Origin of the sequence: Hyphomicrobium sp. (assembly GCF_041659645.1) — a bacterium.
Classification (GTDB): Bacteria; Pseudomonadota; Alphaproteobacteria; order Rhizobiales; family Hyphomicrobiaceae; genus Hyphomicrobium_B.
The window spans coordinates 114615-171294 of the sequence record NZ_JBAZXX010000001.1 but is presented as its reverse complement, the minus strand read 5'-3'; the positions used below and the strand labels follow the sequence as shown (position 1 = coordinate 171294).

Annotated in this window: 59 protein-coding genes, 1 tRNA gene and 2 pseudogenes (2 of these 62 only partly in view); 28 read left to right on the top strand and 34 right to left on the bottom strand. The window is 57.6% G+C overall.

Annotated features, from left to right (window positions below):
* Positions 1-265: the end of a sulfatase-like hydrolase/transferase gene (locus WC811_RS00795; protein ID WP_372639888.1), read on the top strand. The gene continues 1139 nt to the left of window position 1, outside the view; 265 of the gene's 1404 nt are visible here — the last part of the coding sequence; the start codon falls outside the window, past its left edge; its stop codon occupies positions 263-265.
* Positions 265-918: a 2-C-methyl-D-erythritol 4-phosphate cytidylyltransferase gene (locus WC811_RS00790; RefSeq protein WP_372639886.1), complete on the top strand. Its 654-nt coding sequence runs from the start codon at positions 265-267 to the stop codon at positions 916-918. Before WC811_RS00795 ends, WC811_RS00790 begins: the two co-directional genes overlap by 1 nt.
* A 230-nt stretch (positions 919-1148) precedes the next feature.
* Here WC811_RS00790 and WC811_RS00785 read toward each other — a convergent pair.
* The 5 genes and pseudogenes from WC811_RS00785 to WC811_RS00765 form a co-directional block, all read right to left on the bottom strand.
* A pseudogene (locus WC811_RS00785) lies at positions 1149-1304 on the bottom strand (integrase core domain-containing protein); the annotation flags it as partial.
* 77 nt (positions 1305-1381) lie between these two features.
* Complete coding sequence (locus tag WC811_RS00780) at positions 1382-2155, bottom strand: ATP-grasp fold amidoligase family protein (RefSeq protein ID WP_372639884.1); 774 nt, start codon at positions 2153-2155, stop codon at positions 1382-1384.
* Between the two features lie 121 nt (positions 2156-2276).
* The gene (locus WC811_RS00775) at positions 2277-2858 is read right to left on the bottom strand and encodes an N-acetyltransferase family protein (protein ID WP_372639881.1); all 582 of its coding nucleotides are present in this window, start codon (positions 2856-2858) and stop codon (positions 2277-2279) included.
* 173 nt (positions 2859-3031) lie between these two features.
* Entirely contained in the window at positions 3032-4330 is a 1299-nt protein-coding gene (locus WC811_RS00770) for a Mur ligase family protein (protein WP_372639879.1), read from the bottom strand.
* 110 nt (positions 4331-4440) lie between these two features.
* On the bottom strand, positions 4441-4863 hold the full coding sequence (locus WC811_RS00765; RefSeq protein WP_372639877.1) for a hypothetical protein: 423 nt from the start codon (positions 4861-4863) through the stop codon (positions 4441-4443).
* 416 nt (positions 4864-5279) lie between these two features.
* Here WC811_RS00765 and WC811_RS00760 point away from each other — a divergent pair, with 416 nt between their 5' ends.
* Entirely contained in the window at positions 5280-5870 is a 591-nt protein-coding gene (locus WC811_RS00760) for an NYN domain-containing protein (protein WP_372639874.1), read from the top strand.
* Between the two features lie 248 nt (positions 5871-6118).
* Here the strand turns inward: WC811_RS00760 and WC811_RS00755 are convergent, their stop codons facing one another.
* Positions 6119-6343, bottom strand: a complete 225-nt coding sequence (locus WC811_RS00755) for a hypothetical protein (protein ID WP_372639872.1) — start codon at positions 6341-6343, stop codon at positions 6119-6121.
* A 626-nt stretch (positions 6344-6969) separates the two neighbouring features.
* Between WC811_RS00755 and WC811_RS00750 the strand changes: the two genes are divergently transcribed.
* Complete coding sequence (locus WC811_RS00750; protein ID WP_372639869.1) at positions 6970-7287, top strand: H-NS family nucleoid-associated regulatory protein; 318 nt, start codon at positions 6970-6972, stop codon at positions 7285-7287.
* A 79-nt stretch (positions 7288-7366) separates the two neighbouring features.
* Here WC811_RS00750 and WC811_RS00745 read toward each other — a convergent pair whose 3' ends face one another.
* The 6 genes from WC811_RS00745 to WC811_RS00720 form a co-directional block, all read right to left on the bottom strand.
* A complete protein-coding gene (locus WC811_RS00745; protein WP_372641720.1) occupies positions 7367-7612 on the bottom strand; it encodes an SOS response-associated peptidase family protein in 246 nt (81 codons plus the stop codon).
* A 38-nt stretch (positions 7613-7650) separates the two neighbouring features.
* Positions 7651-7812, bottom strand: coding sequence for a hypothetical protein (locus tag WC811_RS00740; RefSeq protein WP_372639867.1), 162 nt, complete (start codon positions 7810-7812; stop codon positions 7651-7653).
* A gap of 353 nt (positions 7813-8165) precedes the next feature.
* Entirely contained in the window at positions 8166-8345 is a 180-nt protein-coding gene (locus tag WC811_RS00735) for a hypothetical protein (protein WP_372639865.1), read from the bottom strand.
* Between the two features lie 703 nt (positions 8346-9048).
* On the bottom strand, positions 9049-9279 hold the full coding sequence (locus WC811_RS00730; protein ID WP_372639863.1) for a hypothetical protein: 231 nt from the start codon (positions 9277-9279) through the stop codon (positions 9049-9051).
* 842 nt (positions 9280-10121) lie between these two features.
* Positions 10122-11180 carry a glycosyltransferase family 4 protein gene (locus tag WC811_RS00725; RefSeq protein WP_372641718.1) on the bottom strand — a complete coding sequence of 353 codons (1059 nt, stop codon included), beginning with the start codon at positions 11178-11180 and terminating at the stop codon, positions 10122-10124.
* Positions 11181-11704: 524 nt separating this feature from the next.
* On the bottom strand, positions 11705-11833 hold the full coding sequence (locus WC811_RS00720) for a hypothetical protein (protein ID WP_372639861.1): 129 nt from the start codon (positions 11831-11833) through the stop codon (positions 11705-11707).
* Positions 11834-12054: 221 nt separating this feature from the next.
* Here WC811_RS00720 and WC811_RS00715 point away from each other — a divergent pair, with 221 nt between their 5' ends.
* Positions 12055-12333, top strand: a complete 279-nt coding sequence (locus WC811_RS00715) for a transglycosylase (protein ID WP_372639859.1) — start codon at positions 12055-12057, stop codon at positions 12331-12333.
* 390 nt (positions 12334-12723) lie between these two features.
* On the opposite strand, the gene WC811_RS00710 is transcribed toward WC811_RS00715, so the two are convergent.
* Both WC811_RS00710 and WC811_RS00705 read right to left on the bottom strand, forming a co-directional pair.
* Positions 12724-13569 carry a transglutaminase family protein gene (locus WC811_RS00710; RefSeq protein ID WP_372639856.1) on the bottom strand — a complete coding sequence of 282 codons (846 nt, stop codon included), beginning with the start codon at positions 13567-13569 and terminating at the stop codon, positions 12724-12726.
* Positions 13570-13955: 386 nt separating this feature from the next.
* A complete protein-coding gene (locus WC811_RS00705; RefSeq protein WP_372639854.1) occupies positions 13956-14567 on the bottom strand; it encodes a tyrosine phosphatase family protein in 612 nt (203 codons plus the stop codon).
* A gap of 159 nt (positions 14568-14726) precedes the next feature.
* Between WC811_RS00705 and WC811_RS00700 the strand changes: the two genes are divergently transcribed.
* Positions 14727-15536 (top strand): diguanylate cyclase domain-containing protein, encoded by an 810-nt coding sequence (locus WC811_RS00700; protein ID WP_372639852.1) that lies wholly within the window; start codon positions 14727-14729, stop codon positions 15534-15536.
* Between the two features lie 1114 nt (positions 15537-16650).
* On the opposite strand, the gene WC811_RS00695 is transcribed toward WC811_RS00700, so the two are convergent.
* Entirely contained in the window at positions 16651-19104 is a 2454-nt protein-coding gene (locus tag WC811_RS00695; RefSeq protein WP_372639851.1) for a YadA family autotransporter adhesin, read from the bottom strand.
* A gap of 136 nt (positions 19105-19240) precedes the next feature.
* The gene (locus tag WC811_RS00690) at positions 19241-19609 is read right to left on the bottom strand and encodes a hypothetical protein (RefSeq protein WP_372639849.1); all 369 of its coding nucleotides are present in this window, start codon (positions 19607-19609) and stop codon (positions 19241-19243) included.
* A 746-nt stretch (positions 19610-20355) separates the two neighbouring features.
* On the opposite strand from WC811_RS00690, the gene WC811_RS00685 reads away from it, so the two are divergent.
* A complete protein-coding gene (locus WC811_RS00685) occupies positions 20356-20526 on the top strand; it encodes a hypothetical protein (protein ID WP_372639847.1) in 171 nt (56 codons plus the stop codon).
* Positions 20527-20564: 38 nt separating this feature from the next.
* On the opposite strand, the gene WC811_RS00680 is transcribed toward WC811_RS00685, so the two are convergent.
* Positions 20565-20942, bottom strand: a complete 378-nt coding sequence (locus WC811_RS00680) for a hypothetical protein (protein ID WP_372639845.1) — start codon at positions 20940-20942, stop codon at positions 20565-20567.
* A gap of 106 nt (positions 20943-21048) precedes the next feature.
* Positions 21049-21279: a hypothetical protein gene (locus WC811_RS00675; protein ID WP_372639843.1), complete on the bottom strand. Its 231-nt coding sequence runs from the start codon at positions 21277-21279 to the stop codon at positions 21049-21051.
* Between the two features lie 156 nt (positions 21280-21435).
* On the opposite strand from WC811_RS00675, the gene WC811_RS00670 reads away from it, so the two are divergent.
* Positions 21436-21960, top strand: coding sequence for a cytochrome c (locus WC811_RS00670; RefSeq protein WP_372639841.1), 525 nt, complete (start codon positions 21436-21438; stop codon positions 21958-21960).
* 227 nt (positions 21961-22187) lie between these two features.
* On the opposite strand, the gene WC811_RS00665 is transcribed toward WC811_RS00670, so the two are convergent.
* The 3 genes and pseudogenes from WC811_RS00665 to WC811_RS00655 all read right to left on the bottom strand — a co-directional run bounded on the left by WC811_RS00665 (position 22188) and on the right by WC811_RS00655 (position 23305).
* Positions 22188-22496, bottom strand: coding sequence for a hypothetical protein (locus tag WC811_RS00665; protein WP_372639839.1), 309 nt, complete (start codon positions 22494-22496; stop codon positions 22188-22190).
* A 305-nt stretch (positions 22497-22801) separates the two neighbouring features.
* A pseudogene (locus WC811_RS00660) lies at positions 22802-23062 on the bottom strand (ATP-dependent helicase); the annotation flags it as partial.
* Positions 23063-23095: 33 nt separating this feature from the next.
* Positions 23096-23305, bottom strand: a complete 210-nt coding sequence (locus tag WC811_RS00655; RefSeq protein WP_372639837.1) for a hypothetical protein — start codon at positions 23303-23305, stop codon at positions 23096-23098.
* 495 nt (positions 23306-23800) lie between these two features.
* Here WC811_RS00655 and WC811_RS00650 point away from each other — a divergent pair, with 495 nt between their 5' ends.
* A complete protein-coding gene (locus tag WC811_RS00650) occupies positions 23801-24475 on the top strand; it encodes an outer membrane protein (RefSeq protein ID WP_372639835.1) in 675 nt (224 codons plus the stop codon).
* Positions 24476-25186: 711 nt separating this feature from the next.
* On the top strand, positions 25187-26416 hold the full coding sequence (locus tag WC811_RS00645; RefSeq protein WP_372639833.1) for a hypothetical protein: 1230 nt from the start codon (positions 25187-25189) through the stop codon (positions 26414-26416).
* Between the two features lie 85 nt (positions 26417-26501).
* On the opposite strand, the gene WC811_RS00640 is transcribed toward WC811_RS00645, so the two are convergent.
* On the bottom strand, positions 26502-27161 hold the full coding sequence (locus tag WC811_RS00640; protein ID WP_372639831.1) for an SOS response-associated peptidase: 660 nt from the start codon (positions 27159-27161) through the stop codon (positions 26502-26504).
* A gap of 973 nt (positions 27162-28134) precedes the next feature.
* On the bottom strand, positions 28135-28320 hold the full coding sequence (locus WC811_RS00635; protein ID WP_372639829.1) for a hypothetical protein: 186 nt from the start codon (positions 28318-28320) through the stop codon (positions 28135-28137).
* 139 nt (positions 28321-28459) lie between these two features.
* On the opposite strand from WC811_RS00635, the gene WC811_RS00630 reads away from it, so the two are divergent.
* Positions 28460-28717, top strand: coding sequence for a hypothetical protein (locus WC811_RS00630; protein WP_372639827.1), 258 nt, complete (start codon positions 28460-28462; stop codon positions 28715-28717).
* A 57-nt stretch (positions 28718-28774) separates the two neighbouring features.
* Here the strand turns inward: WC811_RS00630 and WC811_RS00625 are convergent, their stop codons facing one another.
* The 4 genes from WC811_RS00625 to WC811_RS00610 all read right to left on the bottom strand — a co-directional run bounded on the left by WC811_RS00625 (position 28775) and on the right by WC811_RS00610 (position 34885).
* Entirely contained in the window at positions 28775-29455 is a 681-nt protein-coding gene (locus WC811_RS00625; protein ID WP_372641716.1) for an SOS response-associated peptidase family protein, read from the bottom strand.
* 53 nt (positions 29456-29508) lie between these two features.
* On the bottom strand, positions 29509-30018 hold the full coding sequence (locus tag WC811_RS00620) for a PH domain-containing protein (RefSeq protein WP_372639825.1): 510 nt from the start codon (positions 30016-30018) through the stop codon (positions 29509-29511).
* 987 nt (positions 30019-31005) lie between these two features.
* Positions 31006-33504 (bottom strand): arylsulfatase, encoded by a 2499-nt coding sequence (locus WC811_RS00615; protein ID WP_372639823.1) that lies wholly within the window; start codon positions 33502-33504, stop codon positions 31006-31008.
* Positions 33505-34015: 511 nt separating this feature from the next.
* Positions 34016-34885 (bottom strand): hypothetical protein, encoded by an 870-nt coding sequence (locus WC811_RS00610; RefSeq protein WP_372639821.1) that lies wholly within the window; start codon positions 34883-34885, stop codon positions 34016-34018.
* A gap of 459 nt (positions 34886-35344) precedes the next feature.
* On the opposite strand from WC811_RS00610, the gene WC811_RS00605 reads away from it, so the two are divergent.
* Positions 35345-37477 carry a tetratricopeptide repeat protein gene (locus WC811_RS00605; RefSeq protein WP_372639819.1) on the top strand — a complete coding sequence of 711 codons (2133 nt, stop codon included), beginning with the start codon at positions 35345-35347 and terminating at the stop codon, positions 37475-37477.
* Between the two features lie 163 nt (positions 37478-37640).
* Here the strand turns inward: WC811_RS00605 and WC811_RS00600 are convergent.
* Positions 37641-37730, bottom strand: a tRNA-Ser gene (locus WC811_RS00600).
* A gap of 298 nt (positions 37731-38028) precedes the next feature.
* Complete coding sequence (locus WC811_RS00595; protein WP_372639817.1) at positions 38029-39039, bottom strand: hypothetical protein; 1011 nt, start codon at positions 39037-39039, stop codon at positions 38029-38031.
* A gap of 320 nt (positions 39040-39359) precedes the next feature.
* Here WC811_RS00595 and rplU point away from each other — a divergent pair, with 320 nt between their 5' ends.
* The 5 genes from rplU (at position 39360) to WC811_RS00570 (ending at position 42852) form a co-directional block, all read left to right on the top strand.
* Positions 39360-39674: a 50S ribosomal protein L21 gene (rplU, locus tag WC811_RS00590; RefSeq protein ID WP_372639814.1), complete on the top strand. Its 315-nt coding sequence runs from the start codon at positions 39360-39362 to the stop codon at positions 39672-39674.
* A 30-nt stretch (positions 39675-39704) separates the two neighbouring features.
* The gene (gene rpmA / locus WC811_RS00585; protein WP_372639812.1) at positions 39705-39977 is read left to right on the top strand and encodes a 50S ribosomal protein L27; all 273 of its coding nucleotides are present in this window, start codon (positions 39705-39707) and stop codon (positions 39975-39977) included.
* A 116-nt stretch (positions 39978-40093) separates the two neighbouring features.
* Positions 40094-40615 (top strand): GNAT family N-acetyltransferase, encoded by a 522-nt coding sequence (locus WC811_RS00580; protein WP_372639810.1) that lies wholly within the window; start codon positions 40094-40096, stop codon positions 40613-40615.
* On the top strand, positions 40612-41652 hold the full coding sequence (gene obgE, locus WC811_RS00575; RefSeq protein WP_372639808.1) for a GTPase ObgE: 1041 nt from the start codon (positions 40612-40614) through the stop codon (positions 41650-41652). Before WC811_RS00580 ends, obgE begins: the two co-directional genes overlap by 4 nt.
* A 102-nt stretch (positions 41653-41754) precedes the next feature.
* Positions 41755-42852, top strand: a complete 1098-nt coding sequence (locus tag WC811_RS00570) for a calcium:proton antiporter (protein WP_372639805.1) — start codon at positions 41755-41757, stop codon at positions 42850-42852.
* Positions 42853-42860: 8 nt separating this feature from the next.
* Here the strand turns inward: WC811_RS00570 and WC811_RS00565 are convergent, their stop codons facing one another.
* Positions 42861-43010 (bottom strand): hypothetical protein, encoded by a 150-nt coding sequence (locus tag WC811_RS00565; protein ID WP_372639803.1) that lies wholly within the window; start codon positions 43008-43010, stop codon positions 42861-42863.
* On the opposite strand from WC811_RS00565, the gene proB reads away from it, so the two are divergent.
* The 6 genes from proB (at position 43000) to WC811_RS00535 (ending at position 47810) form a co-directional block, all read left to right on the top strand.
* A complete protein-coding gene (proB, locus tag WC811_RS00560) occupies positions 43000-44160 on the top strand; it encodes a glutamate 5-kinase (RefSeq protein ID WP_372639801.1) in 1161 nt (386 codons plus the stop codon). The genes WC811_RS00565 and proB overlap by 11 nt on opposite strands.
* 3 nt (positions 44161-44163) lie before the next feature.
* The gene (locus WC811_RS00555; protein ID WP_372639799.1) at positions 44164-45450 is read left to right on the top strand and encodes a glutamate-5-semialdehyde dehydrogenase; all 1287 of its coding nucleotides are present in this window, start codon (positions 44164-44166) and stop codon (positions 45448-45450) included.
* A gap of 74 nt (positions 45451-45524) precedes the next feature.
* On the top strand, positions 45525-46130 hold the full coding sequence (locus WC811_RS00550) for a nicotinate-nucleotide adenylyltransferase (RefSeq protein WP_372639797.1): 606 nt from the start codon (positions 45525-45527) through the stop codon (positions 46128-46130).
* A 111-nt stretch (positions 46131-46241) separates the two neighbouring features.
* Entirely contained in the window at positions 46242-46703 is a 462-nt protein-coding gene (gene rsfS, locus WC811_RS00545; protein ID WP_372639795.1) for a ribosome silencing factor, read from the top strand.
* A 64-nt stretch (positions 46704-46767) separates the two neighbouring features.
* Positions 46768-47250 (top strand): 23S rRNA (pseudouridine(1915)-N(3))-methyltransferase RlmH, encoded by a 483-nt coding sequence (gene rlmH, locus WC811_RS00540; RefSeq protein WP_372639793.1) that lies wholly within the window; start codon positions 46768-46770, stop codon positions 47248-47250.
* A 5-nt stretch (positions 47251-47255) separates the two neighbouring features.
* Complete coding sequence (locus tag WC811_RS00535; protein ID WP_372639791.1) at positions 47256-47810, top strand: DNA-deoxyinosine glycosylase; 555 nt, start codon at positions 47256-47258, stop codon at positions 47808-47810.
* Here the strand turns inward: WC811_RS00535 and WC811_RS00530 are convergent.
* From WC811_RS00530 to WC811_RS00520, 3 genes are all read right to left on the bottom strand, one after another.
* Positions 47789-48613: an SDR family NAD(P)-dependent oxidoreductase gene (locus WC811_RS00530; RefSeq protein WP_372639789.1), complete on the bottom strand. Its 825-nt coding sequence runs from the start codon at positions 48611-48613 to the stop codon at positions 47789-47791. The genes WC811_RS00535 and WC811_RS00530 overlap by 22 nt on opposite strands.
* A 133-nt stretch (positions 48614-48746) precedes the next feature.
* Positions 48747-49145: an META domain-containing protein gene (locus tag WC811_RS00525; RefSeq protein WP_372639787.1), complete on the bottom strand. Its 399-nt coding sequence runs from the start codon at positions 49143-49145 to the stop codon at positions 48747-48749.
* A gap of 35 nt (positions 49146-49180) precedes the next feature.
* Positions 49181-50860 (bottom strand): acyl-CoA dehydrogenase family protein, encoded by a 1680-nt coding sequence (locus WC811_RS00520; protein WP_372639785.1) that lies wholly within the window; start codon positions 50858-50860, stop codon positions 49181-49183.
* 340 nt (positions 50861-51200) lie between these two features.
* On the opposite strand from WC811_RS00520, the gene WC811_RS00515 reads away from it, so the two are divergent.
* Entirely contained in the window at positions 51201-52106 is a 906-nt protein-coding gene (locus WC811_RS00515) for a YihY/virulence factor BrkB family protein (RefSeq protein WP_372639783.1), read from the top strand.
* Positions 52107-52173: 67 nt separating this feature from the next.
* Here WC811_RS00515 and ccrA read toward each other — a convergent pair whose 3' ends face one another.
* Positions 52174-53490: a crotonyl-CoA carboxylase/reductase gene (gene ccrA / locus WC811_RS00510; protein ID WP_372639781.1), complete on the bottom strand. Its 1317-nt coding sequence runs from the start codon at positions 53488-53490 to the stop codon at positions 52174-52176.
* A 225-nt stretch (positions 53491-53715) separates the two neighbouring features.
* Between ccrA and WC811_RS00505 the strand changes: the two genes are divergently transcribed.
* The 4 genes from WC811_RS00505 to WC811_RS00490 form a co-directional block, all read left to right on the top strand.
* Positions 53716-54078: a hypothetical protein gene (locus WC811_RS00505; protein WP_372639779.1), complete on the top strand. Its 363-nt coding sequence runs from the start codon at positions 53716-53718 to the stop codon at positions 54076-54078.
* Between the two features lie 134 nt (positions 54079-54212).
* Complete coding sequence (locus tag WC811_RS00500) at positions 54213-56189, top strand: methylmalonyl-CoA mutase family protein (RefSeq protein WP_372639777.1); 1977 nt, start codon at positions 54213-54215, stop codon at positions 56187-56189.
* Between the two features lie 57 nt (positions 56190-56246).
* Positions 56247-56549, top strand: coding sequence for a hypothetical protein (locus tag WC811_RS00495; RefSeq protein WP_372639775.1), 303 nt, complete (start codon positions 56247-56249; stop codon positions 56547-56549).
* Between the two features lie 10 nt (positions 56550-56559).
* On the top strand, positions 56560-56680 hold the start of the coding sequence (locus WC811_RS00490) for a hypothetical protein (protein ID WP_372639773.1). It continues 224 nt past the right edge of the window; 121 of the gene's 345 nt are visible here — the first part of the coding sequence; it begins with the start codon at positions 56560-56562; the stop codon falls past the right edge of the window.

The following is a 56680-nucleotide window of genomic DNA, read 5'->3' as shown; positions in this document are numbered from 1 at the left end:
TACATTCACTAACCTGCGTGGGGCGCTGAAGGATCATGTCGCGGCTAAGAATGCTTATGTAATTGCGCGCAGAAATCCCGATGAAGCGTTGGCAGTTCTCGATCTCAAAACGTGCGACCGAATTAACCGGCACGGATACGATAGCTTCTTCGGATCGGCTGAGATGAAACCGCATTTGCCGACGAGAGAAACTTCCCGTTCGCGCCGCGACGACATAACTCGTCGGATTTGGGGAACGACGGCAGCCGCGGCCGCTTACAGATAATGGACGTTCAGGTCCTCGTTCAAGCCGCAGGAAGCGGTGTGCGTCTGGGGCGAGGTCCGAAGGCCTTTGTGCGTCTGGGTGACCGCACACTTTTGGAACATGCGGTACGTCTAGCGAAGAAGATCTCGAAGTCCACGATCGTCGCTGTGCCGACATCCGACATCAAAAGGGCGACGGATCTTGTCGGTGGCGAAGGCGTCACGATTATCTGCGGTGCCTCCAGCAGGAGTGAAACTACCCGTCGGCTAATCGCCGAGGCCACAGCACCGTGGTTGCTGCTTCATGATGTGGTACACCCATTTGCGAGCCTCGATCTTGTCGAACGGTTGATTGGTGAGGCACGGAGGAGCGGCGCCGCTGCTCCCGGCTTAGCCAATTCCGAATTTCTGTATGATCAGGCCGGCGTTTTACTTCATGCTCCGGGGGACGTCCTGATTGGGCAAAAGCCCGTTATTTTTTCCCGTGATGCTGTTCTTGCTGGATATGCCTGCACTCCCCCATCCAAGGGAAGCTCCGATCCCAGCCTTCTCGATATTCTGAAGCGCGGCGGAGTACACACAAAGTTCGTCAACGGAAGTCCGACCAACATTAAAATCACCACCGAAGGCGATTTACACTTGGCAGAGGCCCTGATGGCGGCGAAAAAAGTGTGATAAATTAATCCAGTCGATCGCGGCCGCGCTATTAATATCACCTTTCGAAAACTACAATCTCCGTTCGCCCGCCAAGAGCAAGCGAATTGCAGCTTTGAGCCTAACGGCGATTTAAAAAGGAAGTGTGGGCCGTCGCTGATAGGCTCCCACCGAGTGGCCCAAGTCCAATGTTAATTTATGGCGCGTCCCTTCCCTAGAGACGGCATGGACGATGGAGCGGGCGCGGCCCGCTATTGAGCCCAAGCAGCCCAGTACGGGAACAAGACTTCCGGGGCCGGCGACTTATTGGCCGAGCGAGGTGTGTGGTCGCACGGCATTGTAATGTCGGCGCCAGCTCTCGATGATCTGAGCCGTGAGTTGAAGCTCTCGACAAAGCCGTTTTCCCAAGACTGCCAAGCCGCCGCCAGGGTCACAATAGCTCGAAGCCGACACCAGGCAGCGGATCAGTCTCTTCGAACATAACTCAGCAACCCCAAGTCGAAAAAGCAATCGCTCGCCACGCTCGTGCCGCTGGCGATTTGACTGTCCAGTAGGAGCCCAGTTCAACGTCGGCCGTCTCGGGTTTCAAATTATTCCAACCGCCCCAAGAATAGATCGTTATCTCTCCAACAAATATCTCTCCACGACAGGCATACAGATCAACCCGCACATGATCTAAATCGCGGCCAAGTCCCTCCGCGAGGTCAATCATAGCTTGCAGATCTCGAGGCGGCGGAGGATCATCCTGAAGCGGAGTTCGACGACCCAACCATGGCAACCGCTCCCAATTCTTGCGATGGAAGGAGGAGCGAGACTTTCGGTCCTTCTCTGTGACGATACTATTAATCACCCGCACAACACCGTCGAAGACGAAAAGCTTATACTCAATCGGCGGCCGGCCATCTTCGACGGTCAAAAGTCTTTCAACAATGATCCGACGAGGAACCTTGAGATAGCCGGGCTCGATGCTGAGAGAGCCGTGACAGTGTCGCAACCAGCCGCTTATCTCGGTCTTGATCGCGTCGGCATCATAGCCCGGTTGGTCGACGATAATGGTCTGCTTCCAGCCGTGGGTGCTTTTAATTACAAAAGGCAGACCCATCGTCGTTAAATCCAGTTTTTCAAGATCGTCGCCGAGCCACAATACGGGAACTAAGTGGGCACCAAACCCGCGCTCCTCGATGAAGGACCGGACTTGAAACTTGTCTGAGAATAGGGTGAAGAGCTCGTTGGTATCGAATAGTTTGCGCCACTGCATTTTCTCGCCGAACGATGCCGGCCGAAAGAGTCTCGGATAGCGTCCAAACTTCCTGCGATACCGCTCTCGGACCAAGTAGATTCGATTGAGCCAATCGCCAAGCCGCCGAAACATTGGCTACCTATGTGAATACAAGGCGTAGATGGGTCAGCGTGTCTTGGTCCTCAAAGCCGCGATGAACGGCCCAGACGTCGCCCTGGCCGTCAAAATGAAACCGGTGCAGAGAGTGCCGAATGGGCTCTTGTCCGACGATTTCATAGCCAAATGTCCTTTGATACCATTTAACCGCGCGAGGGTCGTCGCTCCATGTGTGAACGTCTCTCGCGCCATGCTCTCGCATTTGATCCTGCCGCCGCTGTTGCAATAGTTTACCCACTCCTCGCGTTCGACCGGTGTCGGTTACTGATATCAGAATAGTTTTCGCCGACAGCTTTGATCTGTCGCGCCAGTCCCAACAGCAGAAACCCAAAATCTCGTTCCCATCGTCAGCGACCCAGCATTTATCGGTCAGGTCGATGTGGGAAATCGTATTGCGGACCGTCAGAATATGTTCGCCGTCGAAGTCGACATCCACGCGTTGCTTGTCGCCCCACAAAACGTGCACATTGTAAAATCGCAAACAACGGAAAATTGCGCTAAGATCTGAATATTCAGGGGTTCTTATCGCAATGCTTTGCGCGTAACGAGGTTCCGCTATCGTCATTTGCAACCCCCGATTGGATGCGGTCACACTATTGGTTTTCCCGATTGGAACCGCCCGTCTCGGCATTGATGGGCAAACAATCTAAAGCCGTTACTCCGTGCAATGACGTACTTGCGTTCGCCGACGTGGGTTGTCTAAATGCGATGCGGATCGCGACTCCATTTAATGGGCCTTCAATCAATAACTTCGGATCGTGGTTGAGCGACACGCCCGCGATGTTCGTTTCGACCGTTGTGTTCGTAGAATGCAGTCCCGTAGAGGCCGCAAGTCGAGCATGAAAGCTTGCTTCCGCATTCATTCGCCCAACAGCGAACGCCTTCGGTCCTGTCGAGCAGTAAGCGTTCAAGGTGCAGATTCCGAGACGACTTCACGACAACGACCTCGCCGTCCACTGCCGTTTCCCTTAGGTAAGAGGACAAAGCTTGCACAGTCGAGAAGGCTCGAAATTTTCCGCTTTCGACGTCCTCGGCTGGCGCACGCGCCTTGTGACTCCATGGGCCCACGAAGCAAACCTCGTCAGCTACCTGGGCAGCCGCAGCGTAAGTGTCCTTGTACTTCCTCGTTGCGTTGCCCGAGTAGTCGCTGATTTGTCCCATAACAAATCGCTTCCTGGATGCCCTAATCGTACTCAAAGTTTCCAAGGGAAGATAAATGCTATGGAAGGGCGCCTTTGCCGTATCGAGGATCATCCTGATCCCGCCATCGAGCCTATGCATGCTCATACGTCCGCGGATCGGGGCAAACGATGCGATTCGAGCGGCAATGTTTTGCGGAGAGACGCCAAGTTCCAGTGCACAGGTGGCGGCCGCGGCGACAGATAGCCAATTGTATTTTCCAAGAAGCTTCGTTCGCACCGGCAAGCTGAGATCGGCGCTCGTCAGCGTGAACGATAAATAGGCGTCTGAGCATTCGGATATGTTGGTGACCTTGTACTCGCCGCCAGTGGTCCCAAAGGACACTGAGCGCGCGCGAGTTAATCCTGACATCGCTCGCGTCCTCGGATCGTCGAAATTCAGAATCGCCAGTCCGTCGTTAGGCAACTTCTCAACGAAGGCCGCTTTTTCTTTCGCTACGGCATCGATCGAGCGAAACGACGCGTAATGCTCCATGGCGACAAGGGTGACGATGGCCACGTCGGGCCTCAGAAGATTAGCCGCGCGCGCCAGTTGACCCGGTGCTTCGGTGCCCTGCTCAATCACAGCGTACCGATCGCTTGGCTCCAGCGCCGACAGCGCTCTGACGGCCTGCGTGTAGCCATTGCTCAATGCCTGCGACAGGACTTGCGCTTCGCCGGAAAGAATATGCTTCAACAAAGCAACAGTCGTGGTTTTCCCGCTGCTTCCTGTGACCACTACGACGGTCGCGGCGGTCCAGTAACGTTTGGATTTTGCGTAAAGCTCGCGCGCTTTCGTTCGAACGCGCTTGCGGAATTTTTTTAGAATCTTCGGAATTTCACTGATCGCATCGATCACTTGGGGTACCCCGAATATTCAATTGCAAACGCCTACAGGAGCACAGACGGAGGACATAGTTGCGGGAATGCAATATTCCCAAAATTTGCGATGAACGTGAGTCAGAAATGCTAGCGCAGAGACTTTGTCAGTCGCTGCCACTTGATCCCCTCAATCGAGCCTGTCTCGTCGACCTCTTTCATAAAAGCGAGGTCGTCTTTGGAAACCGCGACGATCTTCGGCGGCAGCAAGGCTGCGATGGAATCGTCAATTAGTTCAGCCGGGAGCCATTCAATCTTTCCGAAGCGAACAGGTTTGCGCCGGATACCCCGGATTGCGCCAAGCGTCCGGGCGCGCGTGACGGCGACGACGAATATGCTGGCTGGCGACCCAAGCTCGGTGACCATGACGAAGCCGGCCGCAGCCTTGTAGATCATGAATTTTCGCAAAACATCGAGTTGCCGAAGCCGATCCTCGATGCCCGGTTTCAATTGCACGAACGCTGCGTGATCGCCGTCGGGAGTGAACACGCGAAAACGGGGTACAAAGGACACGCCGATTTTGATGATGTGTTGTGAATAGCTAAACTCCGCTTCAATCTCGGCCTATAGGTATCAATCCTCAAATCCTCTACGTCACACGGTCCATGGGCTGCGCTTGCGACCATGGATGCAATGACGTGCCGGTTGCCTTCAGCGTAACGCGCAGCCCGGAGCAAATGATCCACATCGCGGCGGCGGAGCCGAAGTCTCGCGCGAGCCTGCGAGGCCCCCGGCCCGCGGAAGCCCGACAGAATGCGCAATATTCCGAGAGACGACGCCCGGGTCGCCCTCTGATACTCACCAACGACCGGTCATTGGTTCGGTATCGGCCAATCGACCGCGGCGGATTTCTTTTATCCGTTCTGAACGAATTGCTTCGCGGCCGGCGCTTGCAACGACGACTTTTTTCGAGCTTTTTAAGGCGAGACATGACCAAAACGGCTGTATTGTGGGACTTTCATCCGAACGAACGCCTGGCGCTTTTCATTGACGGCGCCAACCTTTATGCAACCTCTAAATCTCTCGGGATCGATATCGACTACAAGCGATTGCTGCATTTCTTCCGTGAAAAAACGCGGTTGATTCGAGCGAGCTACTACACGGCCTTGGCTGACGATCAGGAATTTTCATCGGTCCGCCCGCTCGTCGACTGGCTGGATTACAACGGCTTCACGATGGTCACAAAACCCGTGAAGGAATTCCTAGATGCCTCTGGTCGTCGCAAGTTCAAGGGCAACATGGATATGGAGCTGGCGGTCGACGCCATGCGGCTTGCCAACAATGTGGATCATTTGGTTATATTTTCAGGAGATGGCGACTTTCGCAGTCTTGTCTCGGCGCTTCAAACGATGGGCAAGCGCGTGAGCGTGGTCTCGACCCTTCAAACCCAGCCCCCAATGGTCGCCGATGAACTCCGCCGGCAGGCTGACCAATTCATTGATTTGGCGGATCTCAAGCAGGAGATCGGCCGCCGCGAGACACAGGGGCAGCAACGCCACCCGATCAAAAAACCGGTGTAGTTCGGCACGAATTGGAAGACGACGGCGGTCTTAGATTACTCGCTAATCCAGGGTACCGGTCGGGAGGTTCCGGCCGCCACCATCTGCCAAAAAGCGTTAAGCATCGCAGCATCGTGAAATTCTTGCAGCCGACAAATCTTGAAACCTTCGAAGTGCATGATTTGCCTGTAACTGCCGATAAGCTGGAGCCCCGTCGCTTTATGCACAGCGCACGTCGCCACACGAGCTCGTGCAACATCATATTCGAATTAGAAATGCTCAACAGACGTGGCGCTCTCCAATACGGGCAAAACCGGCGCCAGCATTGCGCGTAATCCGGCCTTGCCGACAGCCGTCAGCGGCTCGCCATTAGGGCCTCCAGCATTACTTGTGTAGACAAGCTCTTCGGGATAGTAATCGAACATGCCATCTAGGTTTCGATTGTTCCACGCTGCGTGACCAGCCTCGACGATGGCTTTTTTGCGGGTGTCCAAATTGAGTTTTCGCTGTCCTAAGGGGTAGTGTCCAGCGTTGCTCATCTCGAAGGTCAAGCTCGGCTAATTCAATTGCTGCTCGTCCACGAACGCCCGTCGCAAAAGCATATTTCGACTTCCCGCTGGTGCTCTCGAAGCGTCTGTCTAATCGACAGCAAAAGCTCGCGGTCCATTTTCTGCAACGCTTCCGGCGAAGTCTGTTCAAGTTCGCGGATAATGGAAATAATGCGTGTTGGGTCTAACGGCATGAGTGATGCTCTTCGAACAATCTCTCGACGCTAGTTAGCCAGGCGATCATCCGAACCGATTTGCAGAAGAGCAGTTTCAACGGCGCCTTTTAGTCCCGTTAATGCTCTGTGTAGGGAGAGCAGACATTCCCTGTCGGAAGTCGCCAAGACGTCGCCATGCGCGTCATCCAACGCTCGACAGAAGTCTTTGAATAGGGAGGCTTTAGCGGTCATTCGTACTCTCAATATCGATCGCCTACATAACTACATCGACATATCGGGCAAAATATCGCCGCACTGCAACAAATATAAAATTGCCAAGTGCGGTTGTTGACATCGTAATTAATTTCAGTGTTTGTGTGCCTCCCCTTGCAATTCGAATATCAATTGGAGCTATGAATGGCCGCCATCAACGTCAAAAGTTTGAGCCTCAAGGAACTTGTTAGCCTGGAGGGCAAACTTCAATTCGCTATTATCGAAGCGCGGTCCCGTGAACGTTCTGAAATTAAAAAGAAGCTCGCCGCTTTGGCGGCAACATCCGGCTTTTCATTGGCGGAATTGTTTGGCTCTTCGAAAGGTGCCAAGAAGCCTGTCGGAATTGCGAAATACGCAAACCCTGAAGACAAGTCGTCGACATGGACTGGTCGCGGTCGTAAGCCGACGTGGCTCGTTATTCGGTTGAAGAAGGGTGCGAAATTGGAAGATTTCGCAATCTGAGTTCGTCAACATTTCAAATGTAGTGGGCATCGCTCTCCTTTGCCAGTGCGGTGCCCTTGGGTTTCCGATTGATCGTGTGTTAGAAAAGTCCCGGTTGCCCTTCATACTTCTTCGCGTTGGCATTTCGCGTGCGCGGCTGCTCCTCCATCGTCCAGTTACCGCCATCCTCGAATGTCTGAAACACCGCCTTTACGTCAGCCAGTGAACCTTGCTCCTCGCCAAGCCAGGTCGCCCAATCGTCCGACTGAAGTGTGGCCGGCATTCTGTCGGTAATTTTCGAAATCAGGGCGTTGGCTGGCGTCGTCACCTGAATGAACGTGTCCAGTGTATCAGGGCCGTTCGGCTACTCCTCGCAAATCACGTCTATCGCAATCGGCTGTCCGTCGTGATGACCCATTGCTTCGTCTTGCCGTTCGGCAACTCTTCGCCTTCGTTGAACGTGTGGACGACGAGAATGACGCGACCGTGAGCGAAGGCATTGTCGAACGTCGGTCGTCGGTCGATTGTTTCAGACCGAACGTGCATGTGGTTTGGCTGAACGGGATTACCACCACCCTGCCTGCCAAAGACGCGAGCGCGAAATGAGACCAGTGGCCAGCAGTCGCGACGTTACGCGATGTCTCAGTCGACCATCATTCCTCGGTGCGAATTTGTAGGAGTGCGGTTTCAACTGCACTTTTGAGATCTACCTATCTCCTGCGCGGCAAGACCAGTCAATTCCCTCATTGCCAAGACATTACTCCACGTGCCCTCGCGGGGGTGCCCTAAATCCTTCACGCAGGGCAAGACCATCCCTCCAAACCGCAGCTAAAAAATACCGTGCAAGATATGGCGATAAACCGTAATGAGCAGGCGCGGGACGCAAGTCGATGACTCGGTCATTGCTCGTCCAAAATTGCCAATCGCAACAATGCTCGATCCACTTCTTGCCTGAGGGCTCGCAAGGCTTTTCGTGTCGCGACCAGGGCGTCACGCTCGATCGCCATAAGCCCTTCATCTGGTGTTTGTTCAATTGCCCGGCAGATATTGAGCAGAGTGATGCTATTCGTCGTTGGCATTATGCACCCGATTACGAAACCCATTCACGTCGGCAAGCTCTAACTTCCGTGCTAAGCTCAAATCGCTTTTGGAATATCAATCTCTGTCACATGTCGTTCGTCGCATTAGCATAGCAATCTTCAGTAAATATGACGCATACGGCATATCTTCTTCAACTGTCTTTTTTTGAGCATTTGAGAAATTTTTATGCGAATCGATGGCTACAGCTTTGACGATAGAATTTTGCGCTCGCGTGCATTGAACAACGCACTGGCCGAAGCCGCGGAGCAGTCACTTGATATTTCTGCGGCCGAAAGCACTCGACGTCCTGGATCACCAAAAGATCGACGTCGCTCTAATGGATTACGTTCTTGAGGATAGCGACGCTCAAACGATTGCACGCACACTCAAAAAAAAAGGGTATCCCGTTCGCATTCTGCAACGGCGCTGGTGCGGACCAAATAAGCGCGCTTTATCCGCATACGCCGATCCTAGCCAAGCCGTTCAATCCTGATGATGTGTCGATCGTCGTGAACAGCGTCATAGCTACTCGTCTGGCTAGAGATTAAGTCTCGCTGTGTGCCGATAACTAAGTCTGAACGTAATTCGACCCGGCGATGCCCTCGAGCGCCGCTCAATATGCAACCACGTCGCTGTGCGATCGTACAGTTCGCTCGAGTTCTTTGAGTGCGAGCGTTACCCCTGGACGATTGCCCCCCAACATCACCGTTCGCCTTCCTCAGCCGTTACCAAATTCCAGAACGCGCGAAGCTTTTCGGCGTCGTGAAGCTCTTCAAGCAACGCGATCTTCAGCCCCCGGAACATCACGATTTGCCGATAGGTGCCGACGTAAGTCAGGCCGGTCCGATGATGGCCCTGGATGAACGCTATCTTGGTGCGCGCTATCCCCGACGCGTAAGCGAACTGCTCGACCGTCGTTGTCGACGTCAGCATTTCAGATTTGTACCGGAAAAGGCGTTCGAGTTCCCGCCGACCGCGGTAGATTCTGGTGTGCCCAAACGCATCCCGTAAATTGGGCCTATAAACAATGTCGTCTGCAAAATTCTCTAGAAGACTTGAGAGATCACTGTCGCTCCACGCTAAGTGCATTGAACTTATGATCGCTTCGGCAGCGTGATAGTTCAACATTCCCCCAACCATAGAAGCTCATGCCTTATTGACCGATCCGCGCTCGTGAATTTACGTTGTATAATCTATGAGAGTGCCGTGCGAGAGCCCCTCGAACCACGGGCGATGAAAATTTTTTTTAGACCAACTGTTCCCACCCGACACGCAATTAATTATCCGATAATACCTGGTCCGTGACCTCGCTTCGCGCGCGCAGATTTTGAATTCCTCACTTTATTCCACGGCCAACCTTTCGCGATCCTCGAATGTTTCGGTTCCCATGACGTTACGAGCAGCACCTGCTCTTGGCGATTTTTTTCCCGATTTTCCAGCGGCACGTATCGACAGGCGATGCACTTCAGTGGCGCCAAGATCTGTCGCTTGATGGCTATCACGACGCGACGATGCTAATGCCTTTTTTAGCGACTGGTAGCGGCAGAAACCTCCAGTGCAAATCGATCAAAATGACTAGGCATAGTCGTCCTCGTACCGGGGCCGCCCGGTGCGTCACGACGACAGCTCGCTTGCTTGAAGAGTTTGGTTTCCCGGGCACTACTTCGATGAAGCCCAAGAAATGTAGCTTTGAGGACACTCCCGGGGCAAGGGAACGGCTTCGAGAGCCTGCAATCTCCGCCAAAATTGAAACGCAAGGCCCTCGGACATTCGTATTAGGCTTTTATTCGTTGATAAAATCGGTCCGCACTTTCAGAAACTGCCTTCAAAGCGAACTTCTGTAGGCAATAGTCGCGGCCCTCACTCGCCAAGCGAGTTCTCTTTGCCTCATCGCTTACAAGTTGCTCCAGCCGATCGGCAATGTCCTTCGCGGTGAAATCCTTCGGCAGGAACAGCGCGTAGTCGCCGCTGACTTCCCGCAACCCGCCGGTGCCGGAACTGATGACCGCACACCCGGCCGCGTGAGCCTCAAGAGCGGTCCGGCCGAAGGGCTCCTCCCATCTGGAAGGTACGATCGCGATTGCCGCTTCTTGCAGCCGTTGTCTCACAACAGGCAAAGTTTGGTTGAGTTCCACGGTCGTTCGATCCGCAACCGGCTTCAGCGTCTCGATGACACTCTGCAAATAGTCCGGAAACCGCTGGGATTCGCTCAATATGAACCGTGCCGACCACAGAGGCTCGGCTGCAAGGACACGAACGATAGCCTCTGCCGCGTCTTTGATGCCCTTCTCTGGCGCCGCTCGCCCGACGCAAATAATCTCGTTTCGGGGATGTTCCGCGGGTTGCCACTGATCGAAGTCCAACCCGTTGTAGACGACGGCCATCGGCGTCGAAATTTCAGGCCAATCGGCGCGAAATTCGTCTCGGCAGGCTTCGCTCACGAACATGATCCCCGCCAATGCATTATGCTGACGAATACGCCAGCTACGCCTTACGCGATTGAAAAATCCCGTGGGCGGTATCGGCTTCGTCATGTTGTGTTTATGCAGGATGACCGGCATCGGGCTTCGTCGCGCCACGCCTGCAGCCGTTGGAAGATGTTGCTGCACGACGATCACGTCGGCTGAATTCGACCGCGCTTGCGCCAACGCGAACTTTATTTTTTTTGCCTTACGGCGGTCTATCGAGGGCGGATACGTCGATATGTGCAAGCCTGGAAACAACGTCTCGTTTTCGCAGCAGAGGATCCTTGTCTCCTCACGATAGCGGCTCGCGAGGATGAGGTCATGCACACAAAGATCGATCGACGTCGCATTCGACGGACCAAATCTCATGTTGCGGGGCATAAAGCAAAGGATGTGCATGTCGTCTCATGTGATGTTCTGAGCAATTGGAGACCGACCTCATCGCCCGACGTCGGCCCAATGAATATTGCCCGCCCGCAATTGCAATCAGGCGACGTTGGATCGGCGCCGATGATGGGAAACCAACGGCCGGGAAATCGATGGTATCGCAGTACGACGAAGAACCGATTTCGGGACGCAATATCGCGCTTGTAAGACAAAGCCCGCCCCGTCTGCTACAAATAGAATGCGTTCAAGCACAAAATATTCCCCCGGAAGACCGTCTCGTCTATGAAGAACTCATCTCCCATAATGGCATCCCCACGCTCATATTCCAACCGCCAGGCGAAAGCCAACGCTTCAAACGAGTGGCACTAATTCGAGCGCGGGGAAGCCGTTCTTGCGATCACCTGGCATTCGTCATTGCCGAGCAGACCCCATCCAGCTCCCCCTCGCGCACCCTTATCGAAAGATTGTATCTCCCGTCGTCGACAAGCCGATGGTCGGCACACTCGCTACTCGGCCTGCACCTTCACCCCATCGGCATTGATCTTCACCTGCGAACGCGTGCTGTCGTAGTAAAAGTAGCCCCCGGCCAGAAGCGCTACGATCAGCGCCCCGATAAGGAATGATTTTCCGTCCATTGTCGTGCTCCTCGCTGTGTTGCGTCCGGAAACGCCGGAACTGGCGCGGATGTTCCTGCACCCACTCGACCCAGCTGAATTTTGCCGAGCAATCGAACCCGCCGACGCTCCGTCTAACCTCGCGCTGACGGCTCTCGCCCGAAGAAAATCCCAGCCCACCGAACCATCGTTGGCTCCGCAGCGTTGTATTCGGCCGGAGAGATACTCAAAAGGATCGCACCATGCCCATTCTTACGACTGCCATCGTCACATTCATCCTCCTCGTACTGATCGGGATTATCGTCGGCCTTTTCCTCAACCGCGCGGGCCGAAGCTGGCTCGGTCGTCAAATTGCCGGAGCAACCGGCGCTGGCGATATCACGTTTGCCTTGGTCGGCATCGCCGGCTCCTTCATGGGTTTCCATATCGGCGTCATTCTCGAACTCTTACCGACGTTACTTCTTTACGTCGCCGCCATCGCGGGAGCCTTCGTGACCATCATTCTCTGGCGTCGTGCATGAAAGATTTCCAGATGGGCAATGAGGACGATCCACCGACGATTCCCCATCCCACACAGGAACCGGGACAGCTCCCGCCGTTACCTCCCGAACCCAAAGACCCACCGCAGCCCCCTCCGATTCCGATCGACGATCCGAAGCCGTCATTGGACTAAGCGCGTTTCCGCTTCGAAAAGCGTCGGCTAAGTCTGGGACAAGGTTCGGCGCGCACGGCGATCGGTATTTCAGCACCTATCAATTTGCAGCTAGGCCTCCGAGCGAAAATGCCGGAGGCCGAGCCTCTTAGGGGCGGTTTTCTCGCGCTCCCGTCGGCAAATATGCTCAAAAGTAATGAATGTTTATCGTCAATCGAACGCGAGTTCTTTCCCGCATAGCATCAACGAAATGCCGCCGCTAATTTCCGATGGCGAGTGAGCTGCGCGTCCGATCCTGACGGCCCATAGCCTCGACGAACACCTGTGGCGCCTCAAACGCAACTTCGCCCTGCGGCCACGCGAAGGCCACGTCGGCCGCATCCCTGCCGGCAGCGATTCGAACAACGAAATCCGATGAACTCATGCGCGTCGGATCGAACGTAAACCATCTGCCGCCCGTCGGCCCATTGAGATAGGCTTGGAAGACCGCATGGAAGTCCTGCGGCACGAGTCCGTCGGCATAAACGCTTGCATAACGCGCCGGGATACCGAGCGCCCGGCATAAAGAAATACCGAGGTGAGCGAAATCACGACACACCCCTTGGCCGCTATGAAACACATCCACCGCGGTAGAGGACGGCCCCGTAGCGCCACTCTGATAGCCTATGTGAGAATATACCCAATCGCTGATGGCCTGTATCCGAACGTGCCCACGCTGGATGCCGCCAAACACCTCATTCGCAAACTGCGTAAAAGTATCCGATGGGCAATATCGGCTCGGCGCGACGTATTCGAGAGAGTCCATCGGCAGGTTCACGAAATCAAATTCATAGACGCTGTTGGGATCGAATCCCGTGGTGTCGACATCGACGGTGGCGCGATAGTTGATCTCGGCCACGCCAGGTCCGAGCATCGCACGCACCTTACGTGTTGATGTGATGGCATCCACGAACGACGTATACCCCGAAGGATCTGGACCTGCCGGGATAGTAAGCAGCTCGCTCTTGACGAACTGGCTGTCCGCCTTCGCGGCCTCTATCTGAAACACGAATCCGGTCGCCGATGCCATCTGATAGCGCAGCGTACAACCTACGTTGATTTCCATCGAAAGCCCATTGTTTGAAAGCCCACTAACGCCGCCCGTCTCAGAGAGTTCCGCAAAAACGACGAAATGGCGCCGTCTCCATCCCGAGCCCCTGGGCACCGTGTAGTTGCACACCCTGCGGCCCAAAAGTCGAGGCGTGGAAGACAGTACTATAGTCCGCGAACGGAACCACCGGGAACCAAGTCCGCTTTGTCGCAACCTCTTATCATTAGATCGAAGGAACGCGTGCATCCGTTGCCGAGATAAGGCAAACGTCCAGGGCGAGCGCCCCATGTTGTGTTACGTGCGCCGGATTCCTTGGTCCCGACTGCCCCCCGACACACCAGCTCTCGTTAGACACAATGACTATGCCGACTAGAACGTTCGCGGTCGAGCCAGCGGCTCAGTTAAGCGGTTTCCAGGAAGTCGCTCGGGCCCACACTGAAAGGCGTAGCCACATCGTTGAAGCACGCGTGCATGTCGCTAACCGCGGCGATCATTCGCCCGTCGCGTCCGAGGATATCATCTGCAAGCGCTACAAGCCTGCGGTTGGGAGTGGCCGTCGCTGACAATCTGCGCATCGATTGCCCAATCCGTTCTTCGTCGGCCTGGGGGTTGAGCGCACATATTGCGATATAGGCGCAGGCCGTGGAGCGGCTCATTCCGGCGAAGCAGTGAACGAGCAACGGAGACTTCTGATCCCAGCTTTGGACGAAGTCCAGCAGGTCGAGAACATGCCTCTCCGACGGCAGCACCATGTCGGGCTGCGCTTGTGCGATGTCGTCCATATCAAGTCTGAGATGGCGGCCGCGCAGGATGTTCCGAGGCGTTTTTGGGAATGAGTGGGCTTCGATAGCGCTCACCAGATGACCGGCGCCAATCGCTTCAGAAGTTTTCGAGACGTTACGCAGGCCGCATACGTGGATACGGTGCTTCAAAACCAATGCTCCATGATTTTTGGGGAGTAATGACTTGTATATGCGGCACAAGTTTGTTTTTGAGCGATCCGGGGCGGCCATCACCCATAGATCCGACGTGGTTTCCAATGGAATCGGGGCAAGATCCGGCGCGGCGGTTCCACGGAGACATCCGCAGCGGATACTACAATTTGACAATCGCTTTTACGGAGATCTCAACCATCCCTTACTACCATGCCGAGCTATTTCCTGAGGTTTCCCGTGGTAAAATTCGCTACTTTCGTTCAGACGATAAAGCGTCATCCTCTCACGAGCGCATTTGATTTATCGCTGACGATCACCACTATGGCGATCGGGGTCACACTTGCCCTAGCCTACGATCTGGAAGAGCTATGGAGCGATATTACCCCTCGCGAGCGTACGATATGCAGCGAAGAACTGTTTGCGCTTGGCTTACTGTTCGCGCTATGCGCGACCATATTCATTTGGCGACGCCTTCTTGAAGAACGGCAGGATCGCACGAAACGGGTGCTCGCGGAATCTGAATTGCAGGAGCAGCGCTCGCTCGCGATGGCGGATGCGCTGACGGGATTACCCAATCGGCGAGAATTCCTTCGCTGTCTGCAAGTGTCTCTGGATCGAAGCGCACACCCGACGGTCTACTTGCTCGATCTCAATGGATTCAAAGCAATCAATGACCAGTTCGGTCATGCGTGTGGTGACGAAGTGCTTAAGGTCGTCGCTCTTCGGTTCAAAGCCGCCGCTCGGTCTGAGGATTTGGTTGCCCGGCTCGGTGGAGATGAGTTTGCAGTTCTTGCTCCTTCCCTCCCCTCACGTAAGCAGGAGCAGAGTGTAGCGCTCCGCTTTGTCCAAGCATTATCTGACGGCATCGAAATAGATTCACGTCTCCACTTCATTGGAGTAGCCATCGGAGTTGCTTCAGCCCCCCTTGATGGTTCAACTTCAACTGAATTGCTGCAAAGCGCCGATATGGCGATGTATGACGCTAAAGAAGCTAGCCATTCCGCCGTCTCATTCTTTGCCGACGTAAAACTCGGACAAACGGCTTAATAATCGTCCGTCGGCTCCCGCAGATCAGTCTCGCCGTCCAATCCCACAGTCAGGAGAGGGTTCAGCCCAACTGGCTCAAAGGGAGTTGTAGCGGACCGGTAGCTGCGCCGCTCTTAGGAGCGTACCGCCCTATTGAACATTCAAAGCGCAACCCCCAGCCGCCTCAGCGTGGCCGTCGCACACCTAAGCTCGAGCTTACCATATGCTGTCGCAGGTTAGTGATAGCTCGAGCCCGTGCGCGATGCTGTTCAACAGATTATGCCGGCCGATCGGCTTCTCGACGAAATCCGAAGCTCCTGCTTGCATGGCTTGGGCCGCAATCTGGACGTCACTACCACCCGTCATCGTCATTGAGGGAGCCGGCGGCCCGTGTGATGGAGCCTCGACAGCAACTCCAGTCCGCTCATCCAGGTGGGCGTCCACCAGGAGGCACGCCGCGTCTTAGGTATATGCCGGATAGTGCGATCGCTTGTGGTTGCATCGATTTCGTTGTTTCACCCGAGGATATCCCGCTGGAGATCGTCCGCATCCCGGTTCTTCCGAATAGCCCTTAAGGCGGCGACGATCCAAAGGATCTGTTTCACCGCGGTCAGCAGCGCGATAACGATTGGACGGTGGGTTCTGACTGTTCGCGAGACGTTCCGGTGATGACGTTTCAATGGGTTGTCCGCGTTGTCAGAACGCATACCGTCATATGTTTGATTCTGCCCGACGGCTTGCAGTCCACTAGAGTGAGAGGGAACACGAATTAGAATCAATTCGAATTAGCGATCGGTGCTCTAGCCTGCAAATTAGATGAAGGTTTAAGACTCGCCGCAGCAGCGATAGCTGCGCCTCCTAACGCGGAATTGATGGGCCCCAAAGCAGACAAGGCACCTCCAGAGAAAACGACGGCTCCGACATGTGACGGAATGCTCGTTGCCTCGTTCGGGGGCGTTCCCGCATGCGTTTTCGTGTCCTGTTGCATTGTAGTAAGGGCAGCTACCGTCGTATTGGTCCCTCCCGCAAATGCAGTGCCGGACGCGCTTATGGATAGATAAGCAATCAAAATCATTTCGAGCTTACGCAACATTTCTGGCTCCTATCGTTTGGACGTGGACGCACGCCATCATTCTCACCAACCCCAAGATATGCCAGCGCGGCCGCCGACGACGTTGCTGGCATAGTAAGTCTTGTATTCGGAAAATCCCGCGCCGACGGAGCCGTCAACTGTGATCCGATCGCCCGCGGTGATGCAGCCGCGACAGATGACACCTATTGCACTCCACGCGACGGCATTGGCGTTCCCTTCGAAATCGCCCCAGCCAAGTCGCATGGCAAATTGTTGCGATGACGTAAGCGGCGGCGCTTCCGCGGCGAGCGATACCGCGATACCGGCCTGCAGGTGTGCGATCGTCCTGAAGGTTGCACCGTGGTCGGACGCTAGGTCGCCGTTAGCGTCCGAGGTAACGAGCTGAAGCGGGCCGCTTTGCCTTTCGACACTTGTGTTCGACGTGATGCCGGGCATCGTATAAGTGTTGGACGACGTGCCAAACACCTGCTGATTATTGAGTGAGGCAACTGCGCCGGTACCGAAAGCCGCCGACCCGTCAGGCGTCGCCGACGCATTGGCTCCGACCGCAGTCGAATTGACCCCGGTTGCCGTTGCCCCATTGCCGTAGGCTGCACCGCCGTTGGCAGCATGAGCGCTGCTGCCTATGGCAACGGCGTTAATTGCGGTTGTTTCTTCGCCAATAGCGATAGCGCCGGCGCCGGCGGCGAAGGCGCTCGTTCCAACGGCAATGGCATTGGTGCTGACCGAAGCCGCGTCGCCGACAGCAACAGATCCGACCGCTAGAGCCACAGCGCCGAGCCCGTCACCGTTGGTATCGGACCCGACCGCAACCGCGCCGGTATTTCCGGCGACTGCAGTTGTGCCCACGGCGACGGATTGAAATCCGACAGCGTTGGCACTGTTGCCGACGGCGACGCTCTGATCCGCGGCGGCGTTGGCCCCGAGACCTACGCCGACAGCTGCAGCGCCGTTTGTCGCGACGCCCTGGCCGATAGCAATCGAGTCAATATTGTTCGCGGCCGCCGCTTGACCGATTGCGACACCGCCGTCGGCGGCAACGTTCGCACCCTGACCGAAGGCGACAGCGTTGTTGATGTCATCGAGAATTGCGATGCCCTGACCAACGGCGGTGACATTATCGGAACCAACGGCATTGGCGCCGCCGATCGTCGTGCCTTCACCGATTGCAACGGCATTATCCGAGTTCGAGGTGATGTTGGTGTTGGCGCCAAAGGCCGTGCCGCTCGCTGCATTCACCCTCGAATTATTACCGACCGCCGTATCCGTGATGTCTTTGCCGCGTGCATCCGTGCCAACCGCGACGCCCGCATCGCCAGCGACGCCGGCGCCATTGCCAATCGAAACACCAGTTGTCGTCATCGCATTGAAGCCAGCTGCGATACCGGTCGAACTGCTCGCCCCCGCGCCGAGTGCTGTGCCGCCGACATCCGACGCGTCAGCGCCATTACCAAGCGCTGTTCCGTTCGCCATAGCCGCGCTGGCGCCGTTGCCTATCGCAATGGCAGAAACATCGCCCGTGAAAGCTTGCGCACCGCCTGTACCAGCACCGGCGAGCGCACCGCCGCCAATCGTGACGCCGCTCTGGTAGGTGGTGAGGTCCGGATTGCCGATGGTAATTGCGCCACCGTCCGCCGAAATTCCCTGGGTCGCTTTGAGCTGGCTGGCGGTGATGTTGCCGCCGACGTTAGCGTCTCCCGTAGTATTAAGATTTCCGTCGATGTACGCGTCCCCAGTCGCCAAGAGGGCGGGCTGCCCATTGGGGACATTGACGCTGATGGTGCCGTTGTACGATTGATTGCAATTTGGGAGATGGGCGCCAGCGACGTAGTTCCTGAGATTTTGCGCGTCGTTGGAGTATCCCAATGCCACGCCCGCCGCGGTGTTTTTGGTGACGTCGAACCCTAAACCTGCGACCTGCGCCGCGTAGGCTACGCTCGATGCGGTCTCCGCTGTCGCAATCGCCGCGTCGGCTCCCGATGCGATGCCGGCTCCGACCCCGGCAGCGGCGAGGCCGGGTGCTGCAGGACCAGCGTCTAAAGGTGTGGCGACGCCGACCGCTGCTTCGGCAAGACCGGCTGCTTCGTCTGCCTCGGCGGCTGCCTTCGTGGCAGCCGCAGCAGCCTTTGCGTCTGCGGCAACCCCGTTTGCCGTGAAGGCCGTGATTTTGGCCGCCGTACCCGCGATATCAGCCGACAGCTGTGTCGCCTGAGCGATCAATTGGTTATCGGTATCTGTTGCAATGGCCGGATTATATTGCTGTGAACAACCGCCGGAGCCGACGGTCGAAAGCGTGCCGGTGTTGGTGACGTATGCCCCAGGCGCCGCGGGCGGCGTATTCGGCGAGCTTGAACCGGCCCAAGCGGGCTGCGCGGCGACCGCTAACAGTGCGACAAACGCAACTGTCGTTTGCTTTGGATTCCGCTGCCGCCGCGGCGACGCTGAAGTACGATATTTAGGACAACAAAAGTCAGGCCCCGGCTTACGACGCGACATCAGACACCCTCTTACGCAACACGACGGGAATGGCCCCCAAAATCTACTTTGGTAGGACTTCTGTGAAAGCGGGACGACGCTAGCATGACTGCAGAGGAAGAACTTTTCACGTGTCCAACTTGCTACAGACGGGAAGTCAACGCTGAGCAGACACTGATGGCGGGGTGGCGTGCTGCGTGCCGACACTCAATCCAAAAAAGCGCCACTCGCCCTGAAAATGCTCAAACGCAAGATCGAAATTTACTTGGTTCGGTTGGGTCGCGACAAAGCCAGTGAGACGCAGCATACCAGCGCCATCAATTTCCGGTTTGCGGATAAGCTTTGGTTGGAAAAATAATACCGGCGACAAATCAATGTGAGCGTTGCGTTGTTCAGCAAACGCGTCCGTGAGTTTTGCTTCGCTGTTGGCGATTTGAAAATTCGGCGAACCCAGATCTCGCAGCACCGAATAGTTGCCGGTTTTGTTCGCCTGACTCACAGCAATAATGGTCGTACGAATGAGCATGTTGAGTTTGTAGTCATCAGGAATCGTCGTGGCCCTCGAGGAGGCTGGAGCTTCCGTATGAGCCGCCTTGTCCTTCTTTAGGCTCTTGGGTTTCTTCTTTGCAGCTGTGGGTTGTCCAGGCTCAATATTCGCCGCGTTCGATGGTTGGAGCGCGTTGGCGTGTAGCGTACAACACAAGGCGAAGAGGATGAGACTGCAACGACTGAAAAAACTAATCTTTGACGACCTTCTCACTTCCAAAACTTCTTTCCGCTGTCGCGCTGTGCGCTTTTACGATGCGGTCACTATACTGGCCCTTTGACAATGGGAATATGTCGCGACGCTTCCGATGATCGCAGATCAAATTCACTTGGCCTCTTCCGAACGCGCCTCGTCGAAAACGCACGACGATCGAAACCGCGCTACAGCTGACCGCCAGCCCGGCCACTTCCGGGCGCGGATAACGTTATTCATTACAGGCAAAAAGCGCCGATCGAGCCGCCAGGTTGCCAAAAACCCGGCTGGTTCCGAGCACACGCCGGCCTGGTATCCCGCAAGATTCTGACTTTTCGCGCCGTATTCATGTGTGATGATGATTGAATAGCTTACTAGCGCAGTCAGAACATTTACCGTCGCAACCAACCAGTCCCCCCAGACTGGGCCAATTCCGATGGTTGATCCGGAACCAATTTCGAATCCGCCGGGACGGAATCTGGTATTCTCAGAGCAGTTGGCATCTGTGCGTGCGTCTCTCAGACGAGCGACCAATGGGCCTCATCGTTCCCTATTCCGCGCGACTCAATGAGCGCGTGAAAGTCCAAACCCGGAAGAAACTATTTCAAGAGCTCCGCAAACTCTATATCGACGAGGGCATGGCCGAGTACGAAGCGAACGCGATGGCATGGGCTAAAATCCGCGCCATGCGATTTGCGAATTGATCGGATCACGCCAACAGCCCTATCGGAGTGGCGAAAAGCTACGTCCTCGACCGAAGCTGCCGGTGCTCTCTAGGCTTCGCTTCCTTCTTTGGTGCCCGATATAGCTGCTGGTTTTTGGCCTTGATGTCTTCGATGTCGTCCAACCTGTGCGTTGAGATATAGGGGCTTCTCGCCTTTAGAATCCGCCGCACCTCAAGCTCCGCAAAGCCTAGCTCCTGGAAAAAGGTCAGAGAGGTTCGACCGGATAGCTTCACGCGCTCCTTGTTGTGAGCAATGACATCACGTCCAATTATCGGGCGACGAGCGAGTTCGATTCCGAGATCGATATCACCCAGGTCAGAAAAGGATGGATCGAGATAGCTTCCGAAGAGTCGTACCTCGACGACATACCAGCCAAAGTCGTCGTCGGCGTTCACAGCTTTGACCCTGTCCAAGAAGCCTTTGAGAATTAACTGCGCCTTCGGCCCGGAAATTCGTCGAACCGCTCTCGATATCGCAAAGGCGTTTCCTACGACCGTTGTTTCAAAATAATCTATTTTTCTTCCCGCGGCGGCGGGGCGTTATTGGCTTGGCCTTCTCCAGCCAACCTCGCCGCATGAGCTCGGCAACCAGGTCGTCGGCGCTTTTGGGCTTGATCCCGAGAACATCAATCACAAACCCAATGTTGAACTGAGCCGGACCCGCGCGCCGAAGCAGATGTCGCACGCGCAACAATGGTAGGCCGCAGATTTCTTCGTTCCAGTCGATACGCATGGCACTCGCTCACACACGCGAGCATCATTGCACCGACCATGGGCGCGCTTTTGACTCCGCCGTGTTCGAGGTATGGCCAGGGTTGCAACAGCATTGCTGCGGTTGAGCTTCGGGAGTACTTTCCGGGCATGGTGAGCGGATACCTCGGAGGCGAGCATGCGACTCCTTGCTGCTGTTGGCGCGTTGGCAATTATCCTTGCAGTGTTTGCCGGAGTATATTTTTTCGCCGGTTTCTACGACGTCGCCGCGGCAGTGGGCGATCCGGTTCCTGTCAAATGGGCGCTCATTCGCACGCGTAACGCCTCTATCGCGCGGCACGAAGATGAAGGCGGCAACGCCCCTTTCCCGCTCGACGATCAGACGGTCATTCAGCAAGGGGCACGTGACTTTGCAAACGCCGGCTGTGTGCACTGTCACGGCGGCCCAGGAGTAAAATGGTCGAAATTCTCCGAAGGCCTAAATCCCGATCCCCCCGACCTGAAGGATGTCGCCAACGAGCGGAGTGCTGCGGGAATCTTCTGGGTCATCAAAAACGGAATTCGGATGACCGGCATGCCGAGCTTCGGGAAGGCCGGACTCACCGACGATCAGCTTTGGCACCTTGCCGCGTTCGTGAAGGCGATACCGAAAGTGTCTGACGCGGATTATCGAACTTGGACAGCAGCCTCCGCCAATCCGTAGAGCCTTCCGGCTCGCAACGGCTGTTGACGTTCGTCTCGAGGCCCGTCGTACCGTCAGCTACCCATTGGACGTATTGACGAGGTCGTTCGTCACGAATGATTTGGCCCCACGCGTTCGTAAGAGTGCTTCAGCTATTTCAGAAAAGAGGAAGCTCCTGAGGGCTAGCGGGTGCCAGTCCGACCAGTTTTAGGAGCACAGATTGCGCGCGCCGCTCCCGCGCGGCATCATTAGGTCGATGCTAACGAGGGTTCGAAACAACCAACCAGACGGCGTTCGATATCTTCCTTGAGTCCCGCCAGGCATTTGTGGATCGTGAGCAGATGCTCGCGTTTAAACGTATCAAGTTTATTTTGGGCTTCTTTCTCGAGCGCACGGCACAATATGAGCAGGATCGCCGGGTCAGAGCTTAGAGCAGTCGATACCGGCTGTAACGTCTGATCGCCCGACAAAAGACAATCGACCAGTCGCGCTTCTTCCATCATCGATTCAAGATCATCAGATTGCGCGTGCGAAGTGGCGAAATGATTTTCTGACATGAGAGCTCACCAATATTGTTGAGTGGAACAATGTCATCAAAATTTCAACGCGATTTCCTTTGGGTCGGGAAAAGCGTCACGTTTCTATCATCCATCAAGGTGCCGGGGAGAGCGAACGCCTTCGCTTACCGACAAAAAACATGAATCAGATTCAGACAATACGTCTACGGATGATATGACAATAATTGTGGCTGGCTTGCATCTCGACGCAGCCCAAAATTAATCAAATCCGGAATGGAATCGAGCGAAGATCCGTCAATTGGCCCTGACAATCCGATCACCATTCTCGCCAATCATGATCTCCACTACTCCCATCTCTGTTTCATCTTGGTCGCCACATCGATCCGAGAAAAACTTCCCGCCCTCGCTGTGGAATTGCCACCAGCTGCTATCGGCCAAGCGGCACTTTCAAAGTGGTCGATCAACGCGTTTGGAATAGACCTTGTCCTCGACGCATAAACGTGTCGATCGCCTTTTGCAGACTGTCCGTGCGTAAAGAAGCGCTGCGGCACGATCAGATGCAAGTCGTCCTTGGCCCTCGTCATCGCGACGTAGAGCAGTCGGCGAAGTGGATGACGTCGGCGGGGGGCTTTTCACCCTTAAGGACCTTCGACATCTTTTTTCTTCGTCTCCTGCTCGGCGATGGTGCGGCTGAGATCAGCGATCTCCGAAACCTTGTCAGCTGTTTCTTTCGAAGTTGCATCGTTCGATGTGCCTTTGCCGCCTCCCCGGAAACCTCGGGCGATCCATCGGTCCAGCTGCGCTTGGAGCTTTTCCCTTCGCTCCTTCAGTCGACTGATTAGTGGCACGTCCATTCCTCCTGCTTTGCGCCAATCATAGCACGGAGTTCGGCGACAGTGATTTTAGTCATTACCCCAACTTCCGCCCCCTTGCTCCCGAAGCAAGTGCGCTCACACTTAAGACCTCGGGCCTAGATTTCCTATTTTACCAGGAGATCGACATTCACAGACTCAGCTATAAAATACAGCCATTGCATCGCGAATTACGCCGCAGGGGCCGGAGATGGCGAAACCTCGGAAATCAACAAATCCTCGAAAGCGTGCTGCAAAGCACGGCGCCCGGCTGATCCAGGACATAGAAAACGTCGCCACTGCCCTTGATCGTGACGCGTTGCACAAACTCGCCCATCCATTCAGAGATCTGTGTTTCGATCTGACAGTCCCCTTTCGCGAAATCGTAGAAATTTAGGACGTATACCGCTAATTCTGCGGACTGTTGCTGGATCGATCTAGACGCCCATGACGAATGGTGGGATCCACCCTCACCATCAAAGAGGTCGTCCAATGAGAATCAGCACCTGGATCGCAGTAGTCGGCATGTGCATAGGAACTCCCGCTTTTGCGGGCTCTGCGGATGACTACGATGCTAGTTCGCCATTTTCGTGGGCGGGCGCTTACGTCGGTGCGCAAGCCGGTTATTCGTGGGGCGAAGTTCACAGCCATGACGTTAGCAAATCTGGTGGGAATTCTGATTGGCGAGGATCATCCGGTCCCGATGGCGCAATCGGAGGTGTGCATGCCGGTTACAATTATGTTTTCAACTCGATCATCTTAGGATTTGAAGGCGACATCGAAGCCGCAAATTTTAGCGGCAAGATAGATTCTGAATTCGCTGGTATCATCGAGACCAACATCAACGTCCAGGGATCTCTACGGGCTCGCATCGGCTACTCGATGGGACGGGCCTTGATTTATGGCACCGGCGGTTTGGCGATTGGCGACATTCAATCGACTTACGACGAAGGTTCAACCCACGATAATTCGACGAACATTCAGGCTGGCTGGACCGCGGGCGGTGGTGTCGAATACGCTTGGTCGCCTCACTGGACGACACGCGTGGAATATCGCTACACGGACTTTGGCCGCTTCACCGATAATCCGAAGACGGATAGCGGCTGGAATTATCCCACCGATGTCATCGAACAAGGTGTGCGCGCTGGTGTCAGTTATAAATTCTGATCCCAATCGTTCTAGTGCGCAAATAGCTCCTGTTAGATCATCGCGTGCGCTACAGCTTAGGTAGCCCGCAAATCTTTCTTCTCAAATCTGCTTTGCACGATACGTATCCGTGCGGAGTCGAAGCCCGCGCGTGTAACGTCGTCAGAGAGCTTTCGAACAAGGTCGAATCTACGTACCTCGTTCCCGTCAGAGTGCCGCGCGAATGCGATTAGCAATCTCGGCGATGAAATCGTCGACTGAGGTTCGAAAATATCGCGCGACAACCACTCTCCCCTTCGGATTAGGACGGTAAGTTTCCGCCAGACCGTACGATTTTGAGAAGCTCGGTAAATAGATCTCGAAACAGCGGCACAGGAAGCACGGCAATCGGCGCGATCAGAACCATCGCAACCATCGCCAAAACGACGTTTAGGCGCTTGGAATACTTAAAGGGAAAGGCGTTTCGCAGATGGTCCATAGTGTGTCAACGCATCGGCCGTGCCAATGATAAGCAACTGCCCCGCCTAAACTGCTGAACCTTGCTCAGCCGGTGTGCCGAACAGCCATGTCTAGAAGGTGGCACGCTGAGGTGTCAGTGCGGGTGATCTGATTGGCTTAAGAACAGCGATCAGAATTCATCTTTCTTCAAATCATATGATCCGCCCCATTGCACGCGCGAAACGTGTCTGTGCAAAGTTGGACAAGTTCAGATGGAGAATTATAGGGGGTGTCGTGAAAGCCGCTCTTACTATCCTGGCGCTCATTGGGACGTATGGCACTTGCTCTGCCGGTTCTCTTTGCCTTCCGAAAGACAGCAACGCGAGAATACTCAGCGCGCCATCCCCCATGGCAATCGATCCGCAATGGACCGGCGACAGCCACATTGGAACGGGCTGGTCTTTTTATGTGACGCAGAAAGTGAACTCCGCCACCGGGGCGTTTGCCAAAGGCAATTTGCACGGAACCCGAGGCGGGATAGCGCAAAAAGACGTCTATGTCCTGCTTTCGGAATGGACTTGCAATGAAGCTGGCCCTGAGGAATCCGAAGGTATCGAACGAGTAGATAGCGACGTTCCCTCGGATACGCTACCTCGAACATTTTCGGTGCGAACTGAAAGCGGCAGGCTCGTTGATCTTGTTGTCACAAATTTCGGGCGTTTTTTGCCAACGAGCAAAAACTTCGAAGGAATAAAAACCAAAGACTCCGAGAACGCGAAAGTTCGCAGCTATCACATGAATTACCGGATGGTGCCGGTAGACAAAGTGGTGAAAGAGGATGGGCTCATCGTCGGCTATGAGCTTCTAATTCCGCCTCTTCGCCGCAATGAATCGCTCATCGTCAATTACGCGACCGAGCGGCCTTTCGAAGTGGCCGAAGGAGGCACCGGCTACGAAGACATTAAGTCGCCATGGATTTACCGCCGCTCGGATTCTGGAACGCGCATTCTTTTTTCCGAATTCAACGGGCCGCAAACAATGGATCATTTGGGCGAGTGGCAGTTGGATTTGGTTGTGAACGGAAACGTTCTCGTATCGCGAAAATTCACGTTGCTCGATGCAACAGGCAAAGACCATTCAAAGGACGGACTGGAAGACAATTCAGCAAACAGCGTGCCCTTTGCAAATTTGATCGGCACTTGGGCGCATACCGCGGAAGCTTGTAAGATCGAGACCGCCGAGGGTTTGGATAACGTGACGCGGCGTCAATCGGAGATGATCGGAATTTGCGGGAATGAGGTCGATTTGCTCTATGAGGCTTTCCGTTGCACGACAGAAACCGTCGATAAAGTCGGTGCCCCGATGGAATTGGATATGGCTTGTAGAACTAAGGACTACGAGCCGGAGAAGCAGCACGTACAGTTAAAGTCCATCGGCACGAACGCACTGCAGTTCAGTACTCCAAATTTTGCAATCAAGGGCGACTACGTCCGTTGCTCCCAAGCATATTCGTGTGACCGCTGACGAAGGCACGCCGCGATCATCGAAGGCCCATTACGGCACCGCAGCATGACCGTACTTTCGCGGCTGTCGCCGCGCCGACCAGAAATCAGGCGGCCAACAGGTCTTTCTTTTCTAAGCCGCTTTGCACTATCCGCATCTGCGCAGGGTCAAAGCTCCTGGCGAGCGCGAAGGCATTAGCCGGTGATCCTGACAGCCACGTCTCGAAGTCGGCTTCCTCAGATAACAGCACCGGCATCCGCTCGTGATTGATCGAGTCCGTGAGTGCGTTCGGCACCGTCGTCATGAAGCTGTAGACGTCCAGCTCGACGTTAGGGCCATCTTTCTTCACCGGACCGTTCCAGGGCTGCCAGATGCCCGGGAACGCGAATAGCCGCCGGTCATCGTCGCCATCGAGGGCGAACCAGTGCCATTGGGCTGGCTTGCCGCTATCCGGCTCGCAATAGCTCGACGCGGGCACGAGACACCGCCGGGCCTCGAAGCTCGGCTTCCAGAAGCGCGAGGTCAGAATCTTGTCGTCCCTGACGTTGGTGACGCGGCGCGGGGCCTTGCCGGGCTGCAACAGCACGAAGCCCCATGACATCGTCACAAGCTCACGCTCGCCGTCCTCGGCCTTACGGACAACGCTGCCATTCCAGCCGGGGAAGATCGCGGGCTGCGGTTCAATTGATATCGTGCGGTTGTGGCTGACCTTGAACAGCCGCCGGATGGCTTCGACATTCCGGGTCTGCGAATACAAGTTGCACATGACCGGAAATCTAGGGGCTCGGCGACATCGGGCAAGGCTCTGACATCGTTTGTGAGTTGAGCCGGGGCGCGAGACGCGTTTAAACCGGGCCGGGAGAATAAGTTGGGGCGGCTTTCAATTGGAGCTGCACCTGGAAAATCTATCTGGACGACGCTGACGCGCCGAACCCGCCTGATATGTCTGTTTCGGCATTGCATCCTGGGTATCTGGCGTGGTGGCGGGTCGAATAATCAGGCTCCGTATCCCCTTTGTGAGGTAGGTCGCGGGCTTTCTCGTGGGCGTTCGATCAGTCACCGTCCACTTGCCGCCGTCGTAATACGTGCGAAGAACCGCCTGCACGTCGGCCACGGAAGTGTTCGCTTCTCGAAGCCACGTCGCCCAATCTTCCAGCCGAAGGATGGTGCGAGAACGCAGGACTAGACAGGCCGCAAATTCTCGCGCAACTTGAACCTTATACCGAAGATGAGGCGAACGCTCGCTCGGACGATGGGGGTTGCGTGTTCTTCCGATTTTCAAGTGTTGCCGGGCTCGCGTGTACTATTCTGTTATGCCTCCCCGCATACGCGGATAGCCTTGCGCCGCCACCAGCACATCCTTCAGATCGCACCGAAGAAATTCTCACTGACGCGGCTATCGTGACAGCTATCATTGCGGCATCCATCGCTGCCTATCGAGCCGGCGGTCCAGGGCCATGCGGGTGCCCGAGCGATACAGATAGAGCCGGTCATAGATGCGGTAAGCGCAGCGCACACGATAGGGCCGGAGGCTGGACCGTTTACTGCTCGGCGGCGGACGTGACGAAAGAGATGATCGATGCGTATCGAAAATCGCAAAGCAAATGACTCATGTCATCCGGCTACGAGAAATCCCCCGACTATGGCGGTCTCGAACCAAGTGGAAAAGAATCCGTTCTCTGGATTATCGTGGTCGCTGCAATTGGCGTGATTATCTGGCGGCCGAAAAGCGGAACGTTCTAGTTCAACTGCTGCTCGTCCACGAACGCCAGACGCAACAGCACTTTATCGACTTCCCTTTTGTGCTCTTGGAGCGTTTGTCTAATCGACAGCAAAAGCTCGCGGTCCATGTCTTTCAACTCGTCGTGCGGTGTCTGCTCGATTTCGCGGATGATTGCGAATATCCGTGTCTGGTCAATGGGCATACTTCGCTCCAAGGCTGAATGAATATTCAGACACCGATTTAGCGGAACTGAACGTCTCTTTGCTCCGTTGAAATGGCGGTTCGAGGCTTAGCGCATCGCAGCTACGCGCCGAACACGAAACATCCGAGGAGAGACGGATATGAAGCTTCTTGTGAAGTGCGCGCTGGCTGCGGCTAGCGTCCTTGCGCTTACCGCTACTACCGCTTCAGCCGAAATCGTTTGCAACGAAGACGGCGATTGCTGGCACGTTCGTGAGCGCCACGTCTATCGTCCAGAATTTGGCGTTACGGTGTATCCCGACGATTGGCGCTGGCGTGAAGCGGAGGCACATCGTTACCGTTGGCGCGAGCATGAAGGTCGCGGATACTGGCGTCGCGGTGTCTGGATAGGCTTCTAATAGCCATGCTTGGCGGTTGCTTCGATAATTGCTGAGCAACCGCCATCTTTTGTCCGACTAAAACAAACCCGGCTGTGGATCGGGCTTTTGGGCTTTCGACCTCCTCGTGGGCGCCTGTTCGGTCATCGTCCAGCCGCCGCCATCCTCGTATGTCCGAAGAACTGTCTTCACGTCCGCAGAACCACCTTCCCTTTCGCCAAGCCACGTCGCCCAATCTTCCGGTTGAAGTATCGCAGGCATTCTGTCGGTGATCGTTGAAATCAGAGCATTGGCTAGCGTCGTCACCTGAATGAACGTGTCCAGTGTTTCAGCGCCGTTCGTCCACTTTTCGCAAATCACCGCAATCGCAATCGGCTTCTCGTCGTTTGGCGTGATCATCCATTGCTTGGTCTTGCCGTTAGATAACTCTTCGCCCTCATTGAATGTGTGGACTACAAGTATACCGCGACCCTGCGTGAAGGCATTGGCGAACGTCGGCAGGCGATCGATTGTTTCAGACCGCGCGTGCATGTGCTTCGGTCGAATGGAATTGGCGTCTCCTTTGCCAGCGAAGCCCCAACGCATGGAGACGACTTCACGTTGGCCCGCTTCGTTCAGCCGAATGATGTTGGCGAAGCGCATCGGGGTTGAGACGGTAAGCTCGTCCGGCCCACCTGTCAGCACGAGTGGCTGAGAGAACGCGTGAACGTCTCGCCATGAAGAGTGTTGTGTGAACTTACCGCACGTGTGTCGACATATCCGCTCAGATGCTTGAGCGAATATAGGTATGCAGATTTTTGATTGCCGTACAGTCAGGACGCTTTGGCGCTTGGCATAACGAGTTGACCAGGAAGTTCAGCCTCTTGCTTGTCTGCGCCCAGCGCTTCTTGGATGGATTTTTGAAAAGCGACGGGATCATTAATCGCAGGAAGCTTTAGGTCGGCGACGCCAGTTCCGTATAACTCCACATGCCCGAAATTGAAAATTCTACCCCAAAAACTTTGGCGCAGGCGAACTTCTTCAATCGAAGAAAGCTGGAGATCGTTTGCACGGCGTTGAAAGAAGCCGCGCTTATAGATGAGGCGTAAATTTGTAACCGCGATCTCTGTGGTCCAGGGCCTGTAGAGTATCCAACAGAACGCCGCGACCGCACACAACGCGAAGAGCCCGCCTATAAGAGTATGCTCGTATAACGTAGCGGCGAGACCTCCTACCAATCCGGCGATCAACACCATCCACGCAAGAGCGAAACGGCCAGTAGGGTACGCAGCTATGGAATGGACCGTTTCGTTGTCGCCAAGGCTCTGTTCAACATAACTCATGGCCTATACTCCGTGCGGTGACGGTAGAGACTGAACGTCGACTGATCACGGGCAGTTCCTTGGCAAAAAAGCTTAAACGGCCCGACTAGCGGAACCAAGTCAACACCGCTATCGTTCTTCGCAACGGAAGCAAGCGTAAGCTTTTTCCGATAGAGGGGCACCGAAGAGAGGTGGCATGTGCGTGGCTATCGAAGCATCATCCCCGCGACCTACGATCGAAGCGTACGGCTTGGGTCAAATAAAGGGAGCCAAACATGCGTCGTCGAACAATGCGGTATACGTCATTCTTGAAGGGTTTAATCGCTACCAGTGAAAAGGCTAAATATTCAGAGTGCATCGTGACGGATATCTCCGCAACGGGAGCCAAGCTCTTCATTGCCGGGCCTGCGGCTATCCCAGAGAAATGCATTTTGCACATTGAATCTCGACAGGTTCATCTCGCTGCAAGGTCGTCTATCGACGTGACAACGTTTTAGGCGTGAAGTTCCAACGTCCCGACTTACCGGTGACTGGCGCGGTTGAACATGGGTTCATGCGGGCCGGTTGAGGCAGAAGATGCGCGATGAAGGCGAGCTACTCGGTTCGTCTGGGTGAAGGCGTTGGGTTGAATGTGGGGTGACGGCCGACCCGCCTGAACACGGTTCGCTGACGAATGAAAATGTCGCTACTGCCGCCACGTAATAAAGTCAGTACACTGACGTTTCGCCTCTATGACTGCACTTACGGTTGAACCAACAGTCAAAAGTGTTTCTGCATTGCACGCTTTTATCCGGACCAAGCGTCAAGATTGTTGCTGTCCCTTCCAATAAGCGCACATTGAACGATATGCTCTGAGCCAAAGGGCGCTGTGCCGAGTTGGCGGACATCGACGTGCTACCCAAGCGTGTTGCGAGGCGCGAGGCTTAGACGTCAGCGTCGCCCCGAACCGGACATCGGCCAACTGACCACAGCGATCAGATGTCGCTATGCAGAATTTTCCGAGTTTCGCTAATCCGCCGATGCCTTCATACCGGCCTCGAGCTTCATGATATCTTCTGCCGACAATTGCGGACGATCTAATTTGATCGTGAGCTTGTTAAGTTTTGCCGTCAGTGGAAATGGCGGCGTGTAGTCGGCGTCGTTGACACCAGTCAGAGTGTCGGAGCCTACGTCGAAGCTCTCGTCCCACTGCAGGATCATTGGCAGTGTTTTTGGCATGGTCTTGGAGGCGACGACATTACCGTCCACTTTGAGTGTGCCGGTGCCGGACCGTCCGACACCGCTAAAGTTGTTGAAGGCCAGCGTGCCAGCGCCAAGTCCGTCATACTTGAAGTCAAATTCAATCTTGTGTCTTCCGGGAGCAAGTGCGTCAGCGCCTTCCCACTTGATGCGCTCAAGATCGACCATGTTCCAGAGAAATACTGGCTTGCCTTTAAGTAGATAGAAGCCGTAACCGCCAAAGCGACCGCCGGAAGTCAGGATCATGCCCTCCGTGCCACCTTCCGGCACATCAATGTCGGCGGTGAGCGTGTAGGAGGTATTTAGCAGCACCGGCGAGTCCCCTTGCGGCAGGCCGGTCATCGGCCGTGTGTAGACGAATTCCGTGCGCCCCGCTGTGATGTTGGGGCGCGGCGCAACAATGCGTGCCGCCACCGACGCGTCCATCGGGAAGACCTGATATTTCTTCGCCTCCGCGACGAATTCTTTGCGCATCTCTGCGACTTTTTCCGGATTTGTCGCGGCAATGTCCTTGGCTTGGCTGAAGTCCTTGTGCAAGTCGTAGAGCTGGAACACTTGATTGTTCAGGGGATCCGGGTTCGCCGGCCCGAAGGCCTCCCAGGGAGCGCGGTTCACCTTGGTGCTCAGCAGCCAGCCGTCGTCGTAAAGCGCCCACTGGCCCATCATCTCAAAGTACTGCAGCTTGTGATGCGACGGCTCGTTCGCGTTCTTCGCATCGAATGTATAGGCGAAGCTCGTGCCCTCGATCGGCGCCTGCTTGATGCCGTCGACGATCTCCGGTGCAGGAATCCCGGCGGCCTCCAAAATTGTGGGCACAACGTCGATGACGTGGACAAATTGCTCGCGCAGTGCGCCCTTGTCCTTGATGCGGGCCGGCCATGAGACCACCATGTTCTGGTTGATGCCGCCGAGCCTGGAAGCATTCTGTTTAAACCAGTCGAACGGGGTGTCGAAGGCCCACGACCAACCGGCTGACATGTGGTTGTACGTTTGCTCGGTGCCCCAGACGTCATAGAACTTCATCTGCTCTTCGGCCGGGATCTTATTGACGCCATTGAACCACGCCACCTCGTTGGGAGTGCCTAACGGTCCGCCCTCGGCGCTGGTGCCATTATCGCCGTTGATGTAAATAATCAGCGTATTGTCAAGCTTGCCGAGATCCTCGAAGGATTGGATCACGCGGCCAATCTCATGGTCGTCGTAAGCTGCATAGGCGGCGAAGACCTCGACTTGGCGGATGAAGAGCTTCTTCTCGATGTCGCTAAGCTGGTCCCACGGCTTCAGGACGCCATCGGGCCAAGGCGTGAGCTTCGAATCCTGCGGGATAACGCCGAGGCGCTTTTGGTTTTCGAATATCCGCTCGCGTAACTTGTTATAGCCATCGTCGAAGAGATGCATTGCGTGGATCTTGTCGACCCACTCTTGGGTCGGATGATGCGGTGCATGAGTGGCACCCGGCGCATACTTGATGAAGATTGGCTTCGACGGATCCGTCTGGTGTATTCGCGTCATATAATCGATGGCGTCATCGGCCATTCCGGTGACGAGATTCCATCCCGGCTTGCCCGCAAAGGGATATATCTGCGTCGTGTTGCGGAAAAGGTTCGGCTGCCACTGATTGGCGTCACCACCGACGAAGCCGTAGAAATATTCAAAGCCCATACCGGTCGGCCACTGGTCGAATGGTCCAGCCTGACTAGCTGCAAACGCCGGTGTATTATGATCCTTTCCGAACCAAGCTGTGGAGTAACCATTGTCGAGCAAGATGCGGCCGATCGTGGCTTTGTCCTTGCCGATGATGCTGTTGTAGCCAGGGAAGCCCGTTGATTGCTCGGAGACCACGCCGAAACCGGCCGAGTGATGATTACGCCCAGTGATGAGCGCTGCGCGGGTCGGCGAACATAGTGCAGTAGAGAAGACCCGGTTGTAACGCAGTCCTTCCTGCGCGATGAGGTCCATGGTGGGTGTCGGAATCACGCCCCCGAATGTGCTTGGCACGCCAAATCCGGCATCGTCTGTGATGATGAGAAGTACGTTCGGCGCGCTTGGAGGTGGCACGACCCGAGGCGCCCACCACGGTTTCGATTGCAGGGCGTCATCCTTGATCACGCCACCGAAGTTTGGATCAGGAGGCGGAAGTTGTCGTCCGTCAATCGTGGATGTGGCGCCGGGCGATCCGAGCGTGCCTGCTATTTCCTGAGCATCAGCGGGAAAGGCAATTAATGTCAGAGCTGCAATAGAGAGCGATGCGATGGCGATCTTCTTCATGAGGAAAACTCCTGACCAACGCGCGCTTCCCGCATGTGGAGATAACGCTAGAAGAGATTTTCGCCGAGATTTATCGATGCGCACGACCGGCGATCGACAAGAGGAAAGACCAAATTGACAGCACGATGATCCGCACCCGGAAGGCAGTCAAACGTATTCGTTGCTGCTTTGCGACGGAGATTTGATTTGCATCAAATGATCCGTCGACGGCTTATTTCTTATTAGCGACTGAACTCGACATGATGTCTAACGAAGAAAATATATTTTTTCCGCTTCCTTTGACCTTCATCAATTCAACCATATTGGGGGTGTCGCTGATAAGCGGGGTATCGCCAGTCGTCCCTCGCTGGCGATACCATCGGGTTTGCTCGCATCACCCCCGTGAACCGAGCAAGTAGCTTTGGACGCATCCGAGGCAATCGCCCGACGAGGCGGCATCAGGTCTCCCCCCGGCCTGATGCCGCAAAAACATAAGCGGGCGACTGCCTTTCCACAGGACGCCGCGACTGAATCAGAAATGCAGTGTCGATCCCACCACAGGACCTTGCTGCAAAACATCGTATTCATATCGCGTCGCACCCGAACCTTGCGAGTAATCGACCGACAGCGCTCGATAGCCGACGTATCCATCTAGGACATGGCCGTAGAGAACGCACATCTGCCAATTGTAGGTGGCCAAAACCTGCCACGAGGAGTCGCTGCCTACCCCGAAGCCGCCGAAGTCAGCGCGGACCATGAGTTCCTCACCGGCTCCAAGCTGATTGCGCAATCTCAAGCCGATGAACGGATCAACCCAATCGACTGAACCGGATCGCACCGTCTCTTTGACAAAAGGATCGAAGGCAAGCGTGCCGGCTACGTCTGTGTCCTGATGCCAGTAACGTCCGCCCGCGATAAGGTCGATAGCCGTCGAACCCGACAGCACCGGATTGTGTCCGCCCCAAACCTCGTAAGCCCCGCCAAACTCCACGATCGCCTGGGTGTAATTGACCGAGACGTTCGCCTGGAGATCTCCGCCCGGAAGCGCTTTCGCAAAACCCTTTGAGCCGTCGAGGCTTGCGTAAACGACATCATTGAAAAGGCCTACTGGCCCGCGGCGAGCCTCGGCATAGCTCATCCAAGCGGGAAGGGTGGACCAATCGAGATGGCCGAAAACCTGCGAAGGATCGACATTAACGTCTAGGGGGCGACCTTTAACGGTCATGTTGCCCGACATCCAGGGGATCCAGCCGTAGGTCGTGAAGATCAAAGACCAACTGCTGGCGGGCACTGCGGCCCGCGATGGTTCGGCAGCGCCGAGATCGGCGCTCAGAGCAGCCCCTGAATGCAAACAAAAGAGCAAGGAAACAAGACGAGACGTCCGCTTGAGATGGTTTTTCATTGATGGTCTCACCGCCGAGCGCTTCACTCGATTCCTAACACAGATCGGCATTCTTGACGGTGGCGGGAGAGAGACACATCCTCCGCATACAGTGGATTTGATCTAAGTCAGAGGTTCCTTGCATTCCGGCACGGCTTAATCAGGATCCGGAAATTCAGTATTATTTACATTGAGTAACATGGTAAATTAAGCGCCGGATCGGCTCACATCCTCTCCAAGGATCGAATTACAATGGCTCGTGCGCCGCCTACTATTTTCCGAGCTACCATCCTTGCAGTCACATGCGCGTTCGCACCTTTACTCGGGGGAGCGGAGTCCAATTTTTTTCGCGCGAATGCTGAAGGTAGGGAGCTTTCCGAGAAGACTGGCACGGAGGCTCATTTCGTAGGTTCTGAGCAGTGTTCCGGTTGCCATGCTGCCGAAAACGCGGACTGGAATGCTTCTCAGCATAAAGCCGCTATGCAGGAGGCCACCGAAAAGAGCGTCCTCGGCAATTTCGACGGGGCGACCTTCAGCAAAGACGGCGTCGAAAGCACGTTGTTTAAAAAGAATGGAAAATTCTGGGTCAGGACCGACGGGCCGGACGGCAAGATCGCGGACTTTGAGGTGCGATATACCTTCGGTGTCGCGCCATTGCAGCAATATCTAATCGAACTTTCCGGCGGACGGTTGCAAGCTCTCGGGATCGCTTGGGATGCGCGTCCGAAGGAAGCCGGAGGCCAGCGTTGGTATTCTCTCTATCCCAACCGTAAGCTCGTTTCCGGAGATCCGTTGCACTGGACGGGCATCGATCAAAATTGGAATTATCAATGCGCCTGGTGCCACTCGACCAACCTGCAGAAGAACTACGATCGGTCGACTGCGACCTTCAAGACGGCGTGGTCCGAGATCAGTGTCGGCTGCGAAGCCTGTCACGGCCCGGCATCGAAGCACATGGAATGGGCGAAATCCAACGGGACGCTGACATATGATCATGCCGGCTTTGCGTTCAGCCTCGACGATCGAAAAGGCGCGAGCTGGCCCATGGCGGCGAATGGACAGGCCGAACGTTCAACGCCGCGAATAACAGATAAGGAAATCAAAGCCTGCGCCGGCTGTCATGCCCGGCGACAACAGTTCTCTTCGGATCCTAAAAGCGTTAATCGATTGTTCGATGCATTCCGGCCAACGACGTTGGACGCTGATGCCTACTATCCAGACGGGCAGCAACGCGACGAAGTCTATACATACGGATCGTTCTTGCAGAGCCGTATGTACGCCGCGGGTGTGACGTGCTCCGACTGCCACAATACCCATTCCGGCAAGCTCCGCTTCGCTGGCAATACTGTTTGCACTCAATGCCATGCTGCTGAGCGGTTCGACACGACGATGCATCATCATCACCCCATCGGTTCCGACAGCTCGAAGTGTGTCTCGTGTCATATGCCGACCACGACATACCTGGGCGTCGATGCACGCCATGATCACTCGCTTCGAATTCCTCGACCCGACCCTTCGATAGTTCTTGGGACCCCCAATGCCTGCAACCGATGCCATACGGACAAGTCCGCGAAGTGGGCAAAGGAAGCTGTCGAGAGCTGGTACCACTCGCTGAATCCCGGGGCCCAGGACTTTGCCGAGGCTTTCAGTCTCGGCGATCTTGGTGCGCCAGGCGCCCAAGAGGCATTGGAGCACATCGCCCTGGCTGCGAGCAGTTCTGGAATCGCCAAGGCGAGCGCTCTGACCCGGCTCGCTCGTTTTCAGTCGCCTCACGTGCTGGATCTGGCGGCTAAATCTCTGAAGATCGACGATGCGGCCGTCCGGAGCGCGGCCGTCGCCATTATCGCCGGGGCCGACGCCACGACACGGAGAACACTGCTCATTCCGCTTCTAGCTGATGCGTCCGCGCTCGTGCGCATCGACGCCGCCCGGGCACTTGCAGGGGCGCCGGAGGCGGGGTTGTCGCCAGATGACCGCAAGGCCTTTGATCGGGCACTGGCGGAGTACGTTGATGCGCAACTCTTCAATGCCGAACGACCGGAATCCTTGACCAATCTCGGCTCTCTTTATCGGGATCGAGGCCAACTGAATGACGCTCGCCAAGCTTTGGAGCAGGCGATTGCGATCGATCCTACTTTCGTCGCGGCCGCCATTTCGCTTTCCGATCTAGTGAGAATGAACGGCGATGAGAGCTCTGCTGAAGCAATATTAAGACGAACTCTCGCGGCCAACCCGAATTCTGGCCCGGTCGAACATGCACTCGGCCTTAGCCTCGTTCGTCAGAAACACGCGGATGGAGCCATATCGCTTCTCGCAAAGGCGGCGGCGGATTCGCCGGACGATCCCCGTTTCAGCTACGTTCTCGCCGTCGCGTTGCACGATACCGGAAAGCGGGTTGATGCGATGAGAACTTTGAAAGCCGCCCTTTCCCGGCATCCTTACGACCGTGATATCCTATACGCACTTGCGTCGTACGATATAGAGACGGGCGACTATGAATCGGCGCTTCAAACTGTCGAGCTGCTCCGTTCCCTGGAACCGGAACGGCCTGATGTTGCGCAATTCCTGAGCTCGTTGAGGCAGATGGTGCCAAAAGGCGATCGTGCACCGTGAGCGCACATGACCGGGGCCAGTGGCAACAGCGTCGGTACACCACGATAGCCATCGCGAACCACCTGAACCAGACCGCGCCGATCAAATACGACAGACCGCATGCGCCGGTCGCCGGCTTCATGTTTTGGGTAGCTGGTTAAAGCTTTGCCTACTTTGTGTCATATGGCGGAGAGGGAGGGATTCGAACCCCCGGTACCCTTGCGAGTACTCCGCATTTCGAGTGCGGCGCGATCGACCACTCTGCCACCTCTCCAAGCCTTTGATCTGCAGTGAATTGTCAGCTTTGCGGCACCAAAGGGGTATGCCCCTCGGACCAGCGGCTGACTATCGAGCCTGCAAACCCCACGGCACAGCGACCGAAGTGGTCTTCCGATTGCTGCGTTCCGTGATCGGCAAGCGGCCCTCTTAGGACATGCCGGAAGCGCTTGCAAGCATCCCTTTACGAACTCCGGATCTCACCGAATACCGTCGCGAGGCGCGATTGATAAGGGCGTGAACGGTCAGCGGGAACGGCCTACCGACGATTAGATCGGGTCATCGCTGCGACGGGCTCAAACTCCGCTGCGCCATTCGAGATCGAGAGACTGCGTTGCAGGCCCATCCGCTTCGTATCCCCGCGCGATGAGACGGCCCGCCTTGGCGTCGGCGACCATGGCAAGCCGCGTTTTATCGTTCAGCACCGGCGGCGCAAGCCACGCGAAGTCTTGTTCGAAGCTCGGCGTGATATTTCCAATCGCCCGCGATCTCTCAGAGCTGCTATCGCCCCGCGCTTTTCCTCTCCAACCGGGTTCGCCCCAATGGTTGGCCGCAATGGCAGTCTCGCCGCGACGGACGCGCGCCTCATGCTCCGTGCGCTCAATGACGATCGTTTCGTCGGGTGCGATGCCTGCCAGTGTGAAGATGCCGGGCGTCGAAATCCGCTCGTCGGTCAGTGTGCGGCAAGCCTCGTCGAAATTCCGTGCCTCCTCGGCGACGCGACGTAAGAGATGCGCGGGCGTTGGATAAGGCATCGTCCAGACACGGCGGCGATTGACGGCCCAATCGACATAGAAAAGACCCGTCGGATCGCGCATCGGCGCTTGATTGAGCGCCGCCGAAAACCGTCCTGGTGCCATCACCTGCAAAACGCCCGTGTAGCCCGGCCAGGTCAGCACCGCGAAACGCCCGGCGGTCGCTCCATCGACCTTGGCGCATACGAAATTGGCGCCGAGGCCGGGTGTCTTCCAGTCGAGCACTCGAATGAGGCGCGCGGACCCGCCGTCCGGCGACGGCGCTGCCCGGCAGGTGCAGCCCCACTCATAATTGATCGAAAAGAAATATGCTCCGGGCCGGCCGAGCACATCCGCGATCGCGTCAATCTCGGGCAGATATCCGTTGTTCGAGCGCACGAGCCACGCCCGGGAAACCTTGTCGAGGCCCTCAAGAAGCCGCCGCGGATAATGCAACGTCGCGACGTCGAGCAGCGTGTGGATTCTGTCTCCGCAAGCCCGGAGCGTCGCCAGCGGAAAGTCTGGTCCGGTCTCGATCACCGGAATTGCCGGAAGCGCGTCTCTTTGTGCCATAATTCCGGGAGCCGAAGCAGAAACCGCCATCATTACCCCTGCTCGACCCCCGACATCGCGCTTAACGTGGGCCCGCCGGACCGCATTTGCGATGCCCGACGAAAGGCAACGCGCAAGGCCGAAACGCCGCACCGCAATTGACAATGGGCCTCAGTTCGACAATAAAGCCCGCCACCCGTGGGCAGGTAAAACTGCCCGCGTTGAACGCGCTGCCCGAGGCTCCTTGCTGGCATTGTCTGGCAACCTTTTGAAAGTTCACCGTTTTCGGTGACGCCATAGGGCGCGGAAACAGGCCTAAAAGGCCGAAAGGAAGAAGAGCCATGTACGCTGTCATCAAGACAGGCGGCAAGCAATACCGCGTTTCCAAAGACGACCTCGTGACGATTGAGCGGGTGCCCGGCGACGCTGGCGCCACGGTTGAGTTCGATCAGGTCCTGATGGTCGGCTCGGGTGCCGACGTCACCATCGGTGCGCCGATCGTTTCCGGCGCCAAGGTTATCGCCGAACTCGTCAAGCAGTCGCGCGGACCGAAGCTGATCGCCTTCAAGAAGCGCCGCCGTAAGAACTCCCGCCGCAAGAAGGGCCACCGTCAGGACCTTTCCGTCGTGCGTATCACCGACATCGCAGGCGCATAACGAACCGCCGCTCCATTCGAGGATTTTGAAATGGCACAAAAGAAAGCAGGCGGTTCGACACGCAACGGCCGCGATTCAGAAAGCAAACGCCTTGGCATCAAACGCTACGGCGGCGAATACGTAATCCCGGGCAACATCCTGTGCCGTCAGCGCGGCACACAGTGGCATCCTGGTTCTGGCGTTGGTATGGGAACCGACCATACGATCTTCGCCGTCGAGGAAGGCACCGTCGAGTTTGCGACCAAGCGCAACGGCCGCATCTATATCTCGGTGAAGCCCGCAAAGGCGATCGCGGCGGAATAAATCCGCCCAGATCCAAAGCCAGGTTGCAAAGACTACGGGGATGGCTCTGCCGTCCCCTTTTGCCTTTTGAGATCCCCACACATATCGTAAATTCGCACTTCCCTATCACGGACGCCATGAATACCGCCCGCCTCAACCTCAGGACTGTCCTCCACGACGATGCCGCCCGCATTGCCGCGCTGGCGGGGGATTGGGATGTCGCGAGCATGACAGGACGCATCCCGTTTCCCTATTCCGAACAAGCCGCCAATCAGTGGGTGGACGGCGTCTCGGAGCAGGAGGAAGTCTTCGGCATCGACCTCGACGGCGGGCTGATTGGCATCTGCGGTTTCACACTCGATGAGAGTGGCGACGCCGAACTCGGATATTGGATCGGCAAGCCGTATTGGGGTCAGGGCTACGCGACGGAAGCCGCGCGGGCCGTAATGACCCACGGATTTTCGAAGCTGGGCGTTCGCCGTTTTGTCTGCAAACATCTGACCGGCAACGAAGCGTCCGCCCGGGTCATTCAAAAGCTCGGCTTCAGATATACTGGCACCTCCACGGGCTGGTGCGAGGCGCGTCAGTGCGATCTTCCCGCACTGACATACGAGCGCCGCCGTCCGTGGACCATGGCTATCCGGGCGCTCGCATCATGAAATTTCTCGATCAGGCAAAAATCTACATAAGGTCGGGTGCGGGCGGAAACGGCTGCATCGCGTTTCGCCGCGAAAAGTTCATCGAGTTCGGTGGCCCCAATGGCGGAGACGGCGGCCACGGCGGCGACGTCTGGGTCGAATGCGTCCAGAACCTCAACACCCTGATCGATTACCGCTATCAGCAGCATTACTTCGCCCAAAACGGTACGCCCGGCATGGGCCAGAACCGCTCCGGACCGGGCGGCGACGATATGGTGATCAAAGTGCCGCCGGGCACACAGGTCTTCGCCGAAGATAGCGAAACGCTTCTCGCCGATCTGACCGCTCCCGGCGAGCGCGTCCGGCTTGCGAAAGGCGGCAACGGCGGCTTCGGCAACGCGCACTTCAAAAGCGCGACCAACCAAGCGCCGCGTCATGCCAACCCCGGCCAACCCGGCGAAGAATTGACGATCTGGCTGAAGCTGAAATTGATCGCCGACGCCGGTCTTGTCGGCCTGCCGAATGCTGGCAAATCGACGTTCCTCGCGGCCGTATCGGCAGCGAAGCCGAAGATCGCCGATTATCCGTTCACAACGCTTCACCCGAACCTCGGCGTCGTCCGCGCCGGCGAAACAGATTTCGTGCTCGCCGACATTCCCGGCCTGATCGAAGGCGCACACGAGGGCGCGGGCCTGGGCGACCGCTTCCTCAGCCATGTCGAGCGCTGCCGCGTTCTTTTGCACCTCGTCGATGCGACGTCTGAAGACGTCGCGACCGACTACAAGACCGTCCGGCGCGAGCTTAAGGCTTACGGCGGCGGCATCGAGAAAAAGAAGGAAATCGTTGCGCTTTCGAAGTGCGATGCGCTCGACGAAGCGACGCTCAGCGAACGGTTCGAGGCTTTGAAGAAGGCGGCCCGTAAAGCGCCCCTCGTCTTATCGGCGGTCTCCGGACAGGGCGTAAAGGACGCGCTCTACGCTCTCGCCCGCGAGATCACGCGCGCAAACGTATCGGACGAAGAAGCCGATGGCGACGCGGCCGACACCTGGCAGCCATAAGCAACTTGCCCGATCGGCTGCGGCTTGTCGCTTGCCGCCTGTTGCCAACTCGCCCACAATGGCGACTTCGTCGCCTTTCTCCCATAACCAGAAAGCCTTGAGATGACCCATTCGGCGCGCACACCGATCTGGACATGGGCCGTGCCCGTGCTCGGGCTCCTGCTTTTCGTCATCGCCATGGCAACGGGCTACGGGGATGATTTCGCCTCCCACACGACCGGCATTGCGGTCACCGTCATTCTCATTCCGCTACTGATCGGCACCGTATTCGCCGCCGTCTATCACGCCGAAGAGGTCGCCCACATCATGGGCGAGCCCGTCGGCACGCTCGTCCTGACCGTCGCCGTCACGATCATCGAGCTTGCGCTCATTATCTCCCTGATGCTCTCGGGCAAAGCCACGCCGACACTCGTCCGCGAAACAGTCTTCGCCGTGATCATGATCGTGACGACCGGCCTCGTTGGCCTCTGCATCGTCGTCGGCGGCATTCGCTACCGTGAGCAAGGCTTCGACGTCACCTCGGCGAAAATCTATCTCGCCATGCTGATCGTTCTCTCGACGCTCACCCTCATCCTGCCGAACTACACGACGACGACTCCGGGACGCCTCTATTCCGAAAGCCAGTTGGCCTACGTCAGCATCGCGACGATCGCGCTCTATCTGGTGTTCCTCTATACCCAGACTGTGCTTCACCGTGGCTATTTCGTCGGCGAACACGTCGCTCCTGAAAGCTCTACGACCGGCGAGGGAAAACTCGCGCTTTCCGCATTCTGTCTCTGCGTTGCCTTAGCCGCGGTGGTCTTGCTCGCCAAGCTCATCGCCGTCGTCATCAACGTCGGCGTGTCGAAGTTCGACGCCCCATCGAGCATCAGCGGTGTCATCATCGGTTTGATCGTGCTGACACCGGAAGCAATTTCGGCGGTCAAGGCCGCGCAGAAGAACGATCTGCAGAAAAGTATAAACCTCGCGCTCGGATCGTCGCTTGCCACGATCGGCCTGACGATTCCCGCGATCGCCGCCGCCAATCTCTTTGTGCACACCCCGCTCATTCTCGGCCTTGAGCCCGGCGATGTGACGCTTCTCGTCATGACGCTCGCGGCAAGTATCCTGACCTTCGGAACGGGCCGCACCAACGTCCTGTTTGGCTTCCTGCACCTCGTGATCTTCGGCACGTTCCTGTTTCTCGCTTTCGTGCCGTAAAGGAGCGTTTAGCGACGTTTTCGATGCATATTTGGTAAAATTCCGGCAGGCATCGCCGGTATGCGGGCGGTTCCCCTTGCCGGAATGCCCACATTTGCAGATAAGGCACGCCCAAGCTCACGATTTTGAACCGAACCCGAGATGACGATGTCCGGCATGACCGCTTCCGACGCCACGACGCGCCACCCACGTCCCGAGTGGGCGGCCGCGCAGCGCATCGTCGTCAAGATCGGCTCGGCCCTCCTGACCGACCGCGCGACGGGCGGCTTGAAATCCGCGTGGCTCAATTCGCTGATGGAAGACGTCGCCGCGCTCGCTAACGCGGGCAAGGAAGTCATTCTCGTCTCATCGGGCTCGATCGCGCTTGGGCGCCACACGCTCAATCTGCCGAAAGGCCCGTTGGCGCTCGAACAGAGTCAGGCCGCCGCCGCCGTCGGCCAGATCAGTCTCGCCCACGCATATCAGGAACTCGCCGCCGCGCGCGGTCTCACGGCAGCGCAGGTTCTGCTGACCCTCGGCGATACGGAAGAACGCCGCCGCTATCTCAATGCCCGCAACACCATCGAGGTGCTGCTGAGCCTGAAGGCCATTCCCGTCGTCAACGAGAACGATACCGTCGCGACGGCCGAAATCCGCTATGGCGACAACGACCGGCTTTCCGCCCGCGTTGCCTCGATGATGTCGGCCGATTGTCTCGTTCTTCTCTCCGACATCGACGGCCTCTATACCGCCCCCCCGAACGACAATCCGAACGCCGAGCACATCCCGCTCGTCACCGAGATCACGCCCGAGATCGAAGCCATGGCGGGCGATGCCGGCACCGAGCTGTCGAAGGGCGGTATGAAAACCAAGATCACGGCGGGAAAGATCGCTCTCGCGGCCGGAACAAACATGGTCATCACCACGGGGAAGATTTACCACCCGCTGCGCGCCATTTCGGAAGGCGCACGCGTGACATGGTTCATTGCCAAATCCGACCCGGTAACTGCGCGAAAGCGCTGGATTTCGGGCCAACTGGTCCCCAACGGCCAGGTTTTTCTGGATCTCGGCGCCGAGAACGCCTTGCTGAAGGGAAAAAGCCTCCTACCTGCGGGCGTGACCCGCATCGACGGCTCATTCGACAGAGGCGATGCCGTTATTATACGATCGGCGGACGGACGAGAGCTTGGCCGTGGCCTAGTTGCCTATGCGGCGGCCGATGCCCGGCGTATCATGGGCAAACGTTCGAGCGAGATCTCCACGATCCTCGGCTATGAGGGACGCGACACCCTCATCCACCGGGACGACATGGCGCTGACAAGGACTTGATCGATGAACAGACCTGAGCGCATCGAGAACGAAACCGCCGCATTGATGCGCGGCATCGGCGAAGCTGCGAAAGCCGCGAGCCGCCGGCTCGCCATCGCCACGCCGGAAGAGAAGAACACGGCGCTCAAGGAAGCCGCCAAAGCTCTGCGCGTGGCCGCGCCGAAAATTCTTGAAGCCAACGCCAAGGATGTCGAAGCCGCGACGGCCGCCAACCGACTCGCCTCATACGTCGACCGCCTTGAGCTCAACGAAAAGCGCGTTGAAGCCGTCGCGAAGGGCCTTGAAGAGATCGCTGAACTGCCCGATCCCGTCGGCACCGTACTAGCGGAATGGACTCGGCCCAACGGCCTCAAGTTCCAGCGCGTCCGCGTTCCCTTGGGCACCATTGGTATCATCTACGAAAGCCGCCCGAACGTCACCGCCGACGCCGGCGCGCTGTCGCTTAAAGCCGGTAACGCCGCAATCCTGCGCGGCGGCTCGGACAGTCATCATTCGAGCGTCGCCATCCATGCCTGCCTCGTCGAAGGCCTGCGCGCCGCCGGACTGCCCGAAGCGTCCATTCAACTTGTCCCGACGACTGATCGCGAAGCCGTCGGCGCCATGCTGCGCGGGCTCGACGGCGCCATTGACGTCATCGTCCCCCGCGGCGGCAAAAGCCTCGTCGAACGCGTACAGACGGAAGCCCGCGTGCCGGTGTTCGCGCATCTTGAAGGCATCTGCCATACCTACGTCGACAAGGCCGCGAACATGGACATCGCGGTGCCGCTCGTCGTCAACGCCAAGATGCGCCGCATCGGCGTCTGCGGCGCGACCGAATGCCTGCTCATCGATAAGAACGCCAAGGGCGACATCGCTACGCCGCTAGTGAAGGCATTGCTCGAAGCCGGTTGCGAAGTCCGCGGCGACGCTGCAATTCAAAAAACCGATCCACGCGTCAAGGCCGCTTCTCCTGACGATTTCGGCAAGGAATTCCTCGACGCCATCATCGCCGTCAAACTCGTTGACGGTGTCGAAGGCGCCGTCGAGCACATCGCGCGCTATGGCTCTCAGCACACCGACGCCATCATCACCGAAGACGAAGCAGCTGCGGAGCGCTTCCTGAACGAAGTCGACTCCGCGATCGTCCTCGTCAATGCGTCGACCCAGTTCGCCGACGGCGGCGAGTTCGGCTTCGGCGGCGAGATCGGCATCGCGACCGGCAAGATGCACGCTCGTGGACCTGTCGGCGTCGAACAGTTGACGAGCTTCAAGTATAAGGTGCGCGGCACCGGCCAGATCCGGCCGAAGTGATGCATGCGGGATGAGGCACGTCTGAGTTGACGCGAAAGATTCCGCCACAAAGCTTTGGCTCCCTTCGCGTCCGCATGCCTCTCTGCCTCCCGGGGCAGCGCATCGGTGTTATGGGCGGCTCGTTCAATCCCCCGCATGACGGGCATCGCATCGCTGCCGAAGCGGCGATGAAGCGGCTGAACCTCGACCAGGTGTGGTGGTTGATCACGCCCGGCAATCCGCTCAAATCCAACGGCGGATTGTCCTCGCTCGATAGCCGCATGAAGCTCGTCCAGGTTTTCGCGCGCGGGCCGAGGATGAAAATCACCGGTTTCGAGCGCGAACTCGGCACCCGCTACACCGCCGGAACGCTGTCGTTCCTGAAGCGCCGTTACCCGGCCGTTCGCTTCGTCTGGGTCATGGGGGCCGACAATCTCGCGTCCTTCCACCGCTGGCAGCACTGGCGGGAGATCGCGGCGACGATGCCGATTGCCGTCGTCGACCGGCCGGGTTGGCGTCACGCCGGACTAGCCTCGCCTGCCGCTCAAGCGCTGAAACGCTACCGGCTGCCCGAGTCTGAAGCGGCCTCCTTGGCCGAGAAAAAGCCGCCCGCCTGGATGCTGCTGACGATCCGCCTTTCCGGCCTTTCTTCCACCGCCCTGCGCATTGCAGCACCGCGTCCGGCACGGAAAGCCGATTAAGGCATTGACATTAATGACACTTTTAAGACGACCAGGAACGCATTTCCATTTGCGGCGCAGGCCGACGCCCGTTAATATCGTTGGTGTTCGGACCGCCCGGACCTTAGTAACATGCGGGAACAACCAGCAAAGGACGCTCGCCGCTTGATCCGACCCACAACCGAGGCCACTCGCAAGAGTTCCTCAATCGCCTCGTCCGCCGCCAAGGCGCCGGACTCGGCAGCCCTGCTCGATGACATCGTCCGTTGGCTTGACGATGCGAAAGCAGAAAACATCATCTCCATTCCCCTCGAAGGCAAATCGGCACTTGGCGACTTTATGGTCGTCGCGTCCGGTCGCAATGATCGGCACGTCGGCGCCATCGCCGAGCAGTTGCGCGAAAAGATCAAAGCGCGCGGCGAAGCTCGTGTCCGCGTCGAAGGACTGAACTCCTGCGACTGGGTGCTGATCGACACCGGCGACGTGATCGTCCACGTCTTCCGTCCCGAGGTCCGCGAATTCTACAACCTCGAAAAGATGTGGCAGGCGGATCTCCCGCCGGATGCATCGCGTGGCGACTCCTCTCAGCACTGAGAGCGGGTCTGAGAAGCTTTTGATTGGACGCGGCTGAAGCCTTCGGCCGCGAGGCGTTCTGTTGATGCGCATCGCAATTTCCGCGATCGGCAAGCTGAAGGACGCCGAGGAACGCGCAATCGTTGAGCGCTACGCCAAACGCCTGACCGGCGCCGGCAAATCGCTCGGCCTCGGACCTCTCGATATCCGCGAATATCCCGAAAGCCGCGCCGCCGAAGTCGTCGAGCGCAAACGCGATGAAGCCGCGCGGTTGCTGAAAGATATCGGCCCAAGCGACATCGCCATCGTTCTCGAACCGACCGGCAAATCATTGACGAGCGAAGCGTTCGCCGCGTTCATCCGCGACGCGCGCGACGGCGGCGCCAAAGCCTGCGTCTTTCTCATCGGCGGCCCGGACGGCCACGGCGGAGCGGTGCTAAGCGCTGCCGCGCTGAAACTATCTCTCGGCGCGCTGACGCTTCCCCACGGCCTCGCACGCGTTGTATTGGCTGAGCAGCTGTATCGTGCCGCCACGATCCTCTCCGGCCATCCCTACCACCGGGCATAACGCCGATGGCCAACGCCAAGCCACCATCAAAGATCAAATACAGCTTCCCGCCGTTCGTCCCCAATGGGGCGCGGCTGATCATCCTCGGCACACTTCCGGGTGAAGAATCGTTGCGGCTCCAGCAGTACTACGCATATCCGCGAAATCATTTCTGGGGCCTGATAGCAGCCCTCTCGGAACGGCCCTTGCCCCCGTCATTCCCCGAGCGTGTCGCCCTGCTCAAAGCCAACCGGTGGGCGCTCTGGGATGTGCTCGAAGGCGCGGAACGCATCGGCAGCTCGGATGCCGCTATCCGCAATCCGACGGCGAATGCGTTCGGCGACTTTTTCGCCGCGCATTCCGAAATCAAGACGGTCGCGTTCAACGGCCAGAAGGCCCGCGATCTCTTTCGCCGCTACGTTTTAAAACCAGGCATCGTCAGCCAAGACCGCCTCACCGCGATCACGCTGCCGTCATCGAGCCCGCTTCACACGATACCCTTCGAGGAAAAGCTCGCAGTCTGGCGCAAAGAACTCAGCGCCTATCTTCCCTCAGCCCGTCAGAACCGCCGCGCGAAATAGTCGATCGCAAAAGTCGGCAACAACCGCCGCATCGCAGCAGCCAGATACGTCGGCGTCGTGACATAATAATGCCGTCGCGGCCGCGAACTTTCGACGGCATGAATCAACCGCTTCGTCACGGCTTCCGGCTCAAGCTTGAAGGTCTGCTGCCCGCCCGCCTGCATGGCGTCGAGCCGTGCGCGATAAACGCCGCTGTGGGGTGAGTTGTCGATATCGACCGTCGCCAGCAGCCTGTCGATCGAATGCTCGACAAATCTCGACCTGATCGGCCCCGGCTCGATAAGTGACACATGTATGCCCGAGCCTTCGAGTTCGAGGCGCAGCGACGTCGTCAGCGCTTCGAGCGCGAATTTGGATGCGCAATACGCCCCGCGATATGGCGCGACGATCATTCCAAGCACCGACGAGCAATTGACGATCCGCCCCGCGCCGTTCTTACGCATCGCCGGAATGAGACGGCGCGTGAGATCGTGCGTCCCGACGACGTTCACCTCGAACTGCTCGCGCAGCAGCTTCGGCGTCAGATCTTCCACCGCTCCCGGCTGGCCATAGGCGGCTTTATTGAAAAGCGCGTCGAGCTTCCCGCGCGTCATTTCCAGCGCCCGGATCGCACACGTCGCGATCGATTGTGAATCGGCAAGTTCGAGCGGCAGCACCTCGACATTCAGGAAATTCTTGAGCCGGGCGAGATCTTCGGGCTTGCGCGCCGTCGCGATCACCCGCCAGCCGCGCTCGCGCATGGTCCTGGCCGCGTCAAGGCCGATGCCCGATGAGCATCCCGTGATGAGTATTGTGCGTGTCATTGGCCTCCAGTGATTGCGGCCATCTGGAGGTCTGCCTTACCACGAGCCAAAGCGTCCCGTCTTTCCCTGAGGCGCTGATATGCCGGATATGTTCGAGGCGTCGCCGGGGGATCGCACCCTCGGCATTCGTCGGTCACTTCTTGAACTTCACGAGATCGTGCCCGTCCTCGGCCTTGAGCGTCAACACGTCTCCCTCGACCACGAAGGAGCGTGCGGCTTCGAGCGCCCCGAAATACTGCGCCTCGATTTCTGATTTGCCCTCGCACATCATCTTTGTGGCCGCCAGCGGTCCAATCTGAACGGCATCGTCTTCGATCGAGATCGGGCCGTTGAAGCGATTGCATCCACCGGTGCCCGACACGCGATCAGTGGTGTAGTCGAGGGTCAGCCCCTCGACGGGCTTGCCATTGAGTTCGGTCGCGGCCCAGCTTGCGGTAAGCGGCCCGTCGCCGTCACCGTCCTCCTGCGCCGGAACAGGCGTTGCGGCCAAAAGGACAAACGCACCGACGACAACCGCTTTGACGTACCGCATCTCAAGTCCATCCCCGTGCGTATGCCGCGCCCCGCTCAGTTGGCGCCTTCGAGCAGACGGCGCGCGATAACCTGCGCCTGAATTTCCGCGGCACCCTCGAAGATGTTCAGGATGCGCGCATCGCAGAGCACGCGGCTGATCGGATATTCGAGCGCGAAACCGTTGCCACCGTGAATCTGCAGCGCGTTGTCTGCGTTGGCCCACGCGACGCGTGCACCGAGCAGCTTCGCCATGCCGGCTTCAAGATCGCAGCGCCGTCCCGCATCCTTCTGCCGCGCCGAGAAATACGTCAGCTGCCGCGCGGTCATCGTCTCGACCGCCATCATGACGATCTTGTTGCGAACGCGCGGGAACGAATAGATCGGTTTGCCGAACTGCACGCGATCGAGCGCATATTTGAGCCCGAGATCCATCGCGCATTGGGCCACGCCGACGGCGCGCGCCGCCGTCTGAATGCGCGCGCCCTCGAACGTATTCATCAACTGCTTGAAGCCCTGCCCCTCGACGCCGCCCAGCAGATTTTCCGTGGGAACCTCAAAGTTGTCGAAGGAGATGTCGTATTCCTTCATGCCGCGATACCCGAGAACATGGATCTCGCCGCCGGTCATGCCCGTCGCCGGGAATGGGACTTCATCCGAGCCGCGCGGCTTCTCGGCGAGCAGCATCGACAGGCCCTTGTAGCCTGCTTCGTTCGGATTGGTGCGCGTGAGCACGGTCATGATGTCGGCACGGACGGGATGCGTGATCCACGTCTTCTGGCCGGTAATCTTGTAGACGTCGCCGTCTTTCACGGCACGTGTCTTGAGCGACGCCAGATCGGACCCGGTGTTCGGCTCGGTGAAGACGGCGGTCGGCAGCATCTCGCCCGACGCGATCTTCGGCAGGTACTTTGCTTTCTGCTCCGGCGTGCCGTTGTGCAGAATGAGTTCGCCCGCGATCTCGGCGCGCGTGCCGAGCGAACCGACGCCGATATAGCCCCGCGAAAGCTCTTCCGACGCGACGCACATCGATTCCTTGCCGAGCGCCATGCCACCGAATTCTTCCGGCAGCGCAAGGCCGAAAACGCCCAGCTCCGCAAGCTTCGAGATCACTTCGAGCGGAATGTATTCGTTCTTGAGGTGCCACTCGTGGGCGTACGGAATGACCTCATCGAGGCTGAAGCTGCGCATCAGATCCTGGATCTGCGCGTGCGTCTCATCGAGGCCCGTATCGCCGAACGTCATCGCGCCGGGCTGCGCCGCGATCAACTCGCCGAGGCGGGCCTTTACCGTCTCCGAACCGCCCTCCGCGACGAGATCAGCAACCGAATCTTCAAACCGCCGGATCTCGGCCTTGGGAACGCCCAGCGCATCGGCGCGCGCGATCTCAAGCTGGCTCATCGGGATACCGTTCGCGATCTGCGCCGTGTACTCGCCAAAGGCGACGATCAGCAGGAGTTGCTCGAATTCCCCGAAGCGCCCCTCGCCTTCGAGGCGGCTCGCCCAGTCCTGCATCTGGCGCAGACCCTCGACCGTCGTTGCGAGCCACGCAAGCCCGTGGGCAACGTGCTGAGCCTGGTCGACGCCGCCTTCTTCCTGGATCTTGATCCGCACGCCCGCCTTGGCAGCCTGCAGGATCTTGTCCGCGCCCGTCACGGCCTCGCCGCACCGCTCGATAAGCTTCGCGGAACCGGCGGCGAGAAGATTTTCACCAGCCTTCATGGACGTGACGGACATACGTTTCTCCTGAAGAATACAAATATGCGCGGCAGAACGCCGAGCCGAATGTGATGCGCTGCGCGACCAATTCACCGGTCGGGAATGATTAGTCAACTGATCTCAGACCGCAACAAACGCTCACGCGACCTATCGGCGCGAAAATGGATGACCGGCGGAGGTTTGGGCGCTATTCGAACCCCCGAAGGCTTGCGGCGTTTACCGTCTCAGTTCCATCTTTCGGCCTGTGTCCAAAATGCCGCCCTCACCGCGGAGCGGTGATGTCACTGTGGACCGCGTTTGGCCGAAACACTAGGTTCCGCGCCATAAAGTCGAAAAGCGCCAGGAGACGAAGCACCTTATGAAGCGCATGCGCAGATTGGTCGAAGCCCTCTACCGGGTTTACGAGCATTCGGGCTTCGCGATGGCCGGCGCGGTGGCGTTCTCGTTCGTCGTCTCGATCTTTCCCTTTTGCATCTTCTTGGGCGCGCTCTCCGGCTATTTCGGCGGCCGTGAGCTGGCGCAGGACGCCATCACTCAGCTATTTGCGATCCTGCCCGCACCCGTCGCCCAGGGCATCGCGCCTCAAGTCGAGGCTGTGATGGGAACCAGGCGCATCGATCTCGCGACCGCCAGCGGCTTTCTCGCCCTTTTCTTCGCGACCAGCGCCGTCGAAACGCTACGCGCCGCTCTCAACGGCGCCTACCGCGTGCGCGAAAAGCGCCCCTACCCGCTTTGCCTGCTGATCAGCATGGTGTTCGTCTTCGTGAATGGCATCTCGACTCTCGTTCTCACATGGGCCGTTGTCGTCGGCCCGAGCGTCGTCGGCCCCGCCATCGCATCGAATTTGCCCACGGGATGGGTCAGAATGGTTTTTGACTCGAGCAGCATCGGACCGGGCATTCGCTACGGCCTCTCCGGCGCCGTCATGGCCGCGCAGCTCTTCGCGCTTCACCTGCTGCTCGCTGCAGGCAAGCGCCGGGTCGCCGACGTTTGGCCGGGTATCGCACTGACGATCCTACTCTGGCTGGCGCTTGCTGGCCTCTGGTCGAACTATCTCGCCATTACGAACTATTCGCTGTTCTACGCCGGTCTCTCGCAACTGATGATCGCGCTGATCTTCTTCCAGTTCACCGCCATCACGATCCTCCTCGGCGCCGAATTCAATCGCGGCATCATGGAAATGAAGCGCATGCGCCGGGAAGCAGCCGAACGTGCGGCTTTCCGGTCCGATGCATTACGCCAATCTTCCGTCAGCTCGTCTTAAACGAGCAAGATGAAGGGCTCCTCCCGGTATCCCGGAAAGAGCCCTGAATGTCGTCGTTATTTAAGCCTTAGCGCGGATTAGGACCCGCCTCGATAACGTCTTCGAGCGTGCGCAATCCGGTCGTCGGCGCCGACACGAGCACCGCCATATTGCCCGGCTTGTGCTCGTTCTTCATCATTCGCATGTGCGCCTTGGGAATCTGCTCCCACGAGAACACTTCCGACATGCACGGATCGATGCGCCGTTCGATGACGAGGCGGTTGGCCTGGCTTGCCTGCATGAGGTTGGCGAAGTGCGAACCCTGCACGCGCTTCTGATGCATCCAGAGATAACGCGCGTCCATCGTCAGGTTATAGCCCGTGGTTCCGGCGCAAATCACAACCATACCACCGCGCTTCACCACCTGCACGGAAACCGGAATAGTTGTCTCTCCGGGATGCTCGAACACGCAGTCGACGTTGATACCCTTGCCGGTGATGTCCCAGATCGCCTTGCCGAAATTGCGCATCTCCTTGAGCCACGTATTGTACTCAGGCGAATTGACCTTCGGCAGCTGTCCCCAACACTTGAAGTTCTTGCGGTTGATGACGCCTTTGGCCCCCAGCTGCATGACGAAGTCACGCTTGTCGTCATCCGACACAACGCCGATCGCGTTGGCGCCCGAGGTCGCGCAAAGCTGCACGGCGAATGCGCCAAGACCGCCCGCGGCGCCCCAAACGAGCACGTTATGACCAGGGCGCAGCACATGTGGACGATGGCCGAAAAGCATACGATACGCGGTGGCGAGCGTCAGCGTGTAGCAGGCGCTCTCTTCCCACGTCAGATGCTTCGGACGTTCGAGCAGCTGACGGTCCTGCACGCGGCAGAACTGCGCAAACGAACCGTCCGGCGTCTCGTAGCCCCAGATGCGCTGCGATGTCGAAAACATCGGATCGCCGCCGTTGCATTCCTCATCATCGCCGTCGTCCTGATTGCAGTGAACGACAACTTCATCGCCGACTTTCCAGCGCTTCACCTTCGAGCCGACGGCCCAGACGATGCCTGACGCATCCGATCCAGCCACGTGGTAAGGCTGCTTGTGCACGTCGAACATCGAGATCGGCACGCCGAGCGATGCCCAAACACCATTGTAATTGACGCCAGCAGCCATCACGAGGACGAGCACGTCGTGGCTGTCGAGTTCCCAGGTCGGGACCACCTCGACCTGCATAGCCTTGTCGGGCTCTCCCTGGCGTTCCTTGCGGATCGTCCACGCGTACATGTTTTTCGGCACATGCCCGAGGGGGGGAATTTCCCCGACTTCGTAAAGATCTTTTTTGATGCCAGCCGCCGCCGACTGTGCACCAGATGCGTCGCTGCTAGCTGCCAAGTTTTGGCTCGACATTGTTGTTGCGTCTCCCGACCTTGTCCCCGCGACGAGGGCCGTTTTGGCTCGTCTTCTTCGCGTTGGCCCCCTGCTCACCCGAGGGGATCGCAGTATGAAGCACGTTTTTGCGCTGCAATGAAGAGGGTTAGTCTGCAGTTAATTTCCGCTCAATTTCTCTTTAACTCGCGAGCGTTATTCTACATGTCTGTTTCGCCCCATATAGGGCCCTTTAGGACGCGCGCAATGCAAGACTTTTGGTGGCAGCTCCAGGACGTCAATTCCTTCACCGTCTATACTGCCCTCGCATTTGCCGGCATCGTTTGCCTGTTTATTCACGAGATTGTCGGCTCCCCGATGCTTGCGTGGCTCTCCGTCCCCCTTTTAGCGGCTGGAGGCGTCGTCGCCCCCACCCTTTTGGGCCAGCAGATGATCACCCTTTCGTACGATAGGACCGTCAACACCGTCTCGGCGACGGCCTTGGGCACGCTCTCGGCCCTGATGCTCATCCTCCTCGGCAATTGGCTCTGGACGCTCCTCGTCGAATACCGCGTCAGCCGGACGAAGCTCGTCGCCATCCCAACCCGGCAGCCGCGCATCCGCCGCTAGCCCTCCACAACCGAAAAATTGGCACGCGTCGCGCCCAAGCGCGGCGAACTGCCGATTTTGCTGTTTCAAGGCATTCGGTTACTTTAAGTTTTTTCTCAGTGTCATTGACCCGAGCCTAAGGGGCGCCCTTTTCGATGTCGGATAAAATCGTGCGCGATAAGCCGTGGCTATTCCGGACCTATGCCGGACATTCGACAGCCGCCAAGTCAAACGCGCTCTATAAGACGAACTTGGCCAAGGGCCAGACGGGTCTCTCGATTGCATTCGATCTCCCGACCCAGACTGGATATGATTCCGACCACGAACTCGCCCGCGGCGAAGTCGGCAAGGTCGGCGTCCCCGTCTCTCATCTCGGAGACATGCTGACGCTGCTCGACGGCATCCCGCTCGACCAGATGAATACCTCGATGACGATCAACGCGACGGCCGCCTGGTTGCTGTCGCTTTACATCGCCGTCGCCGACCAGACGGGCGCCTCGCGCGACAAGCTGACGGGCACCATCCAGAACGACATCATCAAGGAATACCTTTCGCGCGGCACGTATGTTTTCCCGCCCGAGCCGTCGCTCCGCTTGATCAAGGACACCATCGTCTTCTCGACGAAGAACGTGCCGAAGTGGAACCCGACGAACGTCTGCTCCTACCATCTGCAGGAGGCCGGCGCGACGCCCGTCCAGGAACTCGCCTACGCCCTCGCAACATCGATTGCCGTTCTCGACACGGTCAAAGCCTCAGGCGAAGTGCCGGAAAAAGAATTCGGCAACGTCGTCGGTCGCATATCGTTCTTCGTCAACGCCGGCATGCGTTTCATCACCGAGCTCTGCAAGATGCGCGCGTTCGGCGAGCTTTGGGATGAAATTACACGTGAGCGCTACGGCGTGACGGACGCGAAACACCGCATGTTCCGTTACGGCGTGCAGGTGAACTCGCTCGGCCTCACCGAACCGCAAGCCGAAAACAACGTCTATCGCATTCTGCTTGAAATGCTGGCGGTCACGCTCTCGAAGAACGCCCGTGCCCGCGCGGTGCAGCTCCCGGCCTGGAACGAGGCCCTCGGCCTTCCGCGTCCCTGGGATCAGCAGTGGTCGCTCCGGATGCAGCAGATCGTCGCGTATGAGACCGACCTGCTCGAATACGGCGATATTTTCGACGGCTCCGTTGAAATCGCGCGGAAAGTCGCGGCGCTCAAGGAAGAGGCGAAAGCCGAACTCGCAACCATCGATAAGCTGGGCGGCGCCGTCGCCGCCATCGACTACATGAAGCGCCGACTCGTCGAGAGCAACACGTCGCGTCTTTCTCAGATCGAAAGCGGAGACTTGACGGTCGTCGGCGTCAACCGGTTCACCGAAACCGAACCGTCTCCGCTATCGGGCGGCACCGACGCCATTATGGTCGTCGATCCGGCCATGGAAGCCGAGCAGATCGGCAAGCTGAAAGCTTGGCGTGAAAGCCGCGATTCCAAGAAGGCCGCCGCGGCGCTGGCCGAGGTCGAGCGGGCCGCCAAGGAAGGCCGCAACATCATGGACTCCTCCATCGAGGCCGCTAAGGCCGGTGTCACCACCGGCGAATGGGGAACGGCTCTTCGGAAAATCTTTGGCGAGTATCGCGCACCCACAGGCGTCGCCCAGGCCGCCGTCGCCCGCGATAGCACGCAGCTTGAGGCTGTTCGTTCCGAGGTCGAGGAAGTTTCCAACAAGCTCGGCCGCCGCATCAAATTCCTGGTCGGCAAGCCGGGCCTCGACGGCCACTCGAACGGCGCCGAGCAGATCGCCGTCCGTGCGCGCGACGCCGGCATGGAAGTCGTCTACGAGGGCATCCGCCTGACGCCCGCCCAGATCGTCCGTGCCGCGGTCGACGAAGGCGTGCATGTCGTTGGCCTGTCGATCCTGTCGGGCTCGCACGTTCCCCTCGTCAAAGACGTGATGGAACGCATGCGCAAAGAAGGACTCGACGATGTTCCGGTCGTCGTCGGCGGCATAATTCCGCCCGAAGACGCCAAGACGCTGAAAGCCTTCGGCGTTGCGGCTGTCTACACGCCCAAGGACTTCCAGTTGAACGACATCATGGCCGACATCGTGAAGCTCGTGGATCGCTACGCGAAGGCCGCATGAACAGGGCGCGGCGGCCGGCGCGCGGAACGCGCGTCGCCGCAGCCATGGAGAAAATCCATGAAAACCTGGGTCGTCCTTTTTCTCGTTTTGCTGGCAGCAGGTGTCGCCTGGGGCCTCGCCCGCGATATCTTATCGCGACAGCGCGGCTCATTATCCGGCACCGTCGTCGGCGTCGACCTGGGAAACCCGACTCCCAAATGGTTTCCCCCGACCCCGCCGCGCTACAAGGTCCGCCTCCCCGGCGGCGCCCTGATCGACGTCGCGACCAAAAATCCCCACAGCGTTCCAATGGGCGGCGGAATATTCATAACGGAGTGGGTGACACCCTGGGGACAGGTCTGGTACACGCAGCGCGACTAGGGAGGGGCCCTTGCGCGAAGAAACACGAAAGCGGCTCGAAAGAGCACTCTGGATCGACCGCGCCAAGAAGGCGGGCATCGGCCTCGCCATCGTTGCAGCGATTGGCTTGGCCTTCAGCTACGAAGAGCTGG

Coding starts and splice junctions, on each gene's coding strand:
- WC811_RS00790 (WP_372639886.1), top strand. CDS start 265: ATGGACGTTCAGGTCCTCGTTCAAGCCGCAGGAAGCGGTGTGCGTCTG.
- WC811_RS00780 (WP_372639884.1), bottom strand. CDS start 2,155: ATGCAGTGGCGCAAACTATTCGATACCAACGAGCTCTTCACCCTATTC.
- WC811_RS00775 (WP_372639881.1), bottom strand. CDS start 2,858: ATGACGATAGCGGAACCTCGTTACGCGCAAAGCATTGCGATAAGAACC.
- WC811_RS00760 (WP_372639874.1), top strand. CDS start 5,280: ATGACCAAAACGGCTGTATTGTGGGACTTTCATCCGAACGAACGCCTG.
- WC811_RS00750 (WP_372639869.1), top strand. CDS start 6,970: ATGGCCGCCATCAACGTCAAAAGTTTGAGCCTCAAGGAACTTGTTAGC.
- WC811_RS00740 (WP_372639867.1), bottom strand. CDS start 7,812: ATGCACGTTCGGTCTGAAACAATCGACCGACGACCGACGTTCGACAAT.
- WC811_RS00735 (WP_372639865.1), bottom strand. CDS start 8,345: ATGCCAACGACGAATAGCATCACTCTGCTCAATATCTGCCGGGCAATT.
- WC811_RS00730 (WP_372639863.1), bottom strand. CDS start 9,279: ATGCTGACGTCGACAACGACGGTCGAGCAGTTCGCTTACGCGTCGGGG.
- WC811_RS00725 (WP_372641718.1), bottom strand. CDS start 11,180: ATGAGATTTGGTCCGTCGAATGCGACGTCGATCGATCTTTGTGTGCAT.
- WC811_RS00720 (WP_372639861.1), bottom strand. CDS start 11,833: ATGGACGGAAAATCATTCCTTATCGGGGCGCTGATCGTAGCGCTTCTG.
- WC811_RS00715 (WP_372639859.1), top strand. CDS start 12,055: ATGCCCATTCTTACGACTGCCATCGTCACATTCATCCTCCTCGTACTG.
- WC811_RS00710 (WP_372639856.1), bottom strand. CDS start 13,569: ATGGAAATCAACGTAGGTTGTACGCTGCGCTATCAGATGGCATCGGCG.
- WC811_RS00705 (WP_372639854.1), bottom strand. CDS start 14,567: ATGGCCGCCCCGGATCGCTCAAAAACAAACTTGTGCCGCATATACAAG.
- WC811_RS00695 (WP_372639851.1), bottom strand. CDS start 19,104: ATGTCGCGTCGTAAGCCGGGGCCTGACTTTTGTTGTCCTAAATATCGT.
- WC811_RS00690 (WP_372639849.1), bottom strand. CDS start 19,609: ATGCTCATTCGTACGACCATTATTGCTGTGAGTCAGGCGAACAAAACC.
- WC811_RS00685 (WP_372639847.1), top strand. CDS start 20,356: ATGGGCCTCATCGTTCCCTATTCCGCGCGACTCAATGAGCGCGTGAAA.
- WC811_RS00675 (WP_372639843.1), bottom strand. CDS start 21,279: ATGCGTATCGACTGGAACGAAGAAATCTGCGGCCTACCATTGTTGCGC.
- WC811_RS00670 (WP_372639841.1), top strand. CDS start 21,436: ATGCGACTCCTTGCTGCTGTTGGCGCGTTGGCAATTATCCTTGCAGTG.
- WC811_RS00665 (WP_372639839.1), bottom strand. CDS start 22,496: ATGTCAGAAAATCATTTCGCCACTTCGCACGCGCAATCTGATGATCTT.
- WC811_RS00650 (WP_372639835.1), top strand. CDS start 23,801: ATGAGAATCAGCACCTGGATCGCAGTAGTCGGCATGTGCATAGGAACT.
- WC811_RS00640 (WP_372639831.1), bottom strand. CDS start 27,161: ATGTGCAACTTGTATTCGCAGACCCGGAATGTCGAAGCCATCCGGCGG.
- WC811_RS00635 (WP_372639829.1), bottom strand. CDS start 28,320: ATGCCCATTGACCAGACACGGATATTCGCAATCATCCGCGAAATCGAG.
- WC811_RS00630 (WP_372639827.1), top strand. CDS start 28,460: ATGAAGCTTCTTGTGAAGTGCGCGCTGGCTGCGGCTAGCGTCCTTGCG.
- WC811_RS00620 (WP_372639825.1), bottom strand. CDS start 30,018: ATGAGTTATGTTGAACAGAGCCTTGGCGACAACGAAACGGTCCATTCC.
- WC811_RS00615 (WP_372639823.1), bottom strand. CDS start 33,504: ATGAAGAAGATCGCCATCGCATCGCTCTCTATTGCAGCTCTGACATTA.
- WC811_RS00610 (WP_372639821.1), bottom strand. CDS start 34,885: ATGAAAAACCATCTCAAGCGGACGTCTCGTCTTGTTTCCTTGCTCTTT.
- WC811_RS00605 (WP_372639819.1), top strand. CDS start 35,345: ATGCAGGAGGCCACCGAAAAGAGCGTCCTCGGCAATTTCGACGGGGCG.
- WC811_RS00595 (WP_372639817.1), bottom strand. CDS start 39,039: ATGGCACAAAGAGACGCGCTTCCGGCAATTCCGGTGATCGAGACCGGA.
- rplU (WP_372639814.1), top strand. CDS start 39,360: ATGTACGCTGTCATCAAGACAGGCGGCAAGCAATACCGCGTTTCCAAA.
- rpmA (WP_372639812.1), top strand. CDS start 39,705: ATGGCACAAAAGAAAGCAGGCGGTTCGACACGCAACGGCCGCGATTCA.
- WC811_RS00580 (WP_372639810.1), top strand. CDS start 40,094: ATGAATACCGCCCGCCTCAACCTCAGGACTGTCCTCCACGACGATGCC.
- obgE (WP_372639808.1), top strand. CDS start 40,612: ATGAAATTTCTCGATCAGGCAAAAATCTACATAAGGTCGGGTGCGGGC.
- WC811_RS00570 (WP_372639805.1), top strand. CDS start 41,755: ATGACCCATTCGGCGCGCACACCGATCTGGACATGGGCCGTGCCCGTG.
- proB (WP_372639801.1), top strand. CDS start 43,000: ATGTCCGGCATGACCGCTTCCGACGCCACGACGCGCCACCCACGTCCC.
- WC811_RS00565 (WP_372639803.1), bottom strand. CDS start 43,010: ATGCCGGACATCGTCATCTCGGGTTCGGTTCAAAATCGTGAGCTTGGG.
- WC811_RS00555 (WP_372639799.1), top strand. CDS start 44,164: ATGAACAGACCTGAGCGCATCGAGAACGAAACCGCCGCATTGATGCGC.
- WC811_RS00550 (WP_372639797.1), top strand. CDS start 45,525: ATGCCTCTCTGCCTCCCGGGGCAGCGCATCGGTGTTATGGGCGGCTCG.
- rsfS (WP_372639795.1), top strand. CDS start 46,242: ATGCGGGAACAACCAGCAAAGGACGCTCGCCGCTTGATCCGACCCACA.
- rlmH (WP_372639793.1), top strand. CDS start 46,768: ATGCGCATCGCAATTTCCGCGATCGGCAAGCTGAAGGACGCCGAGGAA.
- WC811_RS00535 (WP_372639791.1), top strand. CDS start 47,256: ATGGCCAACGCCAAGCCACCATCAAAGATCAAATACAGCTTCCCGCCG.
- WC811_RS00530 (WP_372639789.1), bottom strand. CDS start 48,613: ATGACACGCACAATACTCATCACGGGATGCTCATCGGGCATCGGCCTT.
- WC811_RS00525 (WP_372639787.1), bottom strand. CDS start 49,145: ATGCGGTACGTCAAAGCGGTTGTCGTCGGTGCGTTTGTCCTTTTGGCC.
- WC811_RS00520 (WP_372639785.1), bottom strand. CDS start 50,860: ATGTCCGTCACGTCCATGAAGGCTGGTGAAAATCTTCTCGCCGCCGGT.
- WC811_RS00515 (WP_372639783.1), top strand. CDS start 51,201: ATGAAGCGCATGCGCAGATTGGTCGAAGCCCTCTACCGGGTTTACGAG.
- ccrA (WP_372639781.1), bottom strand. CDS start 53,490: ATGTCGAGCCAAAACTTGGCAGCTAGCAGCGACGCATCTGGTGCACAG.
- WC811_RS00505 (WP_372639779.1), top strand. CDS start 53,716: ATGCAAGACTTTTGGTGGCAGCTCCAGGACGTCAATTCCTTCACCGTC.
- WC811_RS00500 (WP_372639777.1), top strand. CDS start 54,213: ATGTCGGATAAAATCGTGCGCGATAAGCCGTGGCTATTCCGGACCTAT.
- WC811_RS00495 (WP_372639775.1), top strand. CDS start 56,247: ATGAAAACCTGGGTCGTCCTTTTTCTCGTTTTGCTGGCAGCAGGTGTC.